Origin of the sequence: Psychroserpens sp. NJDZ02 (assembly GCF_004843725.1) — a bacterium.
GTDB lineage: Bacteria > Bacteroidota > Bacteroidia > Flavobacteriales > Flavobacteriaceae > Olleya.
Genome location: NZ_CP039451.1, coordinates 2,198,672 through 2,256,342, shown reverse-complemented (window position 1 = coordinate 2,256,342; position 57,671 = coordinate 2,198,672). Strand labels below are relative to the sequence as shown.

The 57,671-nt window shown below is 34.0% G+C and carries 51 protein-coding genes (2 of these 51 running past the window's edge); 20 read left to right on the top strand and 31 right to left on the bottom strand.

Translation table 11 applies throughout. The features are described from left to right. Window positions 1-1,536, top strand: partial view of a beta strand repeat-containing protein gene (locus E9099_RS09750; protein ID WP_136583445.1) — the 3' portion only. It extends 3,627 nt beyond the left edge of the window; only the last 1,536 of its 5,163 coding nucleotides appear in the window; its start codon lies beyond the left edge, outside the window; the stop codon is at window positions 1,534-1,536. A 3-nt stretch (window positions 1,537-1,539) separates the two neighbouring features. Further along, window positions 1,540-2,679, top strand: a complete 1,140-nt coding sequence (locus E9099_RS09745) for a gliding motility-associated C-terminal domain-containing protein (protein WP_136583444.1) — start codon at window positions 1,540-1,542, stop codon at window positions 2,677-2,679. A 2-nt stretch (window positions 2,680-2,681) separates the two neighbouring features. Here the strand turns inward: E9099_RS09745 and E9099_RS09740 are convergent, their stop codons facing one another. Next, window positions 2,682-3,125: a GNAT family N-acetyltransferase gene (locus E9099_RS09740; RefSeq protein WP_317130619.1), complete on the bottom strand. Its 444-nt coding sequence runs from the start codon at window positions 3,123-3,125 to the stop codon at window positions 2,682-2,684. Between the two features lie 12 nt (window positions 3,126-3,137). Between E9099_RS09740 and E9099_RS09735 the strand changes: the two genes are divergently transcribed. The 5 genes from E9099_RS09735 (at window position 3,138) to E9099_RS09715 (ending at window position 7,780) form a co-directional block, all read left to right on the top strand. Beyond that, on the top strand, window positions 3,138-3,653 hold the full coding sequence (locus tag E9099_RS09735) for a GNAT family N-acetyltransferase (protein WP_136583443.1): 516 nt from the start codon (window positions 3,138-3,140) through the stop codon (window positions 3,651-3,653). Then, window positions 3,650-4,378 (top strand): M15 family metallopeptidase, encoded by a 729-nt coding sequence (locus E9099_RS09730; protein WP_136583442.1) that lies wholly within the window; start codon window positions 3,650-3,652, stop codon window positions 4,376-4,378. The genes E9099_RS09735 and E9099_RS09730 overlap by 4 nt, the downstream gene beginning before the upstream one ends. A gap of 25 nt (window positions 4,379-4,403) precedes the next feature. Beyond that, a complete protein-coding gene (locus tag E9099_RS09725; protein ID WP_136583441.1) occupies window positions 4,404-5,171 on the top strand; it encodes a M48 family metalloprotease in 768 nt (255 codons plus the stop codon). A gap of 80 nt (window positions 5,172-5,251) precedes the next feature. Further along, window positions 5,252-6,769, top strand: coding sequence for a 2,3-bisphosphoglycerate-independent phosphoglycerate mutase (gpmI, locus tag E9099_RS09720; RefSeq protein ID WP_136583440.1), 1,518 nt, complete (start codon window positions 5,252-5,254; stop codon window positions 6,767-6,769). Between the two features lie 609 nt (window positions 6,770-7,378). Then, the gene (locus E9099_RS09715) at window positions 7,379-7,780 is read left to right on the top strand and encodes a BT0820 family HAD-type phosphatase (protein WP_136583439.1); all 402 of its coding nucleotides are present in this window, start codon (window positions 7,379-7,381) and stop codon (window positions 7,778-7,780) included. Window positions 7,781-7,783: 3 nt separating this feature from the next. On the opposite strand, the gene E9099_RS09710 is transcribed toward E9099_RS09715, so the two are convergent. Continuing rightward, the gene (locus E9099_RS09710) at window positions 7,784-9,055 is read right to left on the bottom strand and encodes an acetyl-CoA hydrolase/transferase family protein (RefSeq protein WP_136583438.1); all 1,272 of its coding nucleotides are present in this window, start codon (window positions 9,053-9,055) and stop codon (window positions 7,784-7,786) included. 120 nt (window positions 9,056-9,175) lie between these two features. Here E9099_RS09710 and map point away from each other — a divergent pair, with 120 nt between their 5' ends. Genes map through E9099_RS09690 form a run of 4 tightly spaced genes read left to right on the top strand, consistent with a single transcriptional unit; the run spans window position 9,176 to window position 11,934 of the window. Then, a complete protein-coding gene (map, locus tag E9099_RS09705) occupies window positions 9,176-9,994 on the top strand; it encodes a type I methionyl aminopeptidase (protein WP_136583437.1) in 819 nt (272 codons plus the stop codon). Beyond that, a complete protein-coding gene (locus tag E9099_RS09700; protein WP_136583436.1) occupies window positions 9,994-10,767 on the top strand; it encodes a DUF3050 domain-containing protein in 774 nt (257 codons plus the stop codon). The genes map and E9099_RS09700 overlap by 1 nt, the downstream gene beginning before the upstream one ends. Window positions 10,768-10,777: 10 nt before the next feature. Next, entirely contained in the window at window positions 10,778-11,551 is a 774-nt protein-coding gene (locus tag E9099_RS09695) for a class I SAM-dependent methyltransferase (protein WP_136583435.1), read from the top strand. 14 nt (window positions 11,552-11,565) lie between these two features. Continuing rightward, window positions 11,566-11,934 carry a DUF423 domain-containing protein gene (locus tag E9099_RS09690; RefSeq protein WP_136583434.1) on the top strand — a complete coding sequence of 123 codons (369 nt, stop codon included), beginning with the start codon at window positions 11,566-11,568 and terminating at the stop codon, window positions 11,932-11,934. 2 nt (window positions 11,935-11,936) lie between these two features. Here the strand turns inward: E9099_RS09690 and E9099_RS09685 are convergent, their stop codons facing one another. From E9099_RS09685 to E9099_RS09645, 9 genes are all read right to left on the bottom strand, one after another. After that, window positions 11,937-12,917 (bottom strand): FAD:protein FMN transferase, encoded by a 981-nt coding sequence (locus tag E9099_RS09685; RefSeq protein WP_136583433.1) that lies wholly within the window; start codon window positions 12,915-12,917, stop codon window positions 11,937-11,939. A gap of 61 nt (window positions 12,918-12,978) precedes the next feature. After that, a complete protein-coding gene (locus E9099_RS09680; protein ID WP_136583432.1) occupies window positions 12,979-13,356 on the bottom strand; it encodes a Na(+)-translocating NADH-quinone reductase subunit F in 378 nt (125 codons plus the stop codon). A gap of 53 nt (window positions 13,357-13,409) precedes the next feature. Further along, window positions 13,410-14,276, bottom strand: a complete 867-nt coding sequence (locus tag E9099_RS09675) for a DUF4846 domain-containing protein (RefSeq protein ID WP_136583431.1) — start codon at window positions 14,274-14,276, stop codon at window positions 13,410-13,412. 88 nt (window positions 14,277-14,364) lie between these two features. Further along, the gene (gene nqrF, locus E9099_RS09670) at window positions 14,365-15,678 is read right to left on the bottom strand and encodes an NADH:ubiquinone reductase (Na(+)-transporting) subunit F (protein ID WP_101015261.1); all 1,314 of its coding nucleotides are present in this window, start codon (window positions 15,676-15,678) and stop codon (window positions 14,365-14,367) included. Window position 15,679: 1 nt separating this feature from the next. Next, entirely contained in the window at window positions 15,680-16,393 is a 714-nt protein-coding gene (gene nqrE, locus E9099_RS09665) for an NADH:ubiquinone reductase (Na(+)-transporting) subunit E (protein WP_168800734.1), read from the bottom strand. A gap of 7 nt (window positions 16,394-16,400) precedes the next feature. Continuing rightward, the gene (locus E9099_RS09660; protein ID WP_136583430.1) at window positions 16,401-17,045 is read right to left on the bottom strand and encodes an NADH:ubiquinone reductase (Na(+)-transporting) subunit D; all 645 of its coding nucleotides are present in this window, start codon (window positions 17,043-17,045) and stop codon (window positions 16,401-16,403) included. 2 nt (window positions 17,046-17,047) lie between these two features. Beyond that, window positions 17,048-17,809 (bottom strand): Na(+)-translocating NADH-quinone reductase subunit C, encoded by a 762-nt coding sequence (locus tag E9099_RS09655; RefSeq protein ID WP_136583429.1) that lies wholly within the window; start codon window positions 17,807-17,809, stop codon window positions 17,048-17,050. Window positions 17,810-17,811: 2 nt separating this feature from the next. Then, window positions 17,812-19,026: an NADH:ubiquinone reductase (Na(+)-transporting) subunit B gene (locus E9099_RS09650; RefSeq protein ID WP_101015265.1), complete on the bottom strand. Its 1,215-nt coding sequence runs from the start codon at window positions 19,024-19,026 to the stop codon at window positions 17,812-17,814. Continuing rightward, on the bottom strand, window positions 19,026-20,381 hold the full coding sequence (locus tag E9099_RS09645; RefSeq protein ID WP_101015266.1) for a Na(+)-translocating NADH-quinone reductase subunit A: 1,356 nt from the start codon (window positions 20,379-20,381) through the stop codon (window positions 19,026-19,028). The genes E9099_RS09650 and E9099_RS09645 overlap by 1 nt, the downstream gene beginning before the upstream one ends. A gap of 193 nt (window positions 20,382-20,574) precedes the next feature. On the opposite strand from E9099_RS09645, the gene E9099_RS09640 reads away from it, so the two are divergent. The 3 genes from E9099_RS09640 (at window position 20,575) to pruA (ending at window position 24,080) form a co-directional block, all read left to right on the top strand. After that, on the top strand, window positions 20,575-21,825 hold the full coding sequence (locus E9099_RS09640) for a DUF5103 domain-containing protein (RefSeq protein ID WP_136583428.1): 1,251 nt from the start codon (window positions 20,575-20,577) through the stop codon (window positions 21,823-21,825). An 85-nt stretch (window positions 21,826-21,910) separates the two neighbouring features. Next, window positions 21,911-22,297, top strand: a complete 387-nt coding sequence (gene apaG, locus E9099_RS09635; RefSeq protein WP_136583427.1) for a Co2+/Mg2+ efflux protein ApaG — start codon at window positions 21,911-21,913, stop codon at window positions 22,295-22,297. A gap of 154 nt (window positions 22,298-22,451) precedes the next feature. Further along, window positions 22,452-24,080 (top strand): L-glutamate gamma-semialdehyde dehydrogenase, encoded by a 1,629-nt coding sequence (pruA, locus tag E9099_RS09630; protein ID WP_136583426.1) that lies wholly within the window; start codon window positions 22,452-22,454, stop codon window positions 24,078-24,080. An 82-nt stretch (window positions 24,081-24,162) separates the two neighbouring features. On the opposite strand, the gene gldC is transcribed toward pruA, so the two are convergent. Next, window positions 24,163-24,495 (bottom strand): gliding motility protein GldC, encoded by a 333-nt coding sequence (gene gldC / locus E9099_RS09625; protein ID WP_198519991.1) that lies wholly within the window; start codon window positions 24,493-24,495, stop codon window positions 24,163-24,165. After that, entirely contained in the window at window positions 24,495-25,457 is a 963-nt protein-coding gene (gene gldB, locus E9099_RS09620; protein ID WP_136583425.1) for a gliding motility lipoprotein GldB, read from the bottom strand. The genes gldC and gldB overlap by 1 nt, the downstream gene beginning before the upstream one ends. Window positions 25,458-25,548: 91 nt before the next feature. Here gldB and nadE point away from each other — a divergent pair, with 91 nt between their 5' ends. Both nadE and E9099_RS09610 read left to right on the top strand, forming a co-directional pair. Next, window positions 25,549-26,337, top strand: coding sequence for an NAD(+) synthase (nadE, locus tag E9099_RS09615; protein WP_136583424.1), 789 nt, complete (start codon window positions 25,549-25,551; stop codon window positions 26,335-26,337). A 104-nt stretch (window positions 26,338-26,441) separates the two neighbouring features. Beyond that, window positions 26,442-27,065: a response regulator gene (locus E9099_RS09610; protein ID WP_136583423.1), complete on the top strand. Its 624-nt coding sequence runs from the start codon at window positions 26,442-26,444 to the stop codon at window positions 27,063-27,065. On the opposite strand, the gene dnaG is transcribed toward E9099_RS09610, so the two are convergent. Further along, window positions 27,060-29,015, bottom strand: coding sequence for a DNA primase (gene dnaG / locus E9099_RS09605; RefSeq protein WP_136583422.1), 1,956 nt, complete (start codon window positions 29,013-29,015; stop codon window positions 27,060-27,062). The two genes, E9099_RS09610 and dnaG, sit on opposite strands and share 6 nt — an antisense overlap. A gap of 201 nt (window positions 29,016-29,216) precedes the next feature. Here dnaG and E9099_RS09600 point away from each other — a divergent pair, with 201 nt between their 5' ends. From E9099_RS09600 to lspA, 3 genes are all read left to right on the top strand, one after another. Continuing rightward, window positions 29,217-30,773 carry an NAD(P)/FAD-dependent oxidoreductase gene (locus tag E9099_RS09600; protein ID WP_136583421.1) on the top strand — a complete coding sequence of 519 codons (1,557 nt, stop codon included), beginning with the start codon at window positions 29,217-29,219 and terminating at the stop codon, window positions 30,771-30,773. 155 nt (window positions 30,774-30,928) lie between these two features. Continuing rightward, window positions 30,929-31,828: an ACP S-malonyltransferase gene (gene fabD / locus E9099_RS09595; protein ID WP_136583420.1), complete on the top strand. Its 900-nt coding sequence runs from the start codon at window positions 30,929-30,931 to the stop codon at window positions 31,826-31,828. Beyond that, window positions 31,821-32,303: a signal peptidase II gene (lspA, locus tag E9099_RS09590; RefSeq protein ID WP_101015277.1), complete on the top strand. Its 483-nt coding sequence runs from the start codon at window positions 31,821-31,823 to the stop codon at window positions 32,301-32,303. Before fabD ends, lspA begins: the two co-directional genes overlap by 8 nt. Window positions 32,304-32,344: 41 nt before the next feature. Here the strand turns inward: lspA and E9099_RS09585 are convergent, their stop codons facing one another. The 3 genes from E9099_RS09585 to E9099_RS09575 form a co-directional block, all read right to left on the bottom strand. Further along, a complete protein-coding gene (locus E9099_RS09585; RefSeq protein ID WP_101020774.1) occupies window positions 32,345-32,536 on the bottom strand; it encodes a hypothetical protein in 192 nt (63 codons plus the stop codon). Window positions 32,537-32,705: 169 nt separating this feature from the next. After that, window positions 32,706-33,719, bottom strand: coding sequence for a UDP-glucose 4-epimerase GalE (gene galE, locus E9099_RS09580; protein ID WP_136583419.1), 1,014 nt, complete (start codon window positions 33,717-33,719; stop codon window positions 32,706-32,708). A 109-nt stretch (window positions 33,720-33,828) separates the two neighbouring features. After that, the gene (locus tag E9099_RS09575; protein ID WP_136583418.1) at window positions 33,829-34,980 is read right to left on the bottom strand and encodes a DegT/DnrJ/EryC1/StrS family aminotransferase; all 1,152 of its coding nucleotides are present in this window, start codon (window positions 34,978-34,980) and stop codon (window positions 33,829-33,831) included. 120 nt (window positions 34,981-35,100) lie between these two features. Between E9099_RS09575 and E9099_RS09570 the strand changes: the two genes are divergently transcribed. Further along, on the top strand, window positions 35,101-36,336 hold the full coding sequence (locus E9099_RS09570; RefSeq protein WP_136583417.1) for a 3-deoxy-D-manno-octulosonic acid transferase: 1,236 nt from the start codon (window positions 35,101-35,103) through the stop codon (window positions 36,334-36,336). 8 nt (window positions 36,337-36,344) lie between these two features. Here E9099_RS09570 and E9099_RS09565 read toward each other — a convergent pair whose 3' ends face one another. From E9099_RS09565 to E9099_RS09500, 14 genes are all read right to left on the bottom strand, one after another. Next, the gene (locus tag E9099_RS09565; RefSeq protein ID WP_240788878.1) at window positions 36,345-37,184 is read right to left on the bottom strand and encodes a DMT family transporter; all 840 of its coding nucleotides are present in this window, start codon (window positions 37,182-37,184) and stop codon (window positions 36,345-36,347) included. A gap of 66 nt (window positions 37,185-37,250) precedes the next feature. Continuing rightward, window positions 37,251-37,916 (bottom strand): bifunctional 4-hydroxy-2-oxoglutarate aldolase/2-dehydro-3-deoxy-phosphogluconate aldolase, encoded by a 666-nt coding sequence (locus E9099_RS09560; protein ID WP_136583416.1) that lies wholly within the window; start codon window positions 37,914-37,916, stop codon window positions 37,251-37,253. Window positions 37,917-37,926: 10 nt separating this feature from the next. Continuing rightward, window positions 37,927-38,949: a sugar kinase gene (locus E9099_RS09555; protein ID WP_136583415.1), complete on the bottom strand. Its 1,023-nt coding sequence runs from the start codon at window positions 38,947-38,949 to the stop codon at window positions 37,927-37,929. A 177-nt stretch (window positions 38,950-39,126) separates the two neighbouring features. Beyond that, complete coding sequence (locus tag E9099_RS09550; RefSeq protein ID WP_136583414.1) at window positions 39,127-39,891, bottom strand: SDR family NAD(P)-dependent oxidoreductase; 765 nt, start codon at window positions 39,889-39,891, stop codon at window positions 39,127-39,129. Window positions 39,892-39,955: 64 nt separating this feature from the next. Then, on the bottom strand, window positions 39,956-41,581 hold the full coding sequence (locus E9099_RS09545; RefSeq protein ID WP_136583413.1) for an MFS transporter: 1,626 nt from the start codon (window positions 41,579-41,581) through the stop codon (window positions 39,956-39,958). 139 nt (window positions 41,582-41,720) lie between these two features. Next, the gene (locus tag E9099_RS09540; protein WP_136583412.1) at window positions 41,721-42,422 is read right to left on the bottom strand and encodes a FadR/GntR family transcriptional regulator; all 702 of its coding nucleotides are present in this window, start codon (window positions 42,420-42,422) and stop codon (window positions 41,721-41,723) included. A 466-nt stretch (window positions 42,423-42,888) separates the two neighbouring features. Then, entirely contained in the window at window positions 42,889-44,226 is a 1,338-nt protein-coding gene (locus tag E9099_RS09535; protein ID WP_136583411.1) for a RagB/SusD family nutrient uptake outer membrane protein, read from the bottom strand. Between the two features lie 12 nt (window positions 44,227-44,238). Then, on the bottom strand, window positions 44,239-47,421 hold the full coding sequence (locus tag E9099_RS09530; RefSeq protein WP_136583410.1) for a SusC/RagA family TonB-linked outer membrane protein: 3,183 nt from the start codon (window positions 47,419-47,421) through the stop codon (window positions 44,239-44,241). A 486-nt stretch (window positions 47,422-47,907) separates the two neighbouring features. Further along, the gene (locus E9099_RS09525) at window positions 47,908-48,282 is read right to left on the bottom strand and encodes a cupin domain-containing protein (protein WP_101015291.1); all 375 of its coding nucleotides are present in this window, start codon (window positions 48,280-48,282) and stop codon (window positions 47,908-47,910) included. A gap of 24 nt (window positions 48,283-48,306) precedes the next feature. Beyond that, a complete protein-coding gene (locus tag E9099_RS09520; protein WP_136583409.1) occupies window positions 48,307-50,595 on the bottom strand; it encodes an alginate lyase family protein in 2,289 nt (762 codons plus the stop codon). A 2-nt stretch (window positions 50,596-50,597) separates the two neighbouring features. Then, window positions 50,598-52,946, bottom strand: a complete 2,349-nt coding sequence (locus E9099_RS09515; RefSeq protein ID WP_136583408.1) for a chondroitinase-B domain-containing protein — start codon at window positions 52,944-52,946, stop codon at window positions 50,598-50,600. A 123-nt stretch (window positions 52,947-53,069) separates the two neighbouring features. Continuing rightward, the gene (locus E9099_RS09510; RefSeq protein ID WP_136583407.1) at window positions 53,070-54,344 is read right to left on the bottom strand and encodes an Nramp family divalent metal transporter; all 1,275 of its coding nucleotides are present in this window, start codon (window positions 54,342-54,344) and stop codon (window positions 53,070-53,072) included. A gap of 34 nt (window positions 54,345-54,378) precedes the next feature. After that, window positions 54,379-56,262 carry an NADP-dependent phosphogluconate dehydrogenase gene (gndA, locus tag E9099_RS09505; RefSeq protein ID WP_136583406.1) on the bottom strand — a complete coding sequence of 628 codons (1,884 nt, stop codon included), beginning with the start codon at window positions 56,260-56,262 and terminating at the stop codon, window positions 54,379-54,381. A gap of 12 nt (window positions 56,263-56,274) precedes the next feature. Continuing rightward, a protein-coding gene (locus E9099_RS09500) for a heparinase II/III family protein (protein WP_136583405.1) crosses the window boundary here: on the bottom strand, window positions 56,275-57,671 show its 3' portion. It continues 826 nt past the right edge of the window; 1,397 of the gene's 2,223 nt are visible here — the last part of the coding sequence; its start codon lies off the right edge, out of view — the gene reads right to left on this strand; it ends in the stop codon at window positions 56,275-56,277.

Genomic DNA, 57,671 nt, shown 5'->3' with positions numbered 1-57,671 from the left:
AATGGCATTATAACTCAATTAGATTTAACAGATATCGTAGAAAATTTAGAAACGGTTACGACTCTAATTAATAATACAGATGGCACCTTTACATATACTTCGGAAGATGGTACTGAAACGACTTATGATGAAACTACTACTAACATCGCTTTAAACACAGACGACACCAACATCGATTATACTGATGAAAACGGTTTAGTAACGCAATTAAATCTTACCGATTTAGTAGACAACTTAGAAACTGTGACGTCATTAACATTCAACACAACGTCTAATCAATTAGAATATTTAGATGAAAATGGAATAGCGAATGCAATCGATTTAAATTCAATTGTACACACAGGTACACAAGGATCAGTATTTTTTGCTGGGGCTGATGGCAATCCTACAGAGGATAATAATCAATTATTCTGGGATGAAACAAATAACAGAATGGGTATAGGTACAAATACACCTGACAATAAACTACAAGTTTCTGGGGCTATACGTTCGGCTGGCTTTCTTAACTCAGATGGTAATGCAGGAGAACCTGCCTATAGATTTACTGACGACACAAACACAGGGCTTTATAGTCCTGCTGCTGATGAGATAGGTCTTACAGTAGGAGGTTTAGAAGCTGTCAATATTGATGAAACAAGTGGAGCTACCACAGTAACAATTAATGAAACTTTAGATTTAGACGGTCCTTTACTTGACGAAAATGATGCGCCAGGAACTTCTGGGCAAGTATTAACGGCAACTGCTACTGGAACAGAATGGGCAGATGCAGCAGCAGAAACAGTAACAACAATAACTGGAAACATTGCTACAGGAAACACCATAGCAACTTACCAAAACGAAGATGGAGACACAGAAGACATTAATGAGACTATTACCACTTTTGTGCAAGATGACACCACAACAACAGGAGATCCTACGGCAACAGGAGAAATAACTTATACAGATGAAGAAGGTACAGAATTTAAAGCTCAAGTTGTAGCTGCAGAAACGGATAACCAAATAGAAGTTGGTGCAAATGGTGGTGCTTATTTAGGACCAACAGTTTATACTGGGACTTTTATTATTTCAACAGAAGGAATTGTAACCATTACTGGTATACCTTTTAAGCCGTCACAAGTAACATTTGTGGCTAATGCGAATGTAGAGAGTTTAAATATTGATTCAGATAATGGAACAGCAAATAATGACAGAAGTATCAAAAACTCTTTTGGAACTATGAATGGTTTTGCTAGAAATACTAATGGCACACTAATCCAACAAGTTATGTATACAGGTGGTCATGGTGCTTCTATAAATGATAATTCTAGATATGCCAGTAGCTCAAATTGTATCGGTATTCGTTATGGAGATTATAACGGATCTAGTCTTGGCAAAATCGAAGCTGCATTCGGAACATTTACTCCAGATGGTTTTACAGTTTCTGTAAATTACACTGACGGAGTTATTACAGCTAATAATTCTAATTCACTACCTAGTATTCGGCCAGATGATATTGACGACGAAGCCTTATTAGTAATATTTACAGCGTATAAATAAACTATGAAAACAATAACATACATACTCGTATTATTTATCTTTCAAGTTAGTTTTGCGCAAGATGCATTTCATAACTTCGGAAATTTACAAATCCATGATCAAGGTCAAATGGGTTTCCATATTGACTTAGAAAACGATGGAACATTTAATCAAAATTTAGGTCTGGCCGGATTTTACAGCTTTGATAATTCTCTAACAATATCGGGAACAGAAATACCGCGATTTTTTGACATTGAAGTGGCAGTAGATGATCATTTGTTTTTAGAAATCAACACAGAAGTAACAAACGGCGTCGATTACCTAATAGGAGATGTTATTACACCTAGATTAAACCCAGACATCTCGCTTGACTATTTAAACAATGCCGTATACGCATTAGAAGATGATTTGAGAAATGTTGATGGTTATGCCTCTGTTAGCAGTAATCAATCCTTTGTGTTCCCTATTGGTCAAGACGATAAATTCAGACCTTTAATTACACCTGCTCAGCCTAGTGTTGTTACGTTTAGTGCAGCCTATTTTAATGAAGACCCAAACTTCCCTTCTACTTTCAGTAACTCATTTGACACTAATACTTCTGAAGGCATCATTAATCAAGTTAACACAGAAGAATTTTGGGATTTTGATGGTAAAGATTTAACCTACGTCACATTAACTTGGGATCAAGAAAGTCAAATAGATAATTTAGTTTCCGACTTAATGAACTTAAGAGTTGTAGGCTGGAGTAAGACCGAAAATAAATGGTTAGACTTAGGTAACTCAGCAATTACTGGAGATACAAACAATGGCACCATTAGCTCTGTCGAGTTTATCCCAGAAGACTACGACATCATTACCTTTGGGGCTTTAATAGGTAGTGATGGTTTAAACGTATACAACGCAATTACTCCTAATGGCGATCAATTAAATGACGTCTTTATTATTGAAGGTGTAGAATTGTTTAAAAACAACTTACAAATTTTTAACCGATGGGGAAGAATTGTTTATGATGCAGAAAATTATGACAACTCTTTTAATGGTGTAGCCAATAAAAATGTTGTTGGTACTCAAGGCGAAAAACTACCAGTTGGCACTTATTTTTATGTATTACAACTGACAGAAGAAAACAAAAGCTATTCAGGTTGGATTTATCTTACATATTAAACTTACAGCGTTTTATAAAAGTGATAACCAAAAATTTCATACCCTTCGTTATAATAAAACTTATGCGAAGGGTAATTTTGAACATAAGTATTTAATTCAGAGATATTACAACCTTTACTTGTTGCGTAGCTATAAAGCCACTTAAAAAACTGTTTCCCTAAACCTTTACCTTGGTAAGACTCTTCAATATAAACATGATCTACCTCCATGCTTTTCCCGGCATAATGTCTCGTTTGAAACCACATGCCAGAAATCCCAATTAATATGTCACCGTCATAAACACCAGCGCACTCATAATTTTGCTCTACCATTTCTGCAAAACGCTCTTTTAAAACAGCATCCGAGTTTTTATTATTGGTTAATTTCTGCATTAAAGGAATAATACAGTTAATTTTATCTTTTTCAATTAATTTAAAGCTGAAAGACATTGCTATTGTTTTCGTCAAAATTAGTTAATTTTGAAATATAATATTATTTTAAATTATAGATTTAACACGACTATGGCTGGTAATTTATATTCAAAAGAAAACATAACCTTTACCATCAAGTCAATCAATGGTTTAGAAACAATACCTGTAAGACAAGAAGTCTTGCGCAAAGGCAAACCAGTTGAAGCCTGTATATTTCCGCAAGATAATCTAGATAGTACTTATCATTTTGGATTGTACACAAAAAACAAATTAGCAGGTGTCTGTACTTTTGTAGCGGATCAATCGCCTTTATTTACAGCCCCAATACAATACAGATTAAGAGCAATGGGGGTTTTAGAAGACTATCAAGGCTTACATTTTGGGAAGCATTTATTAACTCATGGAATAGATTATTTAAAAACTAAAAACATAGACCACTTATGGTTTAACGCACGTATTACTGCTTTAAACTTTTATAAAAATAACGGTTTTAAAACGATTGGAGAAGTTTTTGACATCCCCGAAGTTGGACCACATTACGTCATGCATAAATCATTAAAATGAAAAAACAACAGTTAATTAAATTTCTAGTAATAGCTTGTATCACACTTGCTACAGTACCACAGTTTGCATTTTATCAATCGTCTATTTCTAATGACGAATTAATAGGAAAAGGAACTCCAAAACTATTTGGTAATGGATACAACCTTAGAGCGGAAGCAAATACCGCATTCAAAAAAATGCAAGCTGCAGCCTTAAAAGACGGCATTAGTATTGGAGCAGTATCAAGTTACAGAGGTTTTGCTCATCAAAAACGCATTTGGGAACGCAAGTTTAAAAGCAACAAAGCCAAAGGTTTATCTGACATGGCCAACATCAAAAAAATAATAGAATACTCTACAATCCCAGGAACTTCTCGACACCATTGGGGAACAGACATTGACATTTACCAAACTAATGTCAAGCAACCAAAAAATGTTTTGCTACCTAAAAACTTTCACGCTAATGGCCCTTACTGCAAACTTAAAGAATGGACGGACGTTAACGCTGCCAAATATGGTTTCTATTTAGTGTATACTGATAATGCAAATCGTAAAGGATTTAAATACGAACCTTGGCATTTTAGCTACAAAGCATTATCCTCTGAGTATTTAAAAGCCTACAAAACATTAAATATTTCTGAAATATTAAAAAAAGAAGCTTTATCCGGAAGCGATTCTTTTTCGGAACTATTTATAAATCAATACATCAACCAAAATATTTTAGATATTAACCCAGAACTTTTGTAAATTGTAAGAGTACACAATTTTAACTATAATGAGAGGAAATTTAAAAGGACGACTACTAATCGGTTTATGTATAGCTGCTTTTTTTGGCTTTAAATACTGCAGTCAGCAAGAAGTAAACCCCTATACAGGTAAAAGACAAGCGATATCCATGACTACGGATCAAGAAATCCAAATGGGTCTACAAAGTCGTGATCAAATGGCTGCTCAACATGGTGGTTTGTATCCAAACGAAAAACACCAAGCACTAGTCGATAATGTGGGTAATAAACTAGTTAATAGCAGCATCGCTAAAGAAACGCCATATAAATATGAATTCCATTTATTAGCAGATCCCAATACCATTAATGCTTTTGCATTACCTGGAGGTCAAATATTTATAACATATGCCTTATACGCTCAATTAGAAAACGAAGATCAATTAGCGGGTGTTTTAGGACACGAAATTGGTCACGTTTTAGGAAAACATAGTGCCGAACGTATCGCCAATTCAGAGCTTTGGCAAGGCTTGTCTACAGCTGGATCTGTTGGTGCAGATGCTGGAGGTTTTATACAACAATACGGCATGACAAAATTATTGACTAATGGTCGTGAGGACGAGTTAGAAAGTGATGATTTAGGCGTTAGATTTATGCTTCGTGCAGGATATAACCCAGAAGAAATGATTAAAGTCATGGAGATTTTAAAACGTGCAGCAGGACCAAACAGACAACCAGAATTTCAAAGTACACATCCTGACCCGGACAACCGTATCGAAGAAATTAGAAAGTCGATTAAAAAATACTCGACCAACTAAAACGTTATCGTAAACAAACCTTAAAGTCCTGCAATTGCAGGACTTTAGTTTTTATATTTGTATATACAAAATCTAATAAAATGAACAAAAAAGTAATCTTAATGATTTTAGATGGTTGGGGAAAATCTCCTGACCCGAAGGTCTCTGCAATAGATAATGCTAACACACCTTTTATAGATAGTTTATATACCAAGTATCCAAACGCACAATTACGCACAGATGGTTTACACGTTGGATTACCCGAAGGTCAAATGGGTAATAGTGAAGTTGGACACATGAACTTAGGTGCAGGACGTATTGTCTATCAAGATTTAGCTAAAATCAACCTAGCTATTGATAAAAATACACTTGCAAAAGAACACGTATTACAAGACGCTTTTAGTTATGCTAAAGCGAATAATCAAAATATTCATTTTTTAGGATTATTAAGTGATGGTGGTGTACACTCTCACATTAATCACCTAAAAGGATTAATTGATGCTACGGAAGCTTCTGGTGTAGAAAACGCCTATATTCATGCCTTTACAGATGGTCGTGATGTCGATCCAAAATCGGGAAAAGGATTTGTTCAAGATTTAGAAACATTCACTAAAAATAAAAACACTAAACTAGCTAGTTTAACCGGTCGTTACTATGCAATGGATCGTGATAACCGTTGGGAACGTATTAAATTAGCATATGATGCCTTAGTTAATGGTACAGGCGAATTATCTAATGATTTACCACAAAGTGTGCAAAACCATTATGATGCCGATATTACAGACGAATTTATAAAACCCATTATAAAATCAAATGCAGAAGGGCTTCCATTAACAACCATTAAAGAAGATGATGTGGTTATCTTTTTTAACTTCAGAACAGATCGTGGACGTGAGTTAACCGATGCTTTATATCAAAATGATCATCACGAACAAAACATGCATAAATTAAACTTGTACTATGTAACCATGACTAATTATGGCGATGCTTTTACAGGAATTCATGTCGTGTTTGATAAAGATAATATTACAGAAACCTTAGGTGAGGTTTTAGAAAAAAACAACAAAACACAAATACGTATTGCGGAAACGGAAAAATATCCTCACGTGACCTTTTTCTTTTCTGGTGGACAAGAAACGCCATTTAAAGGAGAAAGTCGCATCTTAAAAAATTCGCCTAAAGTCGCTACTTACGATTTAAAGCCTGAAATGTCTGCATTTGAATTAACAGATGCATTAATCCCAGAATTAGAAAAAGAAACGACGGATTTTGTCTGTTTAAATTTTGCAAATGGTGATATGGTTGGTCATACAGGATCAATGTCTGCAGCTATACAAGCTTGTGAAGTGGTTGACAAATGTGTAAAACAAGTCGTGACTACCGCTTTAGCACATGGTTACACGACACTATTAATCGCCGATCATGGTAATTGCGAAACCATGATTAATCCAGATGGCTCTCCAAATACAGCACATACAACCAATCCAGTGCCTCTTATCTTAATTGACAAGGAGTTAAAAGAGATAAAGGATGGTGTTTTAGGTGATATGGCTCCAACTATTTTAAAATTAATGGGCATAGAACAACCACAAGCAATGACTTGCCATAGTTTGGTATAACTAAAATTAAACATCAAAAAAACGTTCCATTTTTAATCGATAGGACGTTTTTTTTGTTTCAGAGACAAGATACTCAAACAAACAATTATAAATCTTTCAACTCACTTAACTCCTCTTTCTTTTTATTTCTTTTAAGCTGAAATAAAAATTCATTCTCCTCTTAAAATAAGAGGAGAGCTAACACAACTCTATTTATATACAGCCTTATTTTAGTCATACGCCAGTTCGAGTATTTTTTAGGAACGAAAAAAGTGTATCGAGAACTCATTCTTTAATTCTTCTAGACTTTTACAATAACAGCATCGGCTCTTATCATTCTAAATCAAAAATCACCAACTAACTTAACTCCTCTTTCTCTTTATTTCTTTTAAGGTGAAATAAAAATTCATTCTCCTCTTAAAATAAGAGGAGAGCTAAAACAACTCTATTTATAATACAGCCTTATTTTATTCATATGCCAGTTCGAGTGTTTTTTGAGGCACGAAAAAAGTGTATCGAGAACTTCTCTTTAATTAATTTTAAGTTATGTTCTAGTTAAAGTACAACTACAAAGACTACACTTTCTTTTACTAATAATTATTGTATTTTTGAATTCAATTTTTATATAAAATGAAGCTTTCTAAAGGACTTATAATTGCAGTAGATTTTGACGGCACCATCGTAGAAGATGGCTATCCTGGCATTGGACAAGAACGTCTTTTTGCTTTCGAAACCTTAAAACGCTTGCAATCTGACGGTCATCGCTTAATTTTATGGACTTACAGACATGGAAAAAAACTAGACGAGGCAGTTGCTTTTTGTCAAGACAATGGAATTACCTTCTATGCGGTAAACCAAAGTTTCCCTGAAGAGGACTTTAAAAATGAAGTTAGTAGAAAAATTAACGCTGATCTTTTTATTGATGATCGCAATATCGGTGGCATTTTAGGTTGGGGAGAAATCTATCAGATGTTAACTAATGACACGCCCCAACTACCAAAACCAAAGAAAAAGAGTTGGTTTAAGTTTTAATTACTAATATTTTATCATATCAAAGTACTGCCTATCCACAAGCTCTCTATGATCTGGATGTGCAATATTAACTAATGCTTTAACCCGCTCTTTAATTGTTTTTCCAAATAAATTAGCCACACCATATTCTGTTACTACATAATGCACGTGTGATCGCGTTGTAACCACACCTGCTCCAGGTTTTAATGCTGGTACAATTCTGCTGATTCCTTTTCTAGTTACCGATGGTAGTGCTATAATTGCTTTACCACCTTCGCTTAAAGAAGCCCCTCTAATAAAATCCATTTGTCCCCCAACTCCAGAATACATGTGCGCACCAATACTATCAGCGCAAACCTGTCCAGTAACATCCACTTCTATTGCACTATTAATGGCAACCATTTTAGGATTTTGTTTAATAATGGACACATCGTTTGTATAATTTGATGCTCTCATTTCAACAAAAGGATTATCATCTACATAATCATACAAGCGTTGCGACCCTACTAAAAAAGTAGATAATGCACGTCCTCTATTAATAGCTTTGTAGTTTCCGTTTATTACATTTTTCAAAATTAAATCAATAACTCCATCAGAAAACATCTCAGTATGCAGCCCTAAATCTTTATGATTTACCAATCGCGTTAGCACTGCATTAGGAATAGAGCCAATACCCATTTGCAACGTGCTTCGGTCTTCAATTAAATTAGCCACATAATCACCGATAGTATTTTCAATAGCTGTTGGTTCTACCATATCATGACCCGGTAATGGTTGATGACTTTCTACAAACGTATCAATCTCTGACACATGGATAATACCTGCACCGTGTGTTCTTGGCATATATCTATTAACCTGAGCAATAACCGTAGTTGCATTGTCAATAGCTGCTAAAGTAGCTTCAACAGAAACACCCAAAGAGCAATACCCATGTTTATCTGGTACAGACACATGTATAAAAGCAACATCTAAATCAATAATATTACGCTTAAAAAGCACTGGTAACTCACTTAAAAAAACAGGTGTGTATGAGCCGTTCCCTGCTCTTAAAGTATGTCTCACATTTTTTCCAATAAAAAAGGAATTAACATGAAAACTATCTTTCAATTCGGGATTAGCATAAGGCGCTTCACCTTCCGTATGTAAATGACACACTTCTACATGACGTAATTCTTCGTGTCTTTTAGTCATGGCCTGAATCAAAGATTGAGGTGCTGCAGCAGCAGCCTGAATATATACACGATTATTAGATTTTAAAACTTTTACAGCTTCTTCTGCAGTGACTGATGTGAACATAATATTAATTTTAGACGACAAAAATACTATATAACATAACCTCAAAACCTGTTAAATGTCATGTCTCTAAAATAAGAAAAACGGTTTATTTTAAGTATATTTGCCCATATTTTTTTAAGCATGATTATAGTAAAAACAAAAGAAGAAATAGAATTAATGCGTGCAGCTGCATTAGTTGTTTCTAAAACATTAGGAGAAGTTGCTAAAGCAATAAAACCAGGTGTTACAACCCTACAATTAGATAAAATTGCAGAAGAACACATCAGAGATTTAGGTGCCGTTCCTGGGTTTTTAGGATTATATGATTTTCCTAACACCCTATGTATGAGTCCAAACTCTCAGGTTGTTCATGGTATACCAAACAATACACCACTAGTTGAAGGTGATATCATATCTGTTGACTGTGGTTCTATTTTAAACGGGTATTATGGAGATCACGCTTATACTTTTGCTATCGGTGACATTGCTCCTGAAACAGCAAAACTACTTCAAGTTACTAAGGAATCTCTATACGTTGGTATTAAAGAATTGAAAGTCGGTAATCGCGTTGGAGATGTAGGCTATGCTATTCAAAAATATTGTGAAGACCATGGTTATGGTGTTGTTCGCGAATTAGTAGGTCATGGTTTAGGAACCAAAATGCACGAAGATCCAGAAATGCCGAATTATGGTAAACGTGGACGTGGTAAAAAGTTTATTGAAGGTATGGTTGTGGCTATTGAGCCTATGATAAACCTTGGTACGCAACGTATCAAACAACACAGAGATGGTTGGACAATTACCACTTTAGACGATAAGCCAAGTGCACATTTTGAACACGATATCGCTATTGTAGACGGTAAACCAGAATTACTATCAACTTTTGCTTATATCTATGAAGCTTTAGGCATTGTTAGTAATGAAGAAGATGAGTTTAGACAAAAAACTTTAGTTTTATAATGACCATTGCGACTTTAGAAGACAAACTGAAACCGCTAAGACACCAATTGAATACACACAAATTGTATTCTGTTTTAAATAACTTAGAGGATGTTAGCGTATTTATGGAACAGCATGTTTATGCCGTTTGGGATTTTATGTCTTTACTAAAAGCACTACAAAATCAATTAACCACCACGACGTTACCTTGGGTTCCAGTTGCCAATCCCGCTACTGCTAGATTTATAAATGAAATCGTTTTAGGTGAAGAAAGTGATATTAACGAATTAGGTGAAGCTCAAAGTCATTTTGAAATGTACTTGGAAGCGATGGATCAAATTGATGCCGATACAAACCAAATTCAACTATTACTTTCTAATTTACAAAACGGACTATCCGTTACAGAAGCATTAACTAAAGTTAAACTAAATACAGAAACTTTAAAATTTGTCAAATTTACGTTTGAAGTTATTGATACCAACGAAGCACATAAAATAGCAGCCGCATTTACCTTTGGTCGTGAAGATGTGATTCCTGATATGTTTTTCCAGATTATCAACCAGTCCAAAACGAATAGCAACTCCTATAGTAAATTAACGTATTATCTTAAACGTCATATCGAATTAGATGGTGACGAGCATGGACCTCTATCTTTAAAAATGATTGAAGAACTATGTGGTCAGGATACGACTAAATGGAATGACGTTTTAGAAGTTTCAAAATTAGCTCTACAACATCGCATTACCTTATGGGATGGTATTTATAATTTAATTACATCACCTACATTAGAATAAGCCTAAGTCCTTGAAAAAACTATTCAAATTAGTATTAAATACGATCCCTAGACCTTTATTAATAAGACTAAGCTATTTGGCACGTCCCGTTTTAGCCTTCTTTTTAAGAGGAAACACCTTTACGGACCCTATTGATGGTAAAAGTTTTAAAAGCTTTTTATCTTACGGTTATGGTACACAACGCGACAATGTCTTATCTCCATCAACTTTAAGTTTAGAGCGCCACCGGTTATTATGGTTGTATTTACAAAATGAAACTAGTTTTTTTACGCCAACTAAAGACAAAAAGAAAGTGCTTCATTTTGCACCAGAACAATGTTTTTTGAAGCGTTTTAGAGCCTTAGAAAACATAGACTACACAACGACTGATTTATTATCACCAATTGCAGACGTAAAAGCCGACATATGTAACCTTCCTTTTGAAGATAACACCTATGACGTCATCTTATGTAATCATGTCTTAGAGCATATCCCGGATGATACTAAAGCAATGCAAGAATTGTTTCGTGTTATGAAACCTGGCGGTTATGGCGTATTTCAGATTCCGCAAGACTTAAGCAGACAGACCACATTTGAAGATAATACAATTACAGATAAAAAGGAACGTGCTGAAATATTTGGACAGTATGACCATGTGCGCGTGTATGGCTATGACTATTTTAACAAGCTTAGAGACATCGGTTTTATGGTTAATGAAGTTGATTATACGGCCAAACTTTCCGCGGAAGCGATAAAAAAATACTGCTTAGCTCCAGGAGAAATTATTCCTGTAGTCTATAAATAATAAACTTTTTTATAATGACACAACATATAATACTTGCAACGGGTGCTTTTTTCGGGATGTTATCGGTAATTTTTGGTGCTTTTGGAGCACATGCATTAAAGAAAATTTTATCTGTAGAGCAATTGCATAGTTTTGAAGTAGGTGTCAAATACCAAATGTATCACGCTATTGTACTAATAGGACTTGGGTTAAACACCGCTCCTATTTCTGCTGCAATATACTGGTGTTTTACAATTGGGATTATACTCTTTTCTTTTAGTATTTACGGTCTAATTTTGTCTGATGCAAAAGGAAAAAAATTACGGTTTTTAGGGCCAATTACACCACTTGGAGGATTACTTTTAGTAGCAGGTTGGTTATTACTATTAGTGTCTGCCTTTTAAAACTAATTAGTCTTAAACCCATTAAACGCTTTGGTTTCTAATGTGTTTTTATCGTTTTCGAAAATCAAAAACGCTTGTAACTCTGGATGTTTAGACATAAAGTAATCTACTTTTTTAACTCCCATAGCCTGAAAAGCTGTAGCATAACCATCTGCCATCATACAATTATCAGCAATTACCGAAACGCTTAAAATATTAGTTTTTGTAGGATACCCTGTTTTTGTATTGATAATATGTGCATATTTATTACCGTTTTCGTCAATTTTAAATTTACGATACGTCCCGGAAGTTGCCATAGCTTTATTTTCTAGAACTAGCGTATTATTATAACTCTGTGATGCGTCAAAATTTGGATTTTCAATCCCCACAGTCCAACCTTTCTGTTTATTAAGATGTGTCCCTTTTGCTCGTAACTCGCCACCTATATCCACAAGATAATTTTCAACATTTTTAGACTCCAAAAAATCAGCAATGACATCAACACCGTAGCCTTTAGCTATTGCATTAAAATCTATAAATGTTGTTGTAGGCTTCTTAATTGTATGACCTACTAGTTCTACTCTATTTAAACCAACATAACGCACTAAACTATCCACTTTAATGCTATCTAAAGCCGTTTTGCTGTTTTCGGAACCAAAGTTCCAAGCGTTTACTAAGCGCCCAATAGTTGGATCTAAAACACCTTCAGTTTCTCTATAGATTTGCTTTGCTGCTGTCAATACGGTAATAAAATGATCATCTACTGTCACCGCTTCATTTCTATTTAGTTTTGAAATATCAGAATTAGCTTGATAGTTAGACATCGAATTATTAATAACCACAAACAAGCTATCAAATTGCTTGGTATAACTTGCCCCATCAATATCATAATATTGCACACTGTAACTAGTACCAAACATTGGGCCCGACACTTTTAATAATTGGGGTTCTTTTTTACATGACACAACAGTGATCGCACACAGCATTATAATCAAATTTTTCATGGTAATAAAGATTGGTAACGGCCTTATGAATACACAACGTTAATCATAAACACCGTTAGTATTAATTTAAGTTAGTTTCGATAAGTTGTATTCCGTTGTACTCAATTAAGTATTCTTCATTTAAATAAATGGGCAAGTCTTCTCCCTTGGGATTTCCCAGACCAACACCCGCATATAATACTTTAGAATTATGTTCTTTTGCATGCTGTTTAAAAGATTCCATCCATACAATATCGTAATTATTGGCGTTATCAGGGAGCATAACTGCCCGAACAATAACAAAAAAATACTGCTTATTTTTATCCATGCATACAAACTGCGGTTGCTTTTTAAGCTGACTGTTTATAGCAATAAATTCAAAACCACGTTTTTCTAGGTCTTTACCGACATGATTCATGGCTAGATTATGTAACTCTTGTTTGGAAAGTGCTTTACTCATACTGCAAAAATAAAGCTTATTTCGCTTTCGCGGAATAAAAGCCGAGTAACAAATTACTTAAATCTTACAAATTTAGAATTGTAAAATGTAAAATTAGAGACAGGAATAACGGCGTCCATCTTTAAACTATACCAAGGAGATATAATATCATCATCAAGATTTTTAACTAGATGTACACTTTGTGCTGGTGTATTACCTTGAAATAATAAAAACAACTTTTCGCCATTTGTATTAATGGCTTCATCTGCCAACATCACAATATGTCCTGGACTACCTCCTAAAATAAGCATATCTCCAATTTTTAAATCTTCGACATTAGCTATAGACTTCAACTCATTGTACAATGATAATGTACCAGAATACATATAAATTAAATTTAAATAGTTGTAGAAATTTGCTTTACTAAAATCTGCTCGAGCTGTTTTACTAAAAGATACTTTATTACCATTAACCTTCGGTCTGAATCCAGCCGCATATTTACTCCAAGAACAATAATGCCCTGAGGTAAATTTAAAGCCTATTTCGTCCTTTCTATCGTTGTCCCAAAGGTATTCGCTTCGTATCCTAATTAAAGCATCAGCACATTGTTGTAAACCATTTTTAGGAACTGGAATTTCTAAAACACCAATATGCCCTTTCTGCCAATAATACTCAGAATCGTCATAATTGATAATCTTACTCCCAAAAGGTTTGAGTTTATAGTTTCTGATATAGTCTTCAAAACCACCTTCAGGATAACTCGATCTTTTATATCCCAAAGGCGTATTAACTCGGGAAGCAATAGTCAAACTATCTTTATCAATATTATTAAAACTTGTAGACACCGCTTTAACCAATTGTTTTATTGGTACTGGACTAAGTTTATATACCAATAATACAAGCGTGACTATAATTAAAATAATAAGTGAAATTTTTCTCATACTACAATAGAACGAAAAAACCCAATACTTTCGTATTGGGTTTAGAATCTATTAAGATAAATTTATAATAACTTTAAGAGTTGAATTTCTATCCTCCAAAATCATCAAATCTGATATTCTCATCATCGATACCAAAATCTTCTCCCATTTTTTGAACCGCTTGGTTCATCAATGGTGGTCCACAGAAGTATAATTCGATATCCTCAGGAGCCTCATGTTTAGATAAATATTGGTCGATAACCACTTGATGAATGAATCCTGTAAATCCATCTCCTGACTCATCACTAACATCAGACTTTAAAGTCCAGTTATCAGCTTCCGTAGGATCTGATAATGCAATGAAGAACTTGAAGTTCGGGAAATCTTTCTCTAAAGCTCTAAAGTAATGGATGTAGAATAATTCTGCTTTAGAACGTCCACCATACCAATAGGTTACTTTACGACCTGTTTTTAATGTTCTGAATAATTCATATAAATGAGAACGCATTGGTGCCATACCAGCTCCACCACCTACATAAAGCATTTCTGCTTCAGAATCATTTATAAAGAATTCACCGTAAGGTCCAGAAATGGTTACTTTATCTCCTACCTTTTGGTTAAATATATAAGACGATGCTACTCCTGGATTGACATCCATCCAGCCACCTTTAGCACGATCAAAAGGCGGTGTTGCAACACGTACATTAAGCATAATTTTTCTTCCTTCCGCAGGATAAGATGCCATAGAGTAAGCTCTTTCCACTAACTCAGCATTTTTCATTACTAACGGTCTTAATCCAAACTTATCCCAATCTGCTTCAAATTTATTAGGCTCTCCTGGGTGATCTTCAGGGTGTGCCGTAACATCCATTTCTGAATATTTAATTTCGCAATTAGGAATTTCAATTTGAATATACCCTCCAGCTTTATAGTTCATATCCTCAGGGATCTCCACTACAAACTCTTTAATAAAGGTTGCAACGTTGTAGTTAGACACTACTGTTGCTTCCCATTTTTTAATTCCGAAAACTTCTTCTGGAATTGTAATCTCCATATCTTGTTTCACCTTTACTTGACAAGATAATCGTGCACCATGTGCCAATTCTTTTCTTGAAAAATGAGGTGTTTCAGTTGGCAATGCTTCTCCTCCACCAGATAGTACGTGACACTCGCATTGTATACAAGTTCCACCTCCACCACAAGCAGATGGTAAAAATATTTTATTACTACCTAATGTAGATAATAATGACGCTCCTGAAGAGACTTCAATTTCTCTCTCACCATTAATCAAGATTTTTACTGGTCCCGATGGTGATAATTTTTGTTTTACAAAAAGTAGTAAACTTACTAATACTAGCGTAATAAGTAAAAACGCTACTACAGTTACTATTACTGTTCCTCCTGTTCCTGCTGCTAAAATCATATTACTCTACTATTTTAGTATTGTTAGCTAATTCTTTTTTATCCACAGACAACGTTTTTACTTCAGCTGTCGTTTCTTTTTTAGGTGCTTCTTCGTCTCCTCCAGTTAACATCCCTCCAAAACTTAAAAATCCAATTCCCATTAATCCTGTAATGATAAATGTGATTCCTAATCCTCTTAAAGGTGCTGGTACATTACTGTATCTAATCTTTTCTCTAATTGCTGCAATAGCAAGAATTGCTAAAAACCAACCAATACCTGAAGAGATACCATAATTAAATGCTAAACCTAAAGTTTCAATTTCTCTAGATTGCATAAATAATGACCCTCCTAAAATGGCACAGTTTACTGCAATAAGTGGTAAGAAAATACCCAATGAGTTATATAATGATGGCGAAAACTTCTCTACCACTATCTCTACTAACTGCACCATTGTTGCGATGGTAGCAATAAACATGATAAATGATAAGAAACTTAAATCATAATCTACATATTCTGCTCCTAACCAAGATAACGCTCCTGGTTGTAAAATGTATTGATCCAATAACCAGTTTAATGGTACTGTAATCGCTAATACAAATATTACTGCTGCTCCTAAACCAACAGCTGTTGCTACTTTTTTAGATACTGCAAGGTAAGAGCACATTCCTAAGAATACTGCAAATACCATGTTGTCTATAAAAATCGACTTGAAAAATAATTCTAAATGTTCCATAATATTTTTAGTCTTCGATTAATGCTTTGTTTCTACTACGTTGTACCCAAATAATAAGTCCAACAATTATTAATGCCATTGGAGGCATTAACATAAATCCGTTGTTCTCATATCCTAATGAATATACGCCTGTTTTCTCGATTGGATCTCCTAATACTGGTATTCCGAAAAGTGTACCAGATCCTAAAAGTTCTCTAAAAAAACCAACGATTAAAAGAATAATTGCATATCCTAACGCATTACCAATTCCATCCAAAAATGATCTCCATGGTTTGTTTGCTAAAGCGAAAGCTTCAAAACGTCCCATAATAATACAGTTAGTAATAATTAATCCAACAAATACCGATAATGTTTTACTTAACTCGTAAGCAAAAGCTTTTAATACTTGATCCACTATAATTACTAAAGCAGCAACAACAATAAGTTGTACAATAATTCTAATTTTAGAAGGTATAATGTTTCTCATTAAAGAGATTACCACGTTACCAATTCCTAATACAAACATTACAGCAATACCCATTACCAACGACGCTTTTAACTCTGCGGTAATAGCTAAAGCAGAACAAATACCTAATACTTGAATAGTAATTGGGTTATTATCTGCTAAAGGATCTGTTATTAACTTTGCGTCTTTTTTTGAAAGTAGTCCCATAATTAATTGCTAGATAGTTTTTTTAAATTCTCGAAATACGGTTGGTATAACTTTAAATCTTTTTTAATCATTGCAGAGACACCATCACCTGTGATAGTTGCTCCTGCTAATGCATCAACTTCGTAATCGTCTTTAATTAAATTTTTAGGATCGTTATTACCTTTAGCAACCGTAATACCTTTAAAAGCACCTGCGTCTGTTAGTAATTTTTCACCATAAAAATCATCCATAAAGTAACGTTGCTTAATGTTAGCACCTAAACCTGGTGTTTCACCTGCGTGATCAAAGAAAGCTCCTTGAACAACCATGTTTTCATCTAAAGCCACATAACCCCAAATAGCATCCCAAAGTCCTTTACCTCTTATTGGCGCGATATAAAATGTTTTACCATCTTTTTCTCCAATAAATAATGGCAAACGTCTTGTTCCTCCATTTTTAGCTTTTGCTTGTTCCTTTTTAACATCAATTAAATAGGCTTCTTTATCTTCTTTAGTTACACCATTTTCAATGACTAATTGTTTAGTGATGTATTTTGAGAAATCTCCAGCAACTCTATCCGTAGATACAAAAGTGATATCTCCATCACCTTCGTTACCATTAACTCCCATAGCATACAGAATATTCTGTTGCTTTTCCATTCTTCTGTTTTCAGCAATATTTGGTTTTAATGTTGCTGCTGTAAAAGCCAATAAAGACCCTACAACTAGTACCATTACAATTGCAAATATTACGGTATATGAATTTTTATCTGTGTCCATTGCCATGATTATGCTGTTTTAACTTTTAAACGTTTCATTCTGCGTTTTACGTTTCCTTGTATTACGTAATGGTCAATTGTTGGTGCAAAGACATTCATTAATAGAATCGCTAAGAATACACCCTCTGGATACGCTGGATTAAATACACGAATCATTATTGAAATGAAACCAATTAAAAACCCATAAATCCATTTACCTTTATTTGTTTGAGATGCAGTTACTGGATCTGTTGCCATATATACAGCCCCAAATAAGATACTACCAATTATTAAATGTTGCCAGAAAGGGACATTCATTAATCCATAAAACTTACTTGATTCTCCGATCCATTCTGCAGAAACAACACCATTAAATATTAATCCCATGGTTAAAGCTCCAACTAAAGTAGACACTATAATTCTCCAGCTTCCTACTTTTGTAAAAATCAAGAATAATGCACCAAGTATGATTAGTAATTTAGAGGTTTCTCCTACTGAACCAGGAATAAAACCAAAAAACATATCCATATAATCAATACCTGCTAAACTACTGTTTTGAGCATAAGCACCAAGCAATGTTTCTCCAGAAATAGCATCTGCTGTTCCTGCACGCTCTACTGCTTCATGCACCCACACTTTATCTCCTGACATCCAAGTTGGATAAGCAAAGAATAAGAAAGCACGTATCGTTAATGCTGGATTTAGAATATTCATTCCTGTACCACCAAAAACTTCTTTACCGATAACCACACCAAACACAACTGCTACAGATAACATCCATAATGGAATATCAACTGGCACAATTAATGGCACTAACATACCTGTAACTAGGTAACCTTCTTCTACTTCGTGACCTTTAATTACTGCAAAAATAAATTCTACAAGAAGACCAACACCGTAGGATACAATTACCAATGGTAATACTGTCCAAGCTCCAACTACAAAGTTATCCCAAGTCAAGAAGTTTGCGAATAAAGACGCTTCTCTTGTTAAACCTGCAGCAGCATCAATAGCTGCATAATGTTGGTAACCTGCATTAAAAATACCAAAAATCAAACATGGCACTAAAGCCATAATAACGATATTCATGGTACGTTTTAAATCATCTGCTGCCTTAATATGCGTTCCACCATGAGTGGTTTCATTTGGCAAGTATAAAAAAGTATGTATTGCGTTAAACGCTGGAGCCATCTTGGTTCCTTTATACTTTTCTTTTAATTTATGTAAATTACTTTTTAAGCCCATTATCCTATTTCTTTAAGCATTAAGTCCAATCCTTCTCTAATTATCTTTTGATGCGGTTGTTTAGATACACAAACAAATTCTGTCAAAGCAAAATCTTCTGGTGCAACTTCGTACATACCTAAAGCTTCCATTTCATCTAAATCTTTATACATACAAGATTTTAAAATTTGCATTGGAAAGATGTCTAAAGGAAATACCTCTTCGTAATTACCAGTAATAACAAAAGCGCGGTGCTCTCCGTTAGTATTCGTATTTAAATCAAACTTTTTATTAGGCGTTAACCATGAAAAAGTTAAAGCTCTTGAAGTCGACACTTTGTTAAATACTGGCTTATTCCATCCAAAAAACTCGTAATCATCTCCTTCTGGAATCACAGTAATTGTATTACTATAATAGTCTAGATAGCCATCTGGTTTGATTTGTTTTCCTGATAATACATTACCAGAAATGATACGATCATTACCATCCTTATCTACACCGTTATCATAAATCATAGTTGCGATTTCGCTTCCTAATTTAGTTTTAAAATAACGTGGCTTTTTAACAGAAGATCCAACCAAAGCAACAGTACGCTCTGCATTAAATTTTCCTGTTAATAATAACTCTCCAATAATAACAAGATCTTGAGCGTTTATTGTCCAAACAACTTCGCCTTTGTTTACTGGGTCTATTTTATTGATCTGTGTTCCGACATTTCCTGATGGATGTGGACCAGAGACTTTATGTAAAGTGATGTCTGATAATCCTGCTAAAGGAGAATTCCCTTTTTTAGCAACACTAACATGCACTTTACCATCAGTTAATTTACTTAAAGCAGTAACTGCAGCTTGCAACTGTGCTTCTTTACCTTGTAGCACATAATCCAAATCTGCGACTAAAGGTGCACTAGCATAAGCAGATATAAATATCGCTTTAGGTTTGTTGCTTGGGTTTGCAATAACATCGTACGGACGTTGTTTTACAAATGCCCAACATCCAGATTCTAGTAATCGTGCTTTAATGTCTTCCGCTTTCGCTGAATTTACATCTAGCGTACCAAAATCATGAAATGATTGTTCTTTGTCTGCTTGAATTTTTACTGAAAGAATTTTTCTTTTTTCACCTCGAGCTATCTCGATAATCTCTCCAGAAACTGGGGATACAAACTTTACCGCTTCATTAGACTTGTCATAAAAAACAGGTTCCCCCGCTTTTACTCTTGCGCCTTCTTTTGCAGCTAATTTTGGTGTAACTTGGTGAAAATCCTCAGGTTTTATTGAATAAAAATTGCTAATAATAGCACTTTCGGTTGCCTTTTCGGCTTCCCCGACTAATTTAATATCCAGACCTTTTTTAATCTTAATGTCGTTTGACATATTATAAATCTATTTGTTAATAGTTATACTGATTGTGATTTTTATAGGCTTAAAAATCGGTGCAAAAATACAAATTAATAACAAAACCTCTTTCAGTAGCACACTGTAGTTCTTCTATTTATAATTATTCTAAATAACAAAAAGAACTAAGGCATAGATTTTGTTTATATTTGTTATTAAAAATCGTCTACAAATGCCTGTACATATTAAATGCTTTGTAATTAGCTTTCTAATTTTTTCAACTGGATTTTCTCAGGTCGAAGAGATTACACCTCCCGATTATATTAAAACCATTTATTTTAATGGCGGAACAACCGAAAGTCAATTACCAATCATCCCTTTAGGAGAATCTTTGGTATTAGAATTTGACGCCTTAAATGGAGATGAAGAAGATTATTACTACGAAATAAAACATTATAATTTCGATTGGACACCTTCCATTCTAGTTGAGTCAGAATATCTTGATGGCTTTGACGAACAGCGCATTAGAACTTACGAAAACTCATTTAATACACTACAAACTTTTTCACACTACAAACTATCTATCCCAAATCAATTTACAAAAAGCATCAAATTGACTGGTAATTATATGATTACTATTTACGATGATTATGACGACATCGTTTTTACTAGAAAATTTATGGTTTATCAGCAACAAGCTAATGTTGCTTTACAAATTAAACGCTCTAGAGATGTCGCTACTATTGCCGAAAAACAATCTGTAGATATTTCAATAACCTCTAGCCAAATCCAATTTGTTAATCCTAAAGAAACCATTAAAACAGTCGTTATACAAAACAACAATTTAAACACAGCGATAACGGATTTAGAACCGCAATATATTTTAGGAAACGAGTTAACGTATCGCTACAATGATGCCTCCAGCTTTCTTGGTGGTAACGAATTTTTTAATTTTGAAAACAAAGAAATACGTGCTGCCAATAATGGCGTACAATACATACGCTTAGATGATTTATATCAAACTTACTTATACACTAACATCTCTAGAGCGGACTTAAAATACACCTACAACCCAGATATTAACGGAAACTTTTTTATCACCGCGTTAAACGCAGACAAACCAGAAACTGAAGCCGATTATGCTTGGGTCCATTTTGCGTTGCAATATCCTAAATTAGACACTGGACAAACACTACATGTCTATGGAAACTTTAACAATTACGCTATTGAACCGCAAACCGAATTACGCCGTGAGACAGATGACGCTATTTATAGCGTCGCGATACGTTTAAAACAAGGGTTTTACAATTACAAATATGTTATTGTTGATCAAGACGGACATATAGACGAAAACACTATTGGCGGCAGCTTTTGGCAAACAGAAAACGACTATAAAGTATTAGTCTACTACAGAGAATTAGGCGCTAGATATGACAAAATCATTGGTTTAGGCGAAACAAACTCTGTCGGAATCACTAATTAACTGTTAAAAAACAAGTTACATTTAGAAATAGCGTCATAATAAAGGATATTTTGTTATTTTTACATTAAGCAAACTGCTTTAAACTATGGTTCAACAAGTTACAAGAGGTATAAAAATTTCGGTGGAAACCAATTTTGAAGGGACATTTTATAAAAACTATAAGATTAACTTTGCCTTTGGATATCAAGTAACTATCGAAAACCAAAGCAAGGATTCGGTTCAACTTAATGCAAGATATTGGACCATCTATGACGCTTTAAACAATGAAGAAATCGTTGCTGGCGAAGGCGTTATTGGCCTAAAACCAGTATTACAACCTGGCGAATCTCACACTTATTCTTCAGGGTGTCTACTAACCTCTCCTTTTGGCGCAATGAAAGGCTATTACAGCATGGTCAACTTTACCACTACTAAAAAGTTTAATGTTGCTATTCCTAGTTTTAAATTAAGCGCTCCTTTTGCTCTTAATTAACACAACAGCTTCCCTACTTTTATTAATTCATCCTTTTTTAACAAAAAAGTAAATATTACATTCTAATATTTTACAATTTTGCTAACACTTATAACCCAACAAAAAATCGTAACTTTGTGCTTTAAATTTTCAAACTAAAAACACAATACTTATCATGGGAAAAGGATTTTTCAATGTACCAATTGCTGTTAACGAACCAGTAAGAGCATATGCTCCAGGCTGTCAATATCGTGAAGCAATAGCTAAGACATACAAAACAATGTACAATAGCAACTTAGACGTGCCAATGTATATTAACGGAAAAGATGTAACAACTGGAAACACTAGAACAATGTCTCCTCCACATGATCATAAGCATGTTGTTGGTCAATATCATTTAGCTGAGAAGTCTCATGTAGACGAGGCTATTTCTACTGCTCTAGAAGCAAGAAAAAGTTGGTCTCAAGTGCCTTGGCAAGATCGTGCTGCTATCTTTTTAAAAGCTGCCGAATTAATTGCAGGTCCTTATAGAGCTAAGATTAATGCTGCAACTATGATTGCACAATCTAAAACAATTCACCAAGCAGAAATTGATGCCTCATGTGAGTTAATAGACTTTTTACGTTTTAACGTACAGTTTATGACAGAAATGTATCACGAGCAACCACAAAGTACAAGTGGTGCTTGGAATAAAATAGAATACAGACCATTAGAAGGTTTTGTATACGCAGTATCTCCATTTAACTTTACTGCCATTGCTGGTAATTTACCTGCTTGTATGGCAATGATGGGTAATGTTGTTGTATGGAAACCTAGTGATTCTCAAATATACTCTGCAAAAGTAATCATGGATGTCTTTGAAGAAGCTGGTGTACCTGCAGGTGTTATTAATGTTGTCTTTGGTGATCCAGTAATGATTACAGATACGGTATTAGCTAGTCCTGATTTTTCTGGTTTACACTTTACTGGTTCTACTTATGTCTTTAAAGAATTATGGAAACAAATTGGAAACAACATCCATAACTATAAAACATATCCAAAAATTGTTGGAGAAACAGGTGGTAAGGATTTTATCGTTGCACACAAAACTGCTAATCCAAAACAAGTAGCAACCGCTATTACAAGAGGTGCTTTTGAATTTCAAGGTCAAAAATGTAGTGCTGCTTCTCGTGCTTATGTTTCAAAAAGTATTTGGAATGAAGTAAAAGAGTATGTAATTGCAGATGTTAAGTCATTTAAAATGGGATCCCCAGAAGATATGGGTAACTTCATAACTGCTGTAATCCATGAAGGATCATTTGATAAATTAGCTAAATACATCGATCAAGCAAAATCAGATAAAGGTGCTGAGATTATTGTTGGTGGTGGACACGACAAAAGCAAAGGTTACTTTATAGAGCCTACAGTTATTGTTGCTGAAGACCCTAAATACACAACAATGTGTGATGAGTTATTTGGCCCTGTTATTACGATTTATGTTTTTGATGATGACAAGTATTCTGAAACATTAAAATTAGTAGATGAAACTAGTGACTACGCATTAACTGGTGCTATTTTAGCTAAAGACAGATATGCTGTTATCGAAGCAACTAAAGCATTAGAAAACTGTGCTGGAAACTTCTACATCAACGACAAACCAACTGGTGCTGTTGTAGGACAACAACCATTTGGAGGCGCAAGAGGTTCTGGAACAAATGATAAAGCAGGAAGTATCTTAAACTTACAACGTTGGGTATCTCCAAGAATGATTAAAGAAACATTTGTAACTCCAGTAGATTACAGATATCCTTTTTTAGGAGAATAGTAAAACAACTATTTATATATTAAAAAACGCGAACCAATGGTTCGCGTTTTTTTTGTTTTATATAATTATAAAAGGCAATCTATTACTTCTTAAGTTCTAATTTTTCAGCAAAATAGTCGCAAAAATCTTTCATTGTTGCAGTCATTTTCTCATCCTGTGTCGCTCTGTTAAATGTATCACTCATAGCAACTAATGTTTGATGAAAAAATATTTTCATCTCATCCACAGGCATATCTTTAGTCCATAAATCTATACGTAAAGATTCTTGAGCTACATTATCCCAAACGGATAACATCATTGCTTTCGCTTCCGCGTTTTTTATACCACCATCTTGAGCAGTCCAATTAATTTTTTCTGGAACTCTATTTTCGTCCAATTCAACTTTAAGTGTTATTTCTGAGGTCATATTAGCCATTATTGTCTTGGTTTATATTTTGCTTTATTAAATATGGTTTGCGCTGGTGTATTGATTAAGTCTCCTAAAGTCGTGTCATTATTTTCCATAAAAGCTCTAACAATCTGCCAACCTATAAATTGTCCTACTTTCCCTGGAGATTCGTTATCAATTTCTGCTAAATAAAATTTAGAAAAAGGAGCGTCATTGATAAATCGACCAGGCAACTTAGAGTCCGTACTATATAATATATCTTTCCCTATAAAGTATTGCCACATTTGCTCTTGATTATCCTCTACCCAATCTAACTGCGCTTGCGTATATCCTATTTTTTCAGCATCCGTTTTAAACGGTATAATCTTATCTTTTACATACAATAGCTTTCCAAAATAAATCATTTCTTCCATCAAATTCTTACGCTTTGTATGTAACACATATTTTTGCGCATACGCATTTGCTAAATCCACAACAATCTGTTCCGACCGCATGTTAGCTACAATATATGTTTGCAATCCTTCATAAAAAAAATGGTCTTTTCCTAAATAAGTATCTAACTCTATAATAGCTATTGTATCCGTTACAATAACCTTATTTCTATAATCAACATCTGAAGTTGTTGTAATTACACGAGGGGCTTTAAACGTTGGGAAATTATATTTTAAAGCCTGAAACAACTGTTTTATTTCTTTTGTTTCTGTCTTTAAATCCGGGAATTTTTTTAGGGTTTCTTTATTTAATTGCAGCTGCAACGTGTCCTTCATTTTATTAATCCAAAACGCATCATCATATTGCGCCGGAAACATAAATGGAAAAGTGTTTTGTAACTGTGGTAAATCATCAGGCTTAGCTTCCGCGAAAGCGATATCAAAACGCTCTATAGCAACATTCATATCAATTTTTGAAATCTCGTCGGCTACCTTGTTATCATCTTGACAAGAAAACAACAAGAAAAATACTGATATAATTAAAATGGATACTCTCATAAAACTTAAGCGCTCTTAATTTTTATTACTAATGGGTTTACTTTATTTTTGTTAGGCAAAGGTACTATACTTTGTCTTAAATTCTTTGATTATGCAAACAGAAAAAGTTGTTAAACATATTGTAAATTGGTTAAAAGATTATGCTACTAACGCAAAAGTGAATGGTTTTGTTGTTGGAATTTCTGGCGGAATTGATAGTGCTGTAACCTCAACACTCTGCGCTGAAACTGGCTTAAAGGTCTTATGTGTCGAAATGCCAATACACCAACCTGCTAGTCATGTCTCTAGAGGCCAAGAACATATTGAGCAACTTAAAAAACGATACGCTAACGTGGATGGTATTATATCTGACCTAACGCCTGTTTTTGAAGAATTTAAAACTGAAGTCTCTCTAGATGGAAATCAAGCTATTGTAGATATGGCTTTAGCTAACACTCGTGCACGTTTACGTATGACGACCTTATATTATCATGCTGGATTACTAGGATTATTAGTCGCTGGAACAGGAAACAAAGTAGAGGATTTTGGCGTGGGTTTTTATACTAAATATGGAGATGGCGGCGTAGATTTAAGTCCAATTGCTGATTTACTTAAAAGTGAAGTTTATACTATCGCGGACTACTTAAAAGTTCCTGAATCTATAATAAAAGCAACACCAAGTGATGGACTATTTGGAGATGCACGAAGTGATGAAGACCAGATTGGCGCCTCTTATCCTGAATTAGAATGGGCCATGAAAATGAAAGAAGACGGCAAAACGGAAGCTGATTTTTCTGGAAGACAAAAAGAAGTTTTTAATATTTTTAAACGTTACAACACTAACAATTTGCATAAAATGAACCCTATACCTGTTTGTGAGATACCTAAAGATTTGATATAAAACACCTAACTATTATAATTTTACATACCTTTACCATGCTATTATTATTTCTATAACTCGTACTTTTTTTATTTAAAAAAAAGTACCCTAAAAATTAATTGACCATGGTTAAACTAATGGTTGCAGACCAGCACCCTATTGTCACAAAAGGGCTAGAATTGGTATTTGCAAATTCGCGTGATATTAAAATTATTGAAGCTGTTTCTGATGGCGAAGCAATTTTTAATGCCTTAAAACAGTACACTACCGACATTTTACTTTGTGAAATAGACTTACCAAAACTTAATGGTATAAGTGTATTAAGACGTATTAAAAAGGAAAACCCAGAAGTAAAGGTTATTATTTATAGCGCACAGCAAGAAGATGTCTATGCTGTCAGTGCTATAAAAGCTGGAGCTGATGGTTATGTCCAAAAATCTACTGATTTATTATCTTTAAAAGATGCAATTATGAAAGTACACTTGGGAGGTGTTTACCTAAGCCCTAGTCTTTCTAGAAAAATAGCATCAGATAAAACTTCTGGAAAAGGTGGATATTACAAAAAACTATCTACTAGAGAAGTTGAAGTCTTAAAATTACTATCTAACGGTAAAAGAAATAAGGAAATTGCTAAAGAACTACAGATTAACGAAAAAACGGTAAGTACTTATAGAGCGCGTTTAATGAAAAAATTAAATGTCACCAATCTAATAGACCTTGTCAATCAGGCTAAGGGATTAGAATTATAAAGCTCTATTTAATTTTCTAGCTAATAACATCTTCAAACCAGAATAGTCTTTGACCTCTTCCAAGACGTCTCTATTTACTTCTGTTCTGTTTTGAAGTGTTTGTTGCTGAAAATTAAGCACTTTTTGATCAATTAAAAAACAACGCAATGTTAAGATTGTTTCACTTACTAACTGAGCTACAGAATCCTTTTTAGTTTTAGGAAAAATATTATTACGCTCCCAATCGGATAATTCATAGCGCTCATCCTCCATTAAAATAGAAGTAATCTCTGAAGCTAAATCAGGATGTATCGTATTTATGATCGATTCTATTTTAAACTCTGGATTCTGATTTAAGGTTTCAATTATTGCGAAATAAATATCTTTAAATAGCGGGTTTAAAAATTCCATTTCATCTTCCTGCAAATCCAAAAACACTTTTTCAAACACTTTAGATTGCTGTACAATTGGCTCTAACTCTAACTGGCCTTTCTCATTTTCTTTTAATATAAGATCTTCAAAATCCACTGTTTGATCTCCATAAAGCAATAAAATCTCAATAATCTTACGCTCTAACGTATATTGAACATCTACTTTTTTAACGGTAGGCGTGTTTTTTACAACTTCAAATGCTTGAGGCATTTCTGGACCGTTAGAACTACCTTTTTGATCTTTGTTAGTAATTTGCGCCAAAGTAGAGAACAATACTTCCTCGCTAATATCCATTATCCTAGCACATTCTTGGATATAAATTTCTGTTTTAATCCTATCCGGAATTTTAGCGATACTGTTAACAATATCTCTAATCGTTTCCGCCTTTTTTATAGGATCGTTTTTTGCCCCTTCATATAAAACAGACGCTTTAAATTGTATAAAATCCTGAGCATTCTCCTCTAGATACTTGGTTAACTCTTCTAACGTGTTAGATTTTGCAAAACTATCAGGATCTTCTCCTTCTGGAAAAGTACAAACCTTGACATTCATCCCTTGTTCAAGAATTAAATCAATCCCTCTTAAAGAAGCACGCATACCAGCAGCATCACCATCAAACAGTACGGTAATATTTTTTGTCAATCGGTTAATTAACCTAATTTGATCACTACTTAACGCTGTACCAGAACTGGACACTACGTTTTTTATTCCCGTTTGATAAAACTGTATAACATCCGTATAGCCTTCGACCAAATAACAATTATCTTCTTTGGCTATACTTTGTTTAGCATTATAAATACCATATAACACTTTACTTTTATGGTACAAATCACTTTCTGGACTGTTTAAATATTTTGCAGCTTTTTTATCGTTAGTTAAAATACGACCACCAAACCCCAAAACACGACCGCTCATACTTTGTATCGGAAATAACACACGTCCCTTAAAACGGTCAAAACGTTTACTTTCCTTAACTATAGTAAGTCCTGTGGCTTCTAAAAATTCTAATTTATAACCCTTTTTTAAAGCCTCATCCGTAAACCCACTCCATTGATCTAAACTATATCCTAAATCAAACTTTTTTATGGTTTCTGTTGTAAAACCACGTTCTTTAAAATAACTTAATCCAATTGCTTTACCTTGATCTGTATTATGTAAAATATTCTGAAAATACTTACTCGCAAACTCACTCACTAGATATAAGCTTTCGCGTTTATCATGTTCTTGTTTTTGTTCGTCAGACTGTTCTGTTTCTTCTATTTCAATATTATACTTTTTAGCCAAATACTTTATAGCTTCCGGATAAGTAAAATGTTCATGCTCCATTAAAAAGGCAACCACGTTACCTCCTTTTCCACTAGAAAAATCTTTCCAAATTTGCTTAACAGGTGATACGACAAAACTTGGAGAACGCTCGTCAGAAAAAGGACTCAACCCTTTAAAATTAGTCCCTGCCTTTTTTAGCTGAACAAAATCACCAATAACCTCTTCTAGTCTAGAGGATTCATATACTTGGTCAATGGTAGATTTAGAAATCAAAGTTTTTTATTATTGAAGGATTATACTGCAAAAGTAATATAAATAACAGCCTTTTCAATACTCAATCTTATAGTTTTAAATCACTTTAGACAGCTCCAGTTTATAACATTCTATGCGCTAATAAGTCGCAAATAAAAAAAATGTTAAACAAGATAAATAGTACGTCATGTCTTTTAGCTCAAATTTGACTAATTTTGCAACATGGTAAAAGACATTCAACTTCGTGTTTCTTTAAAAGAAGAAGAGATTCCAGATATTTTAATTAAAAAATCTGCGGAATCGCTCTCTATGTCACGGGACAAAATTTCCGGAATTAAGGTCTTGCGAAAATCTATTGATGCCAGAAAACCAAAAATCATATTTAATTACAAGGTCTCTGTTTTTATTAACGAGCCCAAACCCGAAACTTCAGACTACACTTTTGATTATAAAGACGTCTCTAAAGCCAAACCCATCCACATTATAGGATTTGGTCCTGCTGGTATGTGGGCGGCTTTACGTTGTATCGAATTAGGTTTTAAACCTATAGTTTTAGAACGTGGCGCTAATGTAAAAGACAGACGACGTGATTTAAAAGCCATCAATCAAGATCACTTTGTAAATGAAGACTCTAACTACTGTTTCGGTGAAGGAGGAGCAGGAACGTATAGTGACGGTAAATTATACACCCGTAGCTTAAAACGTGGTGATGTCCGACGTATTTTTGAAAACCTTGTTTACCATGGTGCCACAGATCAAATTTTAGTCGATGCCCATCCACACATTGGAACTAATAAGCTACCTAAAGTTGTACAAAACATTAGAGAAAATATTATTAAATATGGCGGAGAAGTCCATTTTAATACCCGTGTTACCGATTTTGTAATTAAGAATAATAAAATTGAAGCTATACAACTTAAAAATGGTGACGAGTTAATTACTGACAAGGTCATTTTAGCGACTGGTCACTCTGCTAGAGATATTTTTAACTTATTACACGATAAGCATATCGCTATTGAAGCAAAATCGTTTGCAATGGGAGTTAGAGCAGAGCATCCGCAACACATTATAGATTCAATACAATACCATTGCGAAGGTCCAAGACCAGACTTATTACCTGCAGCCTCTTATAGTTTAGTACAACAAGTTAACGGACGCGGTGTCTACAGTTTTTGTATGTGTCCAGGAGGTTTTATAGTACCAGCTGCAACTGCCAATGGTGAGGTTGTTGTTAATGGTATGTCGCCTTCAAGGCGAAATAACAAATTTGCCAATTCTGGGATTGTTGTAGAAATTGATGCCAATCGTGATCTTAAAAAGTACGAACATTTTGGCGCGTTAAAGGCTTTAGAGTTTCAGAAAGACTTAGAGAAGCTGGCCTTTACTGCTGGTGGACGTAGCCAAGTTGCTCCAGCACAACGCATGACCGATTTTGTTGAAGGTAAATTATCTAGTAGTTTAAATGAGACGTCTTATCAACCTGGTTTAAATAGTGCTCCGCTACATAGTTTGTTTCCTAAATTAATTGGAGCTTCTTTAAGAAAAGGCTTTAAAGCTTTTGGAGATAAAATGAAAGGGTACTATACTGAAGAAGCTAATATTATTGGTGTAGAATCCCGCACCTCATCGCCAGTCAGTATCCCAAGAACAGACCTTTTATCTCATCCTGAAATCACAAACCTATTTCCTTGTGGAGAAGGTGGTGGGTATGCTGGTGGAATAATAAGTGCTGCCATGGATGGCGAACGTTGTGCAGAAGCGGCGACCGGCAATCTATAAAACACAAGAAAAAGCATCGTATTCCATTTAAAGAAAACAGCTCAAAGAAAAGCTAATAACGTCCGAATTCTATACTAAACAGGACTAAATCTTAGGATCTGACTTGCGTCTTATACAGATTTTATTCTTATTTTCGCTACTTAAATAAGAAAGCAATGAAAGCATATATATTTCCAGGTCAAGGTGCCCAATTTACAGGAATGGGTCTTGATTTATACGAAAACTCACCAGAAGCTCAACATTTATTTGAAGATGCTAACGAAATTTTAGGTTTCAACATTACAGATATCATGTTTGAAGGTACTGCTGAGCAATTAAAAGAAACTAAGGTAACACAACCTGCTATCTTTTTACACTCTGTTATTTTAGCAAAAACATTAGGTGATAGTTTTAAACCAGAAATGGTTGCAGGACATAGTTTAGGTGAATTTTCTGCTTTAGTCGCTGCTGGCGCATTAAGTTTTGAGGATGGCCTTAAACTAGTATCGCAACGTGCGCAAGCCATGCAAAAAGCATGCGAAATGCAACCAAGTACTATGGCAGCTGTATTAGGTCTTGAAGACCATCTTGTTGAAGCTATCTGTGATAAAATAGACGGTATTGTTGTTGCTGCAAATTATAATTGCCCTGGTCAGTTAGTCATCTCTGGAGAAGTTAGCGCTGTAGAACGTGCTTGCCAAGCTATGAAAGACGCTGGCGCAAAGCGTGCTTTAATGCTACCTGTTGGAGGCGCGTTTCACTCGCCAATGATGGAACCTGCAAGAGAAGAACTAGCAGCTGCTATTGAAAATACTACTTTTAGTAAACCAAATTGTCCAATTTATCAAAATGTAACTGCTACTGCAATTACTGATGAAGCAGAAATTAAAGCAAATTTAATATCGCAATTGACTGCGCCCGTGCGTTGGACACAATCCGTACAGCAAATGATAAAAGATGGCGCTACTTTATTTACAGAAGTTGGCCCAGGAAAAGTCCTTCAAGGTTTGGTTAAAAAAATAAATAGAGAGGCACAAACAGCATCTGCAACTTTACAAATTAAAGACGATGAGTAGTAGAAACATACTTATTTTAGGGTTAATTGTCCTGAATATTATTTTAGATCAAGTGTCTAAATTTATTGTCAGAGTAGATGTCATTGCAGGTACTCAAACAGAAATTTTTGGACAATACTTTACACTTCATAACGTAGAAAACAAAGGCGCCTTTTTAGGTATGGGTAGTGATTTTAGTCCTGCCTTACGCATCGGCTTACTTCTAGTCTTACCTATAGTTGTATTAGGCTTAGTACTAAGACATATTATTAAAGACAAAACCATGAATACAATGACCTTAGTTGGTTTTTGTTGTATCATTGGTGGTGGAATTGCCAATGTATATGACCGTATTATTTATGGTTCTGTTACCGACTTTTTACATATCGATTTAGGCGGTGTGTTTAGGACCGGTATTTTTAATCTAGCGGATGTGTCGGTTATGGTTGGAATGGGCTGCTTAATTGTAGGTGGTTTAAAAACCAAAAAAGCATAAAAAAAAAGCCTCGAAATTATTTCTAGGCTTTTTTTTATTATTTAGCTAGCTAAATTACATGCGCTACAATCTTTAACTTCTCCGTAGTACGTTTCGCGATACTTATGAAGCGTTTTAATTGGAATACCCAGTATTTGCTTTTTAATATAGGTCACTTTAGCATTAAGTCGTCCCATTTTAGGATCGAATCTGTTTTCCTGTCTTGTCTGACGTTTTACTGTAATCAATTTCATTATTTTATCATTTGCATTGACTGCAAAGGAAGCAAGAATAACAACCAATAACGAATTACAAAAACTAAAATAGTGTTAATCAATACATTAATATTAATCTATTAATGAGATCGCACTATAATTATAGGATTACTAATTTAAGAGTACTCTTGTTCAAGATTTACTAATGCTATTTTAACACTTTTTGCCATTTCCAAGACGATAACATCGCTTGTTCTAAAGTATGTTCTGCTTTCCAACCTAATTCTAAATTAGCTTTAGACGTATCAGCAAACGCTGAAACAACATCGCCTGGGCGCCTATCTACTATTTTATAATTCAGCTTGGTATTAGATACTTTTTCGAATGCTTTAATCACTTCTAAAACAGTACTTCCTGTGCCTGTCCCTAAATTAAAAACCTCAAAATTAGTTTGATTTTTATGATCTAATAAACGTTGCAATGCCACCACATGCGCCTTAGCAACATCTACTACGTGTATATAATCTCTAACACAAGTACCATCTATCGTTGGATAATCGTTTCCAAAAACTGATAATTGATCACGTAAACCTATTGCTGTCTGTGTTATATAGGGTATTAAGTTTTGTGGCACTCCTATTGGCAACTCCCCTATTTTTGCAGATTCATGTGCGCCGATAGGATTAAAATAACGCAATGCAATACTGTTTAATTTAGCATTGATATTACAAGTGTCTTGTATGATTTCCTCTCCAATCTGCTTTGTATTGCCGTATGGAGATTCTGCCGGTTTTATTGGGGCAGTTTCTGCTATTGGCATTATGTCGGCCTGACCATAAACAGTACATGAAGAACTAAAGATAAAGTTAGAGACCTTTAACTTTGTTAATTCCTGTAATACATATACTAGTGTATTAATATTGTTTTCATAATACATCAAAGGATTGACTACACTTTCCCCTACTGCTTTATTCGCTGCAAAATGGATGATACCTTGTATGTCTTGATGTACTTTAAAAAAGGCTTGCACTGCTGATTTATCCTTTAAATCTAATTTTTCAAAAATAGGGACACGACCTGTAATTGCAAAAACCCCCTCCAAGACATCTAATGATGCATTAGAGAGGTTATCTATTATGACCACTTGGTATCCTTTATTTTGAAGCTCGACAACGGTGTGCGACCCTATAAACCCTAAACCTCCTGTGACTAGTATTTTCATCTGTTGCTTTGCGCGTTAGGGATAGAAGCGGTATCCTTTTTTTGCTGCCATATATGGCAAAAAAAGATTTTAGCGGATAGCCCGCCCCTTGTGGTAACGTCCTAATAGTTTAGGCCAAAAAGTTTTTAATTGTTGTTGTTATAAATTGAATTTGCTCGTCATCCAACTCGGTATGCATTGGTAAGGATATTACCTGCTTTACTAATTGGTTTGTTACTGGAAAATCAGCTTCGTTATAACGCTCGTCTTTATATGCTTTTTGTAAATGTAACGGGATCGGGTAATAGACACCACATGGAATTCCGTTATCATTTAAATGCTTGACTAAGGCATCTCTGTCTGTGTTTTCAATTTTTAAAGTATATTGATGAAATACGTGACAATCGCACGTATCACAAATACCTTCGCAGTTATTTACCGTCTTTGGTGTTGTAATTTGTGGTACGTCTGCCAATGCTGCACTGTACTTTCTTGCGGCATTACGGCGGGCATTATTATAACTATCTAATTTAGGTAATTTTGCATCTAAAACTGCTGCTTGGATAGAATCCAAACGTGAGTTTACACCAACGACATCGTGGTGGTAACGTTCGTACATTCCGTGATTTACTATTCCTCTTATGGTATGTGCTAAAGTATCATCGTTTGTGAAAATAGCACCTCCATCTCCATAACATCCTAAATTTTTAGAAGGAAAAAAAGACGTTGACGCCACATGACCTATTGTACCTGCTTTGGCTTTTTTACCATCGCTATATGTATAAGTTGCTCCAATGGCTTGCGCATTATCTTCAATAACAAACAAATTATGCGCTTTAGCAATTTCCATAATAGCTTCCATATTTGCAGATTGCCCAAATAAATGAACAGGGACAATTGCTTTTGTTTTTGGAGTGATGGCTTTTTTTATAGCTTCTATACTGATATTAAAGTCATCTGGATTAACATCTACTAAAACGGGTGTTAACTTAAGTAATGCGATAACCTCCACAGTTGCTGCAAAAGTAAAATCGGCTGTAATGACCTCGTCTCCTTGTTCCAAACCTAATCCCATCATTGCAATTTGCAAGGCGTCTGTACCATTAGCACAAGGGATTACATGTTTTACACCTAAATAATCTTCAAGGTTTTTTTGAAACTCATGCACCTTAGGTCCATTTACAAAACTGGTGTTGTCTATAATTTCTTGAATAGAAGAATCTACAACATTTTTTATAGCTGCGTATTGACCTTTAAGATCAACCATTTGTATTTTTTTCATCGCTTTATATGTGGTAAACTAATGTTAGAAACTTAGTTTTACTTTTAATTTATAATTATCGAATTTACAAAAATACCAAACGCTAAGCAATGAATTGTTTATTTTAGCAAAAATACCTCCGTGAAATTACTTTATAACATAGCCATACAACTAGCCGCATTAGCTTTAAAATTTTTAAGTTTATTTAATAACAAGCTTAAATTAGGAGTAATTGGGCGCGCTAAAACTTTTGACCTATTACAACAATCGATAAATAAGGGCGATCAGACTTTATGGTTTCATTGTGCGTCTTTAGGAGAGTACGAGCAAGGTTTACCCATATTTACCGAACTTAGAAAAGACTACCCTAAACATAAAATTGTACTGACTTTTTTCTCGCCTTCCGGCTATGAAATTAGAAAAAGCGCCCCTTTTGCAGATGTTGTAGTATACTTACCTTTGGATAGTAAGCAACATGCAAAACGCTTTATAAATATAATTAATCCTGAATTAACCGTTTTTGTAAAATATGAAATTTGGCCAAATTATTTGAATCAAATTAAAGCCAAAGGATTAAAAGCAATATTAATATCCGCCGTATTTAGAAAAGAACAATCGTTTTTTAAATGGTACGGGACTCAAACTAAAAATGCCTTATTTGCTTTTGACCACATTTTTACACAAAACGAACCCTCCAAAACACTATTAGAATCAATTGGCTATACTAACGTAACCGTTTCTGGAGATACTAGATTTGACCGCGTCTCTAATCAATTAGAAATTGATAATAATTTACCTTTTTTAGATGAATTTAAGGATAACAAATTATGTATCGTCATCGGTAGTTCATGGCCTGAGGACGAGACTATTTTAGTTAATTTTATTAATGCTTATGAAGGATTACCTGTTAAATTTATAATTGCACCACACAACATCAAGTCTAAACAGATTGAAAACATACAATCTGGATTACATAAATCCACTGTGTTATTCACAAAAAAAGAAGGACAGAATTTACAAGATTACGATGTCTTTATTTTAGACACTATTGGCGTACTAAGCAAAGCTTATAGTTATGCAAACATCGCTTATGTTGGCGGCGCCATGGGAACTACAGGTTTACATAACATTCTAGAACCTGCTGTTTTTGGAGTTCCGATTATTATAGGAAAAAACTACAGTAAATTTCCAGAGGCTTATGACATGATTGCTAATGGCGGGGTATTATCAGTTGCTAATAAAGCCCAGTTATCTTCTAATTTAAACCTTCTTATTACCGATAAAGAGTATAGGAGAACAACAGGATTAAAAAACCTTAACTTTATAAATGATAACAAAGGCGCGGTAATTAAAGTGACTGATTTTTTAAAGCAATAAATCTTGAACTACTTTTTAGCGGCATACAATGTGTTACTGATTAAAGCGAGTATAATTACTGCTATTCCTAATAAAACCATGGCACTATAGGTTTCTAAAAACCAAAATGTACTTACTATTATTGTAAAGATTACTTCGATGTATTTAAACGGTGCAACAATACTTGTTTTTCCTGTTTGAAATGCTTTGGTCATATATAATTGCCCAACGTACCCAAAAACACCTAAACTAAGCAATATTAGCCATTCTAATTGGCTAGGAGTTTTCCAGTCACCAATACTCATGACACCTCCAAAGATCAAAGCCGTTAGCATAAAGTAATTGATAATAACCAATGGACTTTCTTCCTTTCCAATTTTTCTAATTAAAACAAAAACTAATCCATTGGAAAATGCAGAAATAAAGATTAGAACGACCCCTAAAGTATGTATATCCTCACCAAATCCTTTAATAATTAAAACACCTGAAAAGGCCAATGCAAATAAAAACCATTGTAAAAGCTTAATTTTTTCTTTCAATAAAAACACGGCTAAAATAGCTGCAAAGATTGGCGCTGTATAGCGTAAAGACACGGCAGTACCAACTGCAATATAATTTAGAGACTGGAAGAAGCAGGTCAAAGAGATCACACCTACAATGGCCCTTATTATCATTAATTGTTTCTTATTTCCAAAGTAAGGAATTTTATTTTTTAAGATTAATGGCGTGGTGAAGGCTAAAGTACCTATTGCTCTAAAAAACACAATTTGATACACACCAAATCCATTTAAATATTTAACCAACAAATTCATAAGTGCAAAAGCTAATGCACTTACAATCATAAATATGATAGACTTATTATAATTCATTTTCAAGTAAAAATCCCTTCAATAAAAAATATTGAAGGGATATATTTAATAGCGCTAAATAACGTATTATTTTAACGAATCTATAATTTTTAAAGTACTTTTTGTTGTGGATTCAATTTTACCTAAATCGTACGTACCATTACTTTCTTTTGCAATCAGCTTAGATCCTATACCAACACAGGTAACCCCTGCATTAAACCAAGACTCAAGATTTTCTCTCGTTGGAGAAACACCACCTGTAGGCATAATACTAGTCCAAGGTTGCGGTCCTTTTATTGCTTTAACAAAATCGGCACCGTATGTTCCACCTGGAAATAATTTTACAATCTCACACCCTAACTCTTCAGCACGACAAATTTCTGTCAATGTACCGCAGCCAGGAGACCACATTACTTTACGTCTATTACAAACGATAGCAATATCCTCTCTTAACACGGGCGTAACGATAAAATTAGCTCCTAAAGCCATAAATCTTGATGCAGAAGCTGCATCCGTTACAGAGCCAACCCCAAGTATCATTCCTGGTAACTCTTTTGTAACATACTTACTTAATGCGTCAAAAACTTCGTGAGCAAAATCGCCACGCGCTGTAAACTCTAATAATCTTGCGCCACCATCATAAACTGCTTTTACAACTGCTTTACTAATTTCTATATCGTCATTATAAAACAAAGGGACTAACCCTGTTTGTTTCATAACTTCTGCTACTTCTATTCTTGTGAAATTTGCCATTTTATTTTTTTTATCTTGAAACTTTACCTGAAGAATCTCCGCTTAATAACTTTTCGATATCATCAAGTGTTATTAAATTACAATCACCAGAAATGGTGTGCTTTAAGCAACAAGCTGCTACTGCAATGTTTAAAGCTCTTTGCTTATCATTTTCGTTATTATCTAATCCATATATTAACCCACCCATAAATGCATCTCCACTTCCTACTCTATCAACCACTGGTGTTACTTCTTTTACATCCGCATTATAAACGGTTTTTCCATCATACAAGATACCTCCGATACGTTGATGAGAAGCACTAACAGAATATCTTAATGTCGTAGCTATAGTATGTAAATTAGGACACAACTTAAAGATTTGATCATATAAAAACGGTAATGATTTTTCATTTTGATAATTAGGATTTACCTTGTCTTTTCCTAACATAAAAAATGCGGTATCGATGTCTCCTAAAATGATATTACTATACTTTAAAAGCTCGGGCATAATTTGACTTGGTTCTTTACCGTACTGCCATAATTTAGATCTATAATTTAAATCTGAAGAAATAGTAATCCCTAATTTATGGGCCATTTTAATAGCTTCTAAACATTCGTCTGCAGCCGATTGAGAAATTGCAGGCGTAATACCGCTCCAATGAAACCATGTTGCTCCCTTTAAAACGTTTTCCCAATCTATTGATCCTTTTTCAATAGTAGACATAGAACTATGTGCTCTATCATAAACCACATTACTACCACGGGTCCCTGCTCCTGTTTCAAGATAGTAGATACCTAATCGGTCTCCACCATAGATTACGTTTTTAGACTCTACATTAAATTTACGCATCTCTTTAAGTGCACAAGCACCAATTTCGTTATCAGGTAGCCTGGTAACAAATTCAGCTGGTATACCATAATTTGCTAATGATACTGCAACATTAAATTCTCCACCTCCATAAGAAGCTGCAAATTTATTTGCTTGAGAAAATCTTAAATGACGCTCTGTAGAGAGTCTTAACATAATTTCTCCAAAAGTGACAATTTTACTCATTTTATAAATTAGATTACTATTGTATTAAAAAACTAAATAGTTTTATTTTTTTTAAAATCTTTTTAAAATTAAACTATTGAAGTTAAAAAAAAGACGTTATTAAAAATAAAACTATTTAGTATACTTAAATTTACTTTACAATTTAGCTAATGGCTAAATATTCTACTTTAAATTTAATTAAATCCCTAAAGCTTGACCACCACCAATCTGGATAGTTTCCGCAGTAATGAAAGAGGCATCCTTACTTGCTAAGAATGAGATTACTCCAGCAACATCTTCTGGTTGACCTAATCTCCCTAACATAATATTGTTTGCCCAAGAAGCGAAAACCTCTGGTTTAGTTGCTTTAATTTGTGCATGAAAAGGCGTGTCAATAGTCCCTGGAGATACTGCATTTACTCTGATACCATATTCAGCTAAATCTTTAGCTAAAGCTCTAGTAATTGCGTGCACACCTGCTTTAGACGTTCCGTAAATACCTGCTCCTGGTCCTCCTGCAGTCCATCCTGCATTAGATGTGTAATTAATTATTGAAGGGTGCTCTCCTGATTTAAGAAAAGGTATTGCTGCTCTTGATGCATAAAATACAGAATCCAAGTTTAACGCCATTACGTTTTTGTAAAACTCAGTAGTCATTTCTTCAAATCTAGAACGTCCACCTAATCCACCTGCATTGTTTACAAGTACATCAATTCTACCATACTTATTACCTATCGCCTGAATATTTGACGTTACCTCTGCTTCATTTGTTACATCAAAACCATAGTATTCTGCTGTAATTCCTTCAGATTTTAGCTCCTCAAGCTTCTCCGCTCCAGCCTTATCATCTATACCATTTAAAACTACAGTATATCCGTCTTTACCTAATCTTTTTGCTACTTCAAAACCGATACCTCCTGTTGCTCCTGTTACTATTGCAACTTTTCCTGTTGTATTACTCATTTTTATATGTGTTTAAATTTAATTTATTCTTTATTCAATTATTATCTAAATTATTAATGTCTAATTAACTTCTTGGTTTTAGTGGTTCTATTTTTGGACATAATAGCCAAACTGCTAAAAGTGCAACTATTGCTAAAGCGCCTCCTATTAAAAATGCAGGTGTATAATTACCTCCTGTTGTAATAAATGTTACTAAAAGTGTTAATCCCGCTGCTCCTAACTTGGCAGCCATACCTGCAAAACCAGACAAAGTACCCACAATTTTACCTCCAAAAAGATCGCTTGGTAGTGTTTGAATATTACCTATCGCCACTTGAAAACCAAATAATAATATTGCCATAATTATAACTGCAATTAATGCTGCAGTATTTCTAGCCTTATTAATTTCTGATAAAGACGCAAGCGCCGCAATTCCAAAATCTGACGGTGGTCCATATTTTGGCAACAAACGTTCTTCTTTTTCTGCTTCTGCTTTTGGTGTTTTCCAAACAGCAGATTGATATGCTTTCTTAAATCTAGGATTAGATTTAATTTCATTAGTACTATTTCCAGCAATGCTTTCAATAAAATCTTTATCCGATTTTAAATCTTTGAATGCTTCATTATCCATTATCTTTTTAACTTGTGGATCAGCCATTGTTAAAGCAGCAGCTTCTTGAACTCCAAAAACTCCTAAAACTTGCGGTGCACCAGGGTATTTTAATAGAATAAAACATGGAATCATTATTACACATCCCAATGTAATAACATACTTACGGGTCTTATCTACAGTCCATCCAAAATTTAGCTTTTTTTGAGCAAGTAAACCTCCATACCATGCACCAATCATTGCTCCTACATAAGGAACCCAAGCTGAAAATGCAATTTCTTTTACATTCATACCAAATACCTCAGATAAATATATAGGAATCCAAACAATAAACAACCACCAGATAGGATCAAGTGCTGCCGAAGCAATTATTACTCCCCAACTTTCTTTATGCTTAAGCAACTGTCCAGTATCAGGCACATATCCATCATCATAATTACCATCTTCATCAACATCTTGATTTTTTTGACCAGAAAGGATATATTTTCTTTCATCGTCAGACAACCAAGGATGTGTCTTTGGACCTGATTTTACAATGAACAACCAAGGTAATAACCATAATAACCCAAGTATACCTACAACAATAAAAATGGATTTCCACTCTAAATAAGCAGATAATAAACCAATAACAGGATAAGCAACAATACCTCCAATAGCAGCTCCTGAATTAAAAACACCTTGAGCCAGCGCTCTCTCTTTTGTTGGAAACCACTCTGCATTAGCTTTAGCTGCGCCAGGCCAATTTCCAGCTTCGGCAACACCTAATATTGATCTAAATATCGAAAAACTTAACATCCCTTGGGCTAAGGCGTGAACCATAGTTGCCACAGACCAAACACCAATAGATAAAGCAAACCCCATTCTAGTACCTATCCAGTCAAAAATTTTACCAAAAAGGGCCTGACCTCCGGCATAAGACAGTATAAAGACTGTTGATATGGTACCAAAAATAACCTTATGTCCATCCTTGTCCATTTCAGGAAATAAATCTTTAGCAATGTCAGGCCATAGTGCTCCAAAAGCTTGTCTATCGATGTAATTAATGACCGCCGCCAAAGCCACTAGCCCTACTACCCACCATCTTAATCCTTTTACTTTCATAAGGTTTTTTAATTTTTAAAATAAAACATCTAACAGGATATTTAGAAACAAACTAAATACCAGCACATTAGACTGATTTGTAATAAATTTGAATAATTATAACTTAAAGAAGTATTGCCTTAAATTATTTCCTATATATCTATAAATTGTAACAATATTTATACAATTCGTTAAAGTGATTTTTCATTGCTTGTTTTGCTTCCACTGGATTTTGATTTTTAATAGCATCAAAAATCAATTGATGTTCTGCAATAGCCCCTCCAGATAAATTTTTATCACATACGTGATACTTTTCAAAATTTGTAATAATCTCTGGAGTGATTATTAACATAAATGTATTCATGGTACTATTACCACTAGCTTTTGCAATCGCTAAATGAAATAGTAAATCTTCTTGTACTGCATTTTCTTTATTTTTAACTTTATCACTGTAGGCGTCTAAAGCTAATTTCATTTTTTCTAAATCTTCTTCTGTACGTCGTAAAGCTGCAAGCCTTACTGTTTTTAATTCTAGCAAAATTCTTGTTTCGACTAAATCTTTAAATTCTGGAGATTCTAATCTTAGGATATCTTCTATCATTCCATTCATAGCAATGACTCCAATATTTGCTACAAAAGTTCCGCTTTGCGGAATAGATTTTAATAATCCGTAAAATTCCAATTTTTGAATAGCCTCCCTTACATTACTCCTTGATACTTCAAACTTTTCAGATAACACACGTTCAGCAGGTAATTTATCTCCAGGTTCAAGATTTTTGATATTTATTAAATCTCTTATCTGAGCAATAATTTGCTTTTGTAGGCTAAAGTTTTCATTTTTTGTAAGGACTTCCAATTTCATATAAATAATATTTTATTTATTCTACCTTCAAATTTACTAAATATGAACAGATCTATTATATAATTATTTAGCTAAACTTTACAAGTTACGTGCAGAACTTGTAAAGCTTAACCTAAATAAAAGACTAATCATAATAATATTAATATGTGATCCTAGATCATAATATCTCATCTTTAAAAAAGAGGTATATAACCCTTTTTTTACATTGAAATTTACAACCTCTTTTAAAATTACAAACTATACTTCTTTTGTTTGTTTCTAAAAATAATATCGATTCCAATGCTTATATTTTCTACTAACAAACATCGTAATACAACTTTTTATCATTGACACAAACCTTGTATAATATAACTGTTTTCGTAATTTTATTAATTTAATCAAAAAAATATTTTCTTTCTTTATAAGTATTACATTTAAACCAAACGGATAAATAATAAGATTTATAAAGAAAGAAAATCACTAAGTATTAATAACCCGCATTTTGAGTAATCACACCATCCGTAGCTAATATTTCTGATACAGGAACAGGGAATAAATAATAATTACTATTAACGGTAACTCCCATTTCTGAATCCACGGTATTTGTTCTAACTAAATCAAACCATCTATGTCCTTCAAATGCTAATTCTAATCTTCTTTCATCTGCAATAGCTTGCCTAACATCAGCCTGAGAACTGATTGTTCCTGTTAAGCTATTTAAACCAGCTCTAGTTCTTATATCATCCAATAAAGGAAGTACGGTAGAAGCAGGAGACGCATTTTCATTCAATGTTTCAGCATATAATAAAATTAAATCTGCCAATCTCAATTCTATCCAATCATGCTCTGGACCTAAGCCTCCTTCTTTAGGAAATTTTACAGCAGTTAAACCATCTGCACTAAGCGTCACAGCCCTTCTTAAATCGGTACCACCACCATTAGCATCACTAGCATCAAATGCTGCTACTAAATCAGGGTCAACTGGTAAATCAGCTTTTGAATCATCTCCTACAAACCAATTCCAAAAATCCGAACCAAATGAATACTCATCTGTAACAGATCCTGTTATTTGAGTAGAAAAAATAATTTCAGAGTTTTCTACTTCATTTTGAGCTCCAAAAATTTCGTCGAAATTAGTTTTCAAACTTACTCCTGCTGCTGATGCTCCATTGACAACAGCCGCTAAATGCGGCTCAGCATTAATAAAATCGCCCATTGCCACATACACCTTACCTAATAAACTCTGAGCCGCATAACTAGAAGCTCTTCCATTAGCACTAGTTGTGCCTAACAAGGCCATAGCGCTATTTAAATCAGGAATAATAACATTATTGTATACCTCTGCCGCAGGTCGTCTTACCAAAACAGATGTATCAGTTAAACTTGGCGCTGCCAATAAATTAACAGTAACATCTCCAAAAACTTGGACTAATTTAAAATAAGATAAAGCTCTCAAGAATTTAGCCTCACCAACTTGAACATCATTAGAAGAATTTTCTATTACATTATTAGCACTCAATATTGATTTATAAATAGCGGTATAAAACGGCCCAAAAAACTGATCTTCCATAGCCGTTAATCCATTATCATATTCATCAAATTCTGTATATGGAGATTCGTCCATTACCGCATTATCCGATCTAAACTCTCCCATAACAGCAATTGGTGTTACAGCACCTAATTGATAATAATATGCAGCATTCAAAACACCTTCAAAATCTGATAAAGAATCTGAATTAGCAATATTAGACGGAGATTGTTCTAAATCCGTCGAACATGATGTTATGAAAAGCAATGATCCTAGTAATATAGATATTTTTTTCATTTTATTTTTTTTTTAAAAATTAACATTTAATCCTACTGTAAAACTTCTAACAATTGGACTAGCTCCAAATTGTGTTCCGTATGTCGTTGGTCCTAAATAATCACCACCAGAAGTACTAACTCCTTCAGGATTATAAGAAGTATAATCATCCGCCCATAAATACAATAAATTAGTTGCCGCTACATAAGCTCTAATAGAACTTAACCCTATTTTATCAACAACATCTTGTTGAAGTGTATATCCAATAGTTAAGTTTTTTAATGCTACAAAAGAAGCATCTTGTAAACTTGCATCTGTTTGATTTCTGTTTGGTGTGTAAAACTCACCATTATGATCAGCAATACCGTCATTATTAGCGTCAAAGCTATCAACTAATCTTCCTCCCCATTGTGAACCATAGTATAAAGGATCTACATTATAAACATCCGCTCCATGAGAACCTTGAATCTGTAAAGACATATCAAAATCCTTATAGGTGAAATTATGAGACATACCCCAATAAAAATCTGGTGTGTTTTGTCCAATTTTCACTAAATCTCCCCCATCTTCAACAGTTCTAGTGTTATCAATTACACCATCTCCATTTTGATCTACAACATAAGATTCTCCAGATTGGTTATTTGGACTTCTTGAACCATCAGCCAAATAAGTCATTTCAACCTCACCAATAGTTTCTAATCCCCACATCTCACCAATTCCTCCTCCTACATAGTTTCTATATACAGGTCCTCTTCCACTTACTCCATAAATTGTTTGAGGTAATTCTGAAAGTCCTCCTAAATCTGTGATTTCTGTTTCAACAGTAGATAAATTAGCTCCAAAACTCCAACTAAAATTATCATTACTTATGACTCTTGCATTTAATTCAAATTCCCAACCAGAACTTCTTACATCACCTGAATTAAGAACAATAGAAGACGTCCCTAACACTTCCGAAACACTTTGATTAATAAGGATATCTTCAATATCTGAAGTATAGTAATCTACACCAATTGTAAAACGATTATTTAAAACTCCGAAATCTACACCATAGTTAGTTTCAGTATTAGTTTGCCAAGTCAAATCTAAATTTGCAACATTATCAGGTATTAAAAAACCTGTTCCAAAAAATGTTGCTGAAGGATCCAACAAACTCAATGCATCATAAGATCCTAAAAAAGAAGTCGTTCCTAAAGACCCATAACTCATTCTTAATTTTAATTTACTCAATGTTTCACTTTCTTCTAAAAACGATTCTTTGTGGACATTCCATCCTAATGAAAATGCTGGAAAAGTAGCATATTGTTTATTCGCTCCAAAACGAGAATCTCCATCCCTTCTTACAGATGCAGATACTAAGTAACGATCATCATAAGCATAACTTACTCTACCAAACACACTCTCTCTTGCTCTTGTTTCATCTCTTTCTGTTACAGTTATATCCGCAGGATCAAATAAGTTATAATTTAACACATCTCCATCAGGTACATTTACACCATCTAATGCTGTCCCTTGATATTTTGTTGTTTGAAATTCTATTCCCGCAACTGCTGAAATGTCATGTTTACCATACTCTTTAGCAAAACTTAAAGTTGTTTCACTTAACACTGATGACACCTTTAAATCCGTCTGATCCATATATGTTTGAGCCGTCCTAGCTCTAGAATCATAACCAATTAATCTATGCTCATAATACTGTGTATCCTTAAGATCTCCACCTAAAACAGTTTTTAAATCAAGACCGTCGACAATACTATATTGTAAATAAGAACTTACATTCCCGAAAAATGTTTTTTCCCAACGTTCTGTATTATCAAGCTTTGCTGCAGGACCAGCATCACCAGAACCACCAATACCATTATTATTTCTTCCATAATGCCAATCTTGAGCCGCCATACCTGGCTCCAAAGTATAAATACTATTTGCCTCGTAACCAGACCCTCTATATCCATCATCAAAAGCTTCTAAACCTAAAGCTTGTGCTTGTGAATCTAATTGTTGCACGAATGCAATAGACTCTGCTGTATGATAAATAGGTGTTACAGGTGTTGACCTTAATAAATCCCTCATATCATGCCCTAAAATATCTCTATCAGATGTAAACCCATTAAAACTTACTCCTGTCTTAAATTTATCTCCTAACTTAGCATCAATATTTAAACGTGCATTTAACCGCTCATAACCTTCTGTAATAACAACACCTTCTACTTTCTGATACCCAATTGAAGCAAAAAAGCTTACATCATCAGACCCGCCACTCATATTAAAATCATGACTCATAGAATTACCATCACGAAACAACCAATCTTCTGGACTAATTGAACCTGGAGAATCTTCATAAGCACTTAGCCTATACTCTAAAAAATCAGGATCAACAGTATCTACCGTACCTGCCCAATTACCTGCAGCAATTTCCTCTCTTGCGTGAGCTGCCCATTCTGTACCAGACTTAAGAATATTTTTTCTGTATTTACTAGATGTACTTGTGTAAGTATTATAACTAAAAGTCGCTTTACCTGACTTTCCTTTTTTGGTTGTAATTAATATAACACCATTTGCACCTCTAGAACCATAAATAGCAGCAGAAGCCGCATCCTTTAAAACCTCTAAACTTTCAATATCATTTGGATTAACAGTAGCTAAACTACCTGAAATAGGAAAACCATCAACAACTATTAACGGGCTAGAATTACCAGAAATAGATGATGCCGCTCTAATTTGAATTTTAGGATCCGCACCAGGTGATCCATTTTGGTTTTGAATTAAAACCCCCGGTAGTTTACCCGCTAAAGCTTCATCAACTCGCGTAGCCTGAACACCTGCAACATCATCTCCACCAAGGCTAGATACTGCTCCTGTAAGATGTGATTTTTTTCGTGTACCATATCCAACAACAACAACTTCTTCTAAAGTATTAGCATCCACACTTAAGGATACATCAATTGTCTTTTGATCACCAACTACAACTGTTTGAGCCGTGTACCCTATATATGAGAATTGTAAAACATCTCCAGACTTCACTTTTATTTGATATTGACCATCAAAATCTGTACTTGCACCATTAGTCGTTCCTACAACAATAACATTAACGTTGGGCAATGGCATACTGTACTCGACATCAACCACTGTTCCCTTAATCGTCACACCGTCTTGAGCAAAAGCAGCAATACACATGAAGAGCATTGCAAATAGTGCTGATTTAGCTTTTAAATTCATAATTAATTTTTAAGTTTTAGTTAATTAATTTAGTTTCACTAAAAACACAAACGTTAGGCGAGTAACAATTTGTTTGTTACTTTTGTAATGTTATGTTTTTAACATAATTACTTCCCGTCAAAGAAGTGTTTTTTTTTAAAGGATAGATTTTTTAATCTGTCCTTTTTTTATGGTTTTAACCCAATAAACATAATTGGTTTACCAGATTGGTTTACCAAATATATATAAATATTTGTTAATTACAACGTTTTCGTGATTTTTCTATGTTAAAAAACCACATGTTTAAGTTAAAATAGTAAAGAATCACACAGAAAATAAGTGTTTCATTACTATTCTATAAAGTCTTCATATACAAGATTAAACAAATTTATCAAAATTATTACTTGACACTAATTGCTTTCTTTGGCAAAATAGTTTGGATTTTCACTCAACTTATGAGTCAAATAAAACCGATTTTAACGTTTCTCACTAGTCAGTCAATTCACTTTACTTCTTATCTCCAAAATAAGAGACCTCAGCTCCGCTTAAAAAATCTTCTCTTACAGGACTGAATGTATCTATTAACTCACCTTCTTCTAAACATACAGCACTGTGCAATAAATTAGGCTCAATATATACACCATCTCCCGCTTCTACAATTTGTTTTACGCCATCAATTTCAAATTCAAATTTACCCGAAACACAGTAAGTCGCTTGCGTATGAAAATGTTGATGCGGAGCACCTAATGCGCCCTCGTCAAATTTTACTCTGACCATCATAATTTGATTATCATAACCTAAAAATTTTCTTGACACACCACCACCAAGCACTTCCCATTCCATGTCTTTTGTAATGACGTATTTTTCACTAGATCGATTCATTTTTTTATTTATTTAAGGATTAATTTATTCAAAGTAATAAGCACCACTCCATTGGTATTCAACACCATTGATTTTTAAAGTATGCTTTGCTTCTTCTGAAGCCTTTTTATTTGCTGTTATAAAAAGTTTAGTAACACTGTTTATATCAGTTATTGCAATTGCGGTATATTCTTCAGTATCTAAAACAACTTTCAATTCTTTTATATTACTATTTGAATTTACAGCAGATTCTGAAACAGGACTATAACTACCATGTGCTTCTATAGTAGACACAAAAAGTGTGTTCTTAGTGTTTTTTCGTCTTAATAACAATGCAGGGTCCCGACGTAAATTAAACTCAGGATCGTTTGCTCCTATTCTAGTAAACATCAAATCATCCTCAGCATTAGTCACCGTGGTTAAGGTATAAAACTTACGATTATTTAACCACGAAAATTTACTATTAACGTCCGAAGCTTTGGCAGTCGCCTCCACATATAAGTGTTGATACCCATTTTTACTTCCTAATGGTTTCAACGTTTCTGGTGTTTTGTATTCAAAATTTGCAGCTAATACTTGACCAAAAAAGTAATATGGGAAATCATATTGATTGACTTTATTGGATATAATTTTCATAATATCCAACACATATGGTTTTTCGAAATCTGGATCTTTGATAATCGCCATAGTACGAAGCATTTCTGTCCCAGGATAAGCATTTACTTCTTTTGCACTTACGACTTGCACACCTGCATGGTCTGAAGAAAAATAGTGTAATACGGAATGGTGTTTACTTCCTATTTCGTATTTACCGTTAAAATGAGACGCTTCATTTTGCGTTACTGTATTATGAGCTATCGTTTGTTTTGCCCAGGTCTTGTTTTCCTTTAGATAGTTTCCGCCTCCTTTTTGTTCAATATTTACAAAACGTGCTAAACCATAATCTTGAATAACTTCTTCTCCATTTTCATATAAAGAATATGACAACTTATCATAATGACCATGGCTAGATCCTTGAGCTGCATATTTAAAAACAAGCTCTAATGGTTCATTTCTCAAAATACCAACACCACCTTGTGTTCCATTTGGCCCATCAGATAAATTAATCGATTTTTTATCAAACGGTATTGTTTCGCCATTTTTAATCCCGAGCGCTACTGCTAACCCCGAGTCGTCCAATAACACTTTGTCCTGTTTCTCTGCTACACTTAATAATCCTGCATCCTGATTTCCAAAATGATATGAAATATCTACTGCTGTAACTAAAGCATCATTATAGTAAGACATTCCTTTTTGACCATCATTAAGCGGAAAAAAATCACCATCTGCATCTGATAAGTTCAAAAGCGCATTAATGGATTTTAATAACACCCCATTTTTATACTCAAAAATCTTTAATTCTGGTTTAACATTATGTAATCCTTCAGCAAAAACTAAAAACGGATACATTGCATAGCGTTGATAATATGGCCCTTCATTATAATAACCATCTGGAGAAAATGGCTCTTCGATATTCGCTAAAAAACCAGCTTTACCATCTTTATTTAAAAACCCGCCATCATCATCTTTTTCTTCAGTATCTAATTTTAAATCTTTAATACCGTACAGAGCACGATCAATTAATTCTTGATCGTCCATCACCAAACCAATCATACCTACTGCTGCATTACCCCAAGTACTATGGTTATGCACTCTTTGGTAAAACTGTGGACTATCTACAGAAATATGATCTGCAAATGGCTTAAACAAATTTGTCTCTAGCTTAGTACGCTCTTCTTCGGACAAATAATTATAAACACAATCATAAGCTTGACTCACGTACACTAACCAATTAGCATCGTTTAAACACTGCCAAAACAATTTACCTCTTGCATACGATCTAGTTTTTGGATGCAGTGGTAATGTTTTATACATAGCCTCATATTGCATCAACATATCCTTTACATACTTAGCATATTTTTCGTCATCCAAAATTTGATATAACACACCCGCTTTTTGCAATACAACCATATTACGTTTATGACGTACATGCGTATAACCTCCAGAATAATCTAATGGAATCGGTGTCTCAATACCTAATGCAATCTCGGCATCTATTTCTTCTTGCACCGTTTTTAGGGTTGTATCAAAAATAGGAATACTCCCTAATTGCGCTCTAATATCTTTAACGCCTCGAGCAGTTAAAATCAAATTAGGATGCATTGTTGTTTTTATTGTTGTCGCCGTTTCCGCTTTACTATTTGTATGCGCTGCATTTTCTTTTTTACAAGAAAACGCAGTCAATACAATCGCGACTAAAGCAAATCTTAATATGAAGTTTTTATTAAATGTCATGATTAGTTTTTAGCAATAATTCCTATTTCTTTTTTATCTGTCCCTTTCCCTCGTAATGAAGACTCCTCTAATAGTTGAAATGTTCCTTCCTTAAACTCAGGCTCAATACTATAAAGATTTTCTACATTATATTTCTCGTCTCCAGTAACTTCAATTTCACCAGACTTATAATAGTTATTATTAACTACGTTTACAATGGGCTCTCCAACAACTAGGTGCATTTTTAAACCCTTAGTATTATTAAAATTATTATTCTGGATATCATTTACTTGCACACCATATAAAGACATTGCTGCTTTGTATTTGTTTTTCTTACCAAAACCTACATTATTAAAGACATTATGATCGACTTCTAGAAACGGTCCGAATGTACTTTCGTCTTTTCCGCCTCTGTATAATCGTAATGCAGCACCTTGCATATCGTTAACCGTATTGTTTTTCATTAACATGTATTCTACATTATAAGCTCCAATGTCATCAGTTTCCTTGTCTAATGCCGCAATATGTCCTGATATATTTTTGAAAGTAGAATTTTGAATACTAATTGTATCTGCAAATGTCCCTTTAGACACTCGTAAGACATCAAAAGAATGATTAACCACCATATCTTTAAACTCGCAATTATCAATAAACAATTTGTAATTATCTAACATAGAATTTTTACTTGTGCTTATCACTGAATTACCTGCGTAATCCGGTGATTTTGTACCATCAAACGATACATTCTCTAAAGATAAACTTCCACCATTCTGAATTTCGAAAGCCATCATACGTTCAAATAAAATCGTTGCTTTTTTTGTTCCTGAAGTTTTAAAAGTTAAAGGGTGCTTAATCTGAACTGCTTTAGTAATTAGATAAATACCAGCTTCTTCTAATTCTATTATATCGCCAGCTTCAGACTCCTTAACAATTTCATACAGTGTATTAATACCCGCTTTAACTTTTATTGTTTTACCAGAATTTAAAGCAATGTTTGTATCTGCCTTAGAGTACCAAGTCGTCCCTGTATTTTCTTTGGTTGCGACATTTGGACTTATAGTAACTTTAGATTTAATTTTATCCGAAGTCGGTATTAAAAATCCTTGTTCGTTTTTTACTAATGTTATTTCTGCGTTTTCAAAGCCGCTAGTAATACTGGTTTTACCATTTGTACCTAAAAGATTATCTTTAAATGTAATGCCACTAATATCATCATACACCGTAAATGTGTCGTCTTTAGTGTCATTATAAAAGATATTTCCTGAAATCTCTGACGTTCTTGGCGCTTGACTTCTTTCAGAATCACTACCTGCACCTAATTGAATATGATCACAATTTACAAACGTGTTATTATTTAGCTTAGAATCTATAACAGGTACGTAACGATTTGGTGGCGAATTTGGCACACCATTCATCATTACAAAAGCACCTCTAAAACGATAGCCCGTTAATCCAACATGGTAATTATTAATTACAGTTTGTGATTCATTAATGATACGTACACCTCCAGTACTTGGTTTTCCGTTGCCTATAAACACATTCCCATCTACCAAAGTTTCATTTCCATGACGCATCGTTAAGGTGCCTGTACATTCAAAAAAGGTATTGTATTTAAAAGTATTTTGACACGATTTATTTGAGATAATTTCGTGTTCTCCGTTAGTTCTATCAAAATAGTTAGATTCTACTAACGTTTTAGAATTTTCTAATGCCGTATGACTGGTACCAATACGCAATGTTTCGCCACCATTGTTTCCGTAGGTTGGACGTGGTCCGAAATAATTATGATCAATTTTATGATTGTTTTGTACACTTTCTTTTGTATCCAAACCGACAATCATAGTCACCCCTAAATTCTTTTTACCTGAAATATGATTGTGATCTATGCGATTATTTTTTCCGTAGATAGTGACCCAATAATCTTGCACTTGACGCTCTGGATTATTAAAATTATCAATAACACACTCTGTTAATCTTGTATTATTAGCTAATTCTTCTCTGTTTTTTCTAAATGAAATAACGGCATTTGTTGGGGTATACCCATTTTTAAAAACAAGACCATTAACAATTAAATGTTCTCCTGCCAATTGAAGATTTGAAGCCCCTTCTAGAGTCACCTCTCCTTTAGTTTCTACTGTTAAAGTAATAGGCTTTTCTGTAGTTCCGTGACCTTCAAAAACCAATTCAGCATCTTTCCAAATACCATTAGCTAAAGTGATAATATCACCTGGACTTGCCTTTTTAACAGCAGTATTAAACTCAGCTACATCTTTAACTAACAATCTATTAGTAGCAGACTCTTTTTCTTTACAAGAAATTGAAACAAATAAACAGACGATTAATAAAAGCGAAAATAGTGGTTGTTTTTTCATAAAAATTGGTTTACCAAATTGGTTTACCAATATACAAGCATTTTTAATGCTAACCAAAATAATCTATTGACATTTAACTCTAATCTATGCTATTTTGACCATGCACAAAAAAGTCAACCTATTTTAAAAGTATTCTGTTAAGGCTATAATACCATTATAAGAAATGACACAAGCAAAAAGCAACGCTGCAAACAACCCAATATTGACAAAAAGACTGGTTTTATAATTCCCCATAACCTTTTTACTATTCACCATTATTATAATACCCAAAATCACAAGAGGTAAAACAAATACATTAAACACTTGAGATAAAATCTGAATTTCAATAGGGTTTGCTCCAAAAGCAGGCCCGATCAAAGCTACCAAACACGCTACAAAAGTTACAACTCTAAACTGTTTAGAACTTGTATCTAACTCTCCTGATTGATAATCTGCAAGCAATAAAGGCGCTATTAAAAGGCATGGAAATATAGACGACAAACCAGCACTTAACGCTCCGAAGAAAAATATAGTAACAGCCCATTTTCCAGCAACTGGCTCTAAAGTATTAGCCATATCCAATACACTGTTAACTTCTTTTCCTTGATAAAACAAGGCTCCAGCTGCTACAGCCATAATAGTTGCACTAATTATAAATATTAAAATTGCTGCGGTGATAGAATCTCTTTTTTGTTGCCCTAAGTTTTTAATGTCCCAACCTTTACCTTTAACAAATAATGGTCTTGATAAAAATGTAGCAGACGCCATAGTAGTCCCAACAAATGCCGCAACTAACATTTTACCTCCTGGAACATCCGGAATCGTAGGTATCAACCCTTTAACAACATCTAAGGGAAGCGGTTGCACAAAACATAAGGATAACAAAAATGAAAACCCCATTAACGTCACAAAAATGACTAATATTTTTTCAAAAAAAGTATACTTCCCAACTAGCATCAATAAGTAAAACGTAATAATAATTATAATCGCCGTTATTAAAACTGTTTCATATTTATAAGCACCCAATCCCTCAAAATTGACTGCTAATATTTCAAAAATAATATTAGATGAAATCCCTAAAATCCCCATCAAAGAATTCCATTGTCCAAACGTAATACCAACTATAATTAAGATAGCTAAAGCTTTACCATATTTTAAATGTTTTTTAAAACCATAGAGTGCTGTTTCTCCTGTTATCAAACCATAGTTTCCGTAAGCAAACATTAATATTCCAGAAAACAAACAACTTAAAAGCAACACCCACAATAATTGCATATTAAATTTACTTCCTGCAACAATCATTGAAGTAACACTTCCAGTACCTATAGTATACCCAATAGCAAAAATACCAGGACCAAAACCTAATACGATAGCTATAATCTTTTTGAAAAATGAATTTTTAGGTGTTGTTACATCCATAATATGTGTTAGTTTTTAAGATTAGTTTGTTTTATTAGTTCCATTTGGTATGATGAGACTTACCTGAAGCATCGTCTAACCTTAGATACGTATGCGCCCCGAAATAATCACGTTGAGCTTGGATTACATTTGCCGAAGCATATTCTGTTGTTATTCCGTTCAAAAACTGAACAGCTTCACTTAGAGCCGGTGTTGCAATATCACTAAGAACAGCTTCCGACACTACCTTTTTAGCTGCAGGTCTGTAACCATCAATCTTTGTTATTAATTCTGTATTAGTTAATAAGTTAGCTGTATCCTTAAACACACTAACTAATTCCTCCATTAGAGAAGATCTAATTATGCAACCATTAGTCCAAATTCTAGCAATTTCACTAAGATTTAAATCCCATTCAAATTTACTTGAAGCTTCTGCTATTAACTTAAACCCTTGATAATGGTTAATAATTCTTGCAAACTGATATCCTTTCAAGACCTCATCAGTACTGATTTTTAAATCTGATTTAGTATTGTAATTAAATCGTTTACTTAATTCCATTCGCTCCTCTTTATAAAACGAAATATATCTTGAAAACAACGCTGAAGCAATTAAAGTACTTGGCACTCCTAGTTCCGCAGATGCAATCGTCGTCCAGTTACCCGTCCCCTTATTACCTGCTTTATCTAATATCTTTTTTACCAGCCAATCGTCGCCTTCTTTCTTTTTAAAAATAGCTGTTGTTATTTCTAGTAAATAACTATCTGCTGTGTCAGCCCAAGACTCCAAAGTATTAGCAACTACATCCGGACTTTGTCCTAAAGCCTCCAAAATAGTAGTTACCTCAGCTAGCAATTGCATTTCTACATACTCCACACCATTGTGCACCATTTTAATAAACTGACCGCTTCCTTCTGGGCCGACATACGTACAACAAGGCAAACCGTTTTTATCTTTAGCTGCAATAGTTTCCAAAAAAGGCGCCACTTTATCATAAGCTTCTTTATCACCACTTGGCATTATAGATGGTCCTTTTAAAGCTCCTTCTTCTCCACCAGAAACCCCTGTCCCAATAAAATTAACCCCCTTAGTCTTTAAATAATCGTAACGTTCTTTTGTTTTTTTATAGTTTGAATTTCCTCCGTCAATTATGATATCATTTTTTGTTAAATGAGGCAATAAATCTTCAATAACATAATCTATTGTTTTACCCGCATTAACCATTAGCATAATCCGTCTTGGTTGTTGTAAAGAATTTACAAAGGCTGAAATATCATCAAAAGCTTCCGCTTGCGCCAACTCAGTATATTGTGCTTTAAAATTTTTAGCAACATCAACCTCTACACTATCGACATGCCTGTTAAACATCGAAATTTTAAAACCGTTATTAGCTAAATTTCTACACAGGCTTTTTCCCATGATACCCAAACCAAATAATCCAAACTCTGAGGTATTCATTAATTCTTGTTTTATTATTTTAATAATATTTTCTGGTGTCGCACTGATATCTATTTGAATCGCATTTTTAGGAATTTCTAAAGTATCAAATTGCGATTGTAGTAATTCGGCAGGCATAAAATGATCCGCTCTACTATTTACTCTTTCTAATATCTGATCAAAAGCCCCGTTTAAATGCACCCAAGCCGTATCGTCTTCAATAGTAAGACTTAATAAATCGCGATACTTTTGCTTTAAAGCAGAACATACGATTACACAACTTCCTTTATTAAGCTGCTTTTTTGCTAAGTTATTTAAAGTCTCTAACCAACCTTGTCTGTCAGCATCATTCAAAGCTTGTCCATTAGACATTTTTGTAATATTACTTTCCGGATGAAAATCGTCACCATCAAAAAAAGGAATATCTAATGCTTCAGACAACAACTTTCCAATAGTGCTTTTTCCACAACCTGAAACACCTATAACAAATATTACTTTTTTCAATCGCTTTGTATTTTAATTAGCTTTTACTGAACACTTAATTTTTTGCTTTACCCCTTTCTGAGTAATTTCAGCTTTACATTCCTTTTTACTAAGCAATTGTAACCTCAACCCTTCAGCCCCAGTATTCACTAACACATCCACAACTTCTTCAAACTTAATTTTAGTATCACCAAATTCTAATGTTTTAACTGAAAAGAACATAGAAACCCCCTCTTTAGTTAAAGAAACAGCGTCACTATTATCAGCAATCCACTTTGAAGCATTAAGCTTCCAACCGCTAAACTGTTTATCTTTAGCATCCTCATCTATACGTTTGTCATAAGTTTCAAAAGGATAAACAATTGTTATAAAGCTGAATTGTTTTGCATTCGATTTTGACACCACAGACCACTCTTTACCTCTTGCGCCGTCTGTTTCTACTTTATCTATTGTATTCAACTGAAAAATATCCAACCCTGAACCATCATCAAAAGAAGACCGCAATAAATCGGCACCATTTTCTTCCGTGTAATGTCCTTGCCAAACTTGTTTGTATTCGTGACTGTCTTTCGACTTAAAATTATCCTTAACAATCCAGAAATCATTTTTAATAGTAATAACTTGTCTGTTATAGTCTACACCAATGTTTTCAAAACCATCATGACTACCTACAAAAACATCTAAATGATCACTAGTATCAAAAGCAATTACTTTTGGTTGTGCCAATTGTTTAAACTTACCAAATCCGCTACCTCCTTTATTACTTGTATATTGTTTACCAAGCAATTCGTTATCGACTAAAGCTACATTTTTAGTCATGGAGTTTTTAAACAACTCTAAATCTTTTAATGAATAACGGACTTGATAATTTGGTAATACAACTTGACCATTAGCCATTGCTTGAACACCCAAAATATCACCATGTTGATGATCAGGCTTTAAAGGATCTAATCCAGCCGAAATCACCATCATATTATCCTTAGCATTCCAACCTTCTCGCATTATATAATAGCCCGTGTCTGGAAAAGACAAAGACAAGTGTTTTGGTGCTACAGAATTAATATTTTTTAATTTCTCTAACTGTACTGCACTAGCATCCCAATAAAACTTTGTACTTAATTTATTCTTTGCAAAGTATCCCATCTCAGGATCTTCAAAAAGCAAATACCCTAAAGTCATTGCTCCAGAAATATCATTTTTTACGGCCCAAGGTGCATCTGTATCGTCAGACAACACAGGCGCTGATTTATCGGGAAATGCAATTTTAGTAAGTGTTGTAAATAACGACTCTAATTTGTTTTCCCATACCGGGTTTATTGGTAATTTGCTTTTCTTAGCTAATTGGTACACATAAAAATAAGTCCCTATATCACTCATATGATAATGGATTGTGCGCTCAAACTGAAACCCATCATCATTAATTTCTTTAT

Bases quoted from the DNA above. Each gene is read 5' to 3' on its own strand.
- E9099_RS09745 (WP_136583444.1), top strand. From the start codon at position 1,540: ATGAAAACAATAACATACATACTCGTATTATTTATCTTTCAAGTTAGT.
- E9099_RS09730 (WP_136583442.1), top strand. From the start codon at position 3,650: ATGAAAAAACAACAGTTAATTAAATTTCTAGTAATAGCTTGTATCACA.
- gpmI (WP_136583440.1), top strand. From the start codon at position 5,252: ATGAACAAAAAAGTAATCTTAATGATTTTAGATGGTTGGGGAAAATCT.
- E9099_RS09715 (WP_136583439.1), top strand. From the start codon at position 7,379: ATGAAGCTTTCTAAAGGACTTATAATTGCAGTAGATTTTGACGGCACC.
- E9099_RS09710 (WP_136583438.1), bottom strand. From the start codon at position 9,055: ATGTTCACATCAGTCACTGCAGAAGAAGCTGTAAAAGTTTTAAAATCT.
- map (WP_136583437.1), top strand. From the start codon at position 9,176: ATGATTATAGTAAAAACAAAAGAAGAAATAGAATTAATGCGTGCAGCT.
- E9099_RS09700 (WP_136583436.1), top strand. From the start codon at position 9,994: ATGACCATTGCGACTTTAGAAGACAAACTGAAACCGCTAAGACACCAA.
- E9099_RS09690 (WP_136583434.1), top strand. From the start codon at position 11,566: ATGACACAACATATAATACTTGCAACGGGTGCTTTTTTCGGGATGTTA.
- E9099_RS09685 (WP_136583433.1), bottom strand. From the start codon at position 12,917: ATGAAAAATTTGATTATAATGCTGTGTGCGATCACTGTTGTGTCATGT.
- E9099_RS09680 (WP_136583432.1), bottom strand. From the start codon at position 13,356: ATGAGTAAAGCACTTTCCAAACAAGAGTTACATAATCTAGCCATGAAT.
- E9099_RS09675 (WP_136583431.1), bottom strand. From the start codon at position 14,276: ATGAGAAAAATTTCACTTATTATTTTAATTATAGTCACGCTTGTATTA.
- nqrF (WP_101015261.1), bottom strand. From the start codon at position 15,678: ATGATTTTAGCAGCAGGAACAGGAGGAACAGTAATAGTAACTGTAGTA.
- nqrE (WP_168800734.1), bottom strand. From the start codon at position 16,393: ATGGAACATTTAGAATTATTTTTCAAGTCGATTTTTATAGACAACATG.
- E9099_RS09660 (WP_136583430.1), bottom strand. From the start codon at position 17,045: ATGGGACTACTTTCAAAAAAAGACGCAAAGTTAATAACAGATCCTTTA.
- E9099_RS09655 (WP_136583429.1), bottom strand. From the start codon at position 17,809: ATGGCAATGGACACAGATAAAAATTCATATACCGTAATATTTGCAATT.
- E9099_RS09650 (WP_101015265.1), bottom strand. From the start codon at position 19,026: ATGGGCTTAAAAAGTAATTTACATAAATTAAAAGAAAAGTATAAAGGA.
- E9099_RS09645 (WP_101015266.1), bottom strand. From the start codon at position 20,381: ATGTCAAACGACATTAAGATTAAAAAAGGTCTGGATATTAAATTAGTC.
- E9099_RS09640 (WP_136583428.1), top strand. From the start codon at position 20,575: ATGCCTGTACATATTAAATGCTTTGTAATTAGCTTTCTAATTTTTTCA.
- apaG (WP_136583427.1), top strand. From the start codon at position 21,911: ATGGTTCAACAAGTTACAAGAGGTATAAAAATTTCGGTGGAAACCAAT.
- pruA (WP_136583426.1), top strand. From the start codon at position 22,452: ATGGGAAAAGGATTTTTCAATGTACCAATTGCTGTTAACGAACCAGTA.
- gldC (WP_198519991.1), bottom strand. From the start codon at position 24,495: ATGGCTAATATGACCTCAGAAATAACACTTAAAGTTGAATTGGACGAA.
- gldB (WP_136583425.1), bottom strand. From the start codon at position 25,457: ATGAGAGTATCCATTTTAATTATATCAGTATTTTTCTTGTTGTTTTCT.
- nadE (WP_136583424.1), top strand. From the start codon at position 25,549: ATGCAAACAGAAAAAGTTGTTAAACATATTGTAAATTGGTTAAAAGAT.
- E9099_RS09610 (WP_136583423.1), top strand. From the start codon at position 26,442: ATGGTTAAACTAATGGTTGCAGACCAGCACCCTATTGTCACAAAAGGG.
- E9099_RS09600 (WP_136583421.1), top strand. From the start codon at position 29,217: ATGGTAAAAGACATTCAACTTCGTGTTTCTTTAAAAGAAGAAGAGATT.
- fabD (WP_136583420.1), top strand. From the start codon at position 30,929: ATGAAAGCATATATATTTCCAGGTCAAGGTGCCCAATTTACAGGAATG.
- lspA (WP_101015277.1), top strand. From the start codon at position 31,821: ATGAGTAGTAGAAACATACTTATTTTAGGGTTAATTGTCCTGAATATT.
- E9099_RS09585 (WP_101020774.1), bottom strand. From the start codon at position 32,536: ATGAAATTGATTACAGTAAAACGTCAGACAAGACAGGAAAACAGATTC.
- galE (WP_136583419.1), bottom strand. From the start codon at position 33,719: ATGAAAATACTAGTCACAGGAGGTTTAGGGTTTATAGGGTCGCACACC.
- E9099_RS09575 (WP_136583418.1), bottom strand. From the start codon at position 34,980: ATGAAAAAAATACAAATGGTTGATCTTAAAGGTCAATACGCAGCTATA.
- E9099_RS09565 (WP_240788878.1), bottom strand. From the start codon at position 37,184: ATGAATTATAATAAGTCTATCATATTTATGATTGTAAGTGCATTAGCT.
- E9099_RS09560 (WP_136583416.1), bottom strand. From the start codon at position 37,916: ATGGCAAATTTCACAAGAATAGAAGTAGCAGAAGTTATGAAACAAACA.
- E9099_RS09555 (WP_136583415.1), bottom strand. From the start codon at position 38,949: ATGAGTAAAATTGTCACTTTTGGAGAAATTATGTTAAGACTCTCTACA.
- E9099_RS09550 (WP_136583414.1), bottom strand. From the start codon at position 39,891: ATGAGTAATACAACAGGAAAAGTTGCAATAGTAACAGGAGCAACAGGA.
- E9099_RS09545 (WP_136583413.1), bottom strand. From the start codon at position 41,581: ATGAAAGTAAAAGGATTAAGATGGTGGGTAGTAGGGCTAGTGGCTTTG.
- E9099_RS09540 (WP_136583412.1), bottom strand. From the start codon at position 42,422: ATGAAATTGGAAGTCCTTACAAAAAATGAAAACTTTAGCCTACAAAAG.
- E9099_RS09535 (WP_136583411.1), bottom strand. From the start codon at position 44,226: ATGAAAAAAATATCTATATTACTAGGATCATTGCTTTTCATAACATCA.
- E9099_RS09530 (WP_136583410.1), bottom strand. From the start codon at position 47,421: ATGAATTTAAAAGCTAAATCAGCACTATTTGCAATGCTCTTCATGTGT.
- E9099_RS09525 (WP_101015291.1), bottom strand. From the start codon at position 48,282: ATGAATCGATCTAGTGAAAAATACGTCATTACAAAAGACATGGAATGG.
- E9099_RS09520 (WP_136583409.1), bottom strand. From the start codon at position 50,595: ATGACATTTAATAAAAACTTCATATTAAGATTTGCTTTAGTCGCGATT.
- E9099_RS09515 (WP_136583408.1), bottom strand. From the start codon at position 52,946: ATGAAAAAACAACCACTATTTTCGCTTTTATTAATCGTCTGTTTATTT.
- E9099_RS09510 (WP_136583407.1), bottom strand. From the start codon at position 54,344: ATGGATGTAACAACACCTAAAAATTCATTTTTCAAAAAGATTATAGCT.